The following is a 52,632-nucleotide window of genomic DNA, read 5'->3' as shown; positions in this document are numbered from 1 at the left end:
AGAACCTCGCCGGCCACGTTTCTCTTTCTTCATTCTTCACAATGTCAAAAAGCAGACCCAAGAGCCGATGCCGGCCTTACGTCGGTGAGGGTGTCATGCCCTCGATATTTCGTCAGGGAAACGCGATCTATTGCCGGTTGCCCGGCAGATCGTCTGCCCTGTCAGAAACCGCCATCAGTGGGAGTGCAAAACACTCAACGTCGTTGGCGTAAACCTGAAACTAAAATTTCTTTCGTTTCAGTGACTTGCTGCTTCGTTCGCCGCCGTTTGGCGCCGCGCTCTTCAGCGATGAGCGGGTTATAGGGGGCACCCGTTTTTCTGTCAACGACCCAAATGACAAAAATGACATTTTCTCGTTTGGGGCCGACCGGCCAAGGTGGAAAACTCGACTGAAGCGCCAGAGATTTCAGGCCTTACGCGTGATTGCTAGAATATGGGACAGTTTTGCGCGCACACAAGGGCGGGCGCGTCTGAAGCGCCATTTTTGGTGCGAAAACCGGCATATCCTGTTCACTTCGCAGCTGCGAACAGGCGCCCAACGCAGTTTCGCCGCATTTTTTTTGGATCAGCAGCGGCGATTGATATAGACTCCGCGCCTATGCGCCCGAGCGCGTCACACGCGGGGCGTGCCCAAATCCCCCTCTTGTAGCGGGATCAGCGGAGACGAACCGCAACGGACTAAGGATGGGGCGTTGAACGCAGCGCAGAGAAATCGCCATGCCACTTTGCTCAAGGCCACAGGCTTTGAGGACTGCCCGGCCCTGACGGTACAATCGACAGATGGCGAGATTCCGCATGGCCGCGAACTGAGCTTTGCCTGGCTGAGCGGCACTGTGATGACGGGGCTGACCAGCGTCTTGCTGATGGGCGCCGCACTCTATGTATCCTTCCAGGGCCAGGGCAATTTTTCGACGGCCTATGAAGCGCTGCAACTGGCAGCGCCGAAACGCGAAGCTTTGGCGCCCACCGATATCTCTGCCAAATCAGCACGGATTCGGCCGGTCGCCGCGACCCGCTCCGATCTCGAAGTTATCGAGGCCTCCATCCGCCAGAATGTCGATGGCCGCGACATTATCCGCAATCAGCCTTTCATACGGATCCGAGCCACGCTGGCGACGGCCGCAACGGCGCTTTCCGACGACGTGCCTACCTATGATCCGGTGGCTATTCTCAATGCCACCCAGCCCATCGAATCGGCCAATGCGGTTGACGTCAATACCGACGTCTATGGCGCCCAGGTCGAAGGTGAGGTTGCGGTCAAGCTCGCGGCCATGCCGGCAAGCTTCGTGCCCCCCTCCACCATTTCCGATCAATCGGCAGCCGACTATGTCCGCACGGTCGTCGAATCCACCTTCTATGATGATGCCGCGGACTCTCCGACGCTGGCCTATGCCGCCCTGGGGCCGACGGTGCGCGATCTCAATCCCATGCCCGGCGCAGCCAGCAATGTATTGGGTGGCGTCGCCGAGAACGTGACGGTGCTGCCCAAGACGACAATTGCCTCCGACAATGTGCTGGGCCGCAGCGAGCGTTTCCTGACCATACGCGAAGTGGGTCCGCTTTCCGACACGCTGGCCAAGAATGGCTTCACCGCCAATCAGATTGCCATGGTGGAGAACACGCTCAAAAATCTCGTCCCGGCCACTGGCCTGCCGGCCGGCATCAGATTGCGCATTCTCTACGGTCCGCTGACGGCCAAGTCGACGAGCCTGGTGCCCTATCGCATGAGCCTTTACCGTCCGGAAGGCGCCGCGGGCGATCCCCATATCGCAACGGTCGCCCTGACCGATACGGGGCAATACGTGGTTGGGCTCGCACCCGACTTCGTGCAATTCCCCAAGGAAGACGCCGAGCAGATCAACCTATCGAACCTGCCTTCCATCTATCGCTCGATCTGGGAGACCGGCCGCAAGCACGATCTGGATGATCCCACGATCGAGCGGATCATCGGCATGTTTGCCTATGACGTGGACATGAACAAACGCATCACGGCCGGCGATTCCATCGAGCTGCTCGAATCGGCACCCGATGCGACCGGCCGCAAGCAATTGCTCTATGTCGGGCTGACGCTCGGCTCGACGACGCGCCAGCTTTATCGCTTCGGCACCGACGACGGCATGGTCGATTTCTATGATCCCGAAGGCGAAACCGGCAAGCGCTTCCTGACCCGCCGGCCGCTCGAAGGCGGCGGCACCCTGCGGTCCCGCTTCGGCTATCGCGTCCACCCCATCTTCAAGACCCGCAAGCTCCATACCGGCGTTGACCTGGCGGCGCGTTCGGGCACTCCGATCTATGCATCAGGCGACGGCACTATTCTATTGGCAGGCTGGCAATCGGGCTATGGCAACAAGATCGAGATCCAGCACGTCAATGGCTACGAGACCGATTACGGCCACATGTCGCGCTTTGCCGATGGCATCAAGCCGGGCGTGCGTGTCCGCCAGGGCCAGGTCATCGGCTATGTCGGCTCCACCGGCCAGTCGACAGGGCCGCATCTGCATTTCGAAATCAAGATCAATGGCAATCTGGTCGATCCGCTAAGCGTCAAGCTGCCCAAGGAAAATTCCCTGCCTCAGCAATATGACGGCCGCTTCAAGGAAACCATCGCCCAGATCAACGATCTGATGGCGCGCGACCCGGCCCCGGTGACCGTGGCGCACGCCGAATAGCCCTAGGCCCGCGCGGGCATATGCTTGCGCTCCAGCGTCAGCCAGGCAATCACCGCCGAAAGCAGGCTCAGCGCTGCCGTGATATAGGCGATCGTGGCAAAGGCGGCGTCGGTTGCCCCAAGGCGCGCCGCTTCTTCCGCCGCGGTCAATCCGTCAGCGGGCAGGCCGAAGAAGATCGGCAGTTCCGCCGCACTGCCCAGCGACCGCTCGAAGACGGACGCGACCACCAGTCCGAGCAGCGCCACGGCGACCAATCCGGCCACCCGCGCCACCGCATTGTTCACGCCCGACGCCACCCCGGTATCGCCATCGGCAACCGACGTCATGACGGCAGTTGAGAGCGGCGACACCACCAGGCCCATGCCCAGCCCCAAAAGCGCGATGGATGGCATGACGGCGAACCACAGATCGTGCAGCGGCGCGGTGACACCCAATAGCGCAAAGGCGGCAGCCACGATCAGCGAACCCAAGGCGATCAGCGGCGCGGGGCCGACCCTATCGGCCCATTTGCCGCTAAACGAAGAGAGCACCGTCAACAATACTCCCATGGGCAGCAAGGCGAGGGACACATTGGCCGGCGTCACGCCCCAGCCGCCGATCATGGTCATGGGCAGGAAGAACATGACACCACCAAGCGCGAAATAGAGGGCGAAGGTCAGTGCATTGGCGCCGGAAAAGGCGCGGATCGAAAACAGACGCAGGGGCAGCATGGGATCAGCGGCCCGGGCCTCCCACACCAGGAAAATCCCGCCCAGCACCAGACCTGCCCCGACAAAACTCACCATATGCAGCAAGCCCGGCGTGCTCTCGCTGCCATCGCCGGTGAGGCCATAGGCAATCAGCAACAGGGACAGCGTGGCGAGCGCCGCCCCCACAATGTCGAGCCGCCGCCCGGCTTCGGGCCGATCGGCGCGCACCCTGAACCACAATAGGGCCAGCGCCGCCGCGCCCAAAGGCAGATTGATCGCAAACACCAGCCGCCAGCTCCAGTCGCCGAACGCCGTCAGCACGAAGCCGCCGATAATGGGACCGGCAATGGTGGTGAGCGATGAGGCGGCCGCCCAGATACCGATAGCCTGCCCCCGCTCCTCGCGCGGATAGGCCTTGGCGATAATGGCCAGGCTTCCCGGCACCATGAACGCGGCACCCGCTCCTTGGACCGCCCGGGCAATGACCAGAATAGCGGGCGACGGAGCAAAGGCGCAGACCATCGAGGCCAGGACGAAAACCGCTATTCCCAGCCCGAAAGTGGTGCGCAGGCCGAACCGATCTCCCGCCGCGCCACCCAACAGGATCAGCGCCGACAGGAACAGCAGATAGCCGTTACTGATCCATTGCGCATCGGCCAGCGTCGCGCCCAGATTGGCGCGAATGGCGGGAATGGCGATGGAAATCACCGACCCGTCGATAAAGCCCATGCTCGATGCCAGGATTGCCGCGATCAAGACGAAGCGCCGGCTTTGCGGCGTTGCGATATCCTGGCTCATCGGCTTCCCTCAGCTCATGGGCGATGAGACTATTCCCGCGCGATCCAAACGGCTAGCTCGTTTCCACCCGGTTCGCGAAAGTGGAACCGCCGCCCGCCGGGGAAATCGAACTGTGCCCTGGTAATGGTGCCGCCGGCCTTGACCACCCGCGCTTCGGCCGCATCCAGATCGTCGGTACGGATCACCGCCATGGTGGCCGCCACCCTGCCCTCGGCCTGGTCGATGCCGCCATCGATACCGGCATTTTCCAGCCCATCGTAGTCGGGACCGTAACTGGTAATGCCCCACCCAAAGGCAGCGCGAAAGAATGCGCTGCTCTGCCCGCGATTGGTGGAGGGGAATTCGATATAGTCGATCCTGTCGCTCATTTCTCGCACTCCTGTTAGTTCACTATTTGTTCTCACAACATTCAGCGGCATGCAAGCCCGTACAACAATAATGGGCCGGTCTTGCGACCGGCCCATCACGTTAACGCTTGACGATAGTCAGGCTGCAGCGTCGGCCGCCGCAGCACCGCTAGGCAGCAGCACAATGCCATCATCATTGGCATCGACGACGACATTGGAGCCGTCGCTGACCCTGCCGCCCAGGATCTCCTCGGCCAGCCCATCCTGCACCCAGCGCTGAATCACACGCTTGAGCGGCCGCGCACCATAGGCCGGGTCATAGCCCTCATTGGCCAACCATTCGCGCGCCCGCGGTGTCAGTTCGAGACCGATATCGCGATCCTTCAGCAGCTTTTCGAGCCGGCCAAACTGGATATCGACAATCGAGCCCATATGTTCCCGGCCCAGCCGGTGGAACAACAGAATCTCGTCGATCCGGTTGAGGAATTCGGGCCGGAACGCCGCCTTGACCATGTCGAGCACCTTGCCGCGCACCAGCTCCACCGATTCCCCATCCTTGAGGTCGACCAGATATTCGGCCCCCAGATTGGAGGTAAGGATGATCACGGTGTTGCGGAAGTCGACGGTGCGGCCCTGACCATCGGTCAGCCGTCCATCGTCGAGCACCTGCAAGAGGACGTTGAACACGTCCGGATGCGCCTTCTCTATCTCGTCGAACAGGACCACCTGATACGGCCGGCGCCGGACCGCTTCGGTCAGCACTCCGCCTTCGTCATAGCCGACATAGCCGGGAGGCGCCCCGATCAGCCGGGCCACCGAATGCTTTTCCATGAACTCGCTCATGTCGAGCCGGACCATGGCGGTCTCGTCATCGAAGAGGAACTGGGCGAGGCTCTTGGTGAGCTCGGTCTTGCCCACACCGGTTGGCCCCAGGAACATGAACGAGCCGATCGGCCGGTTAGGATCCTGCAAGCCAGCCCGCGAGCGGCGCACAGCCTTGGCCACCGCGGCCACCGCCTCGGCCTGCCCGATAACCCGGGCGCCGAGCGAGGCTTCCATATGCAACAGCTTTTCGCGCTCGCCTTCGAGCATCCGGTCCACCGGAATGCCAGTCCAGCGGGAAACCACCTGGGCAATATGGCTCGGGGTCACCACTTCCTCGGCCATCACCGGATCGCCACCCTCGGCGCCCGTGGTTTCGGCCGCCTTGATGCGCTTTTCGAGTTCCGGAATAACGCCATAGGCAAGCTCACCGGCCTTGGCCAGGTCCCCCTGACGCTGGGCGATTTCAAGCTGTCCCCGCGCGCCATCCAGCTCTTCCTTGAGCTTCTGGCTGCCCTGCAGGCGCTCCTTTTCCGCCAGCCATTTGGCCGACAGCGTCTGCGCCTGCTCTTCCAGCGAGGCAAGCTCGTTTTCCAGCCGGTCGAGCCGGGTCTTGGAGCCCTCGTCATCTTCCTTGCGCAGCGCTTCGCGCTCGATCTTGAGCTGCATGATGCGCCGATCGAGTTCGTCCAGCGCCTCGGGCTTGCTGTCGACGGCCATGCGCAGGCGCGCCGCCGCCTCATCCATGAGGTCGATGGCCTTGTCGGGCAGGAAGCGGTCGGTGATGTAGCGGTTGGACAGCGTTGCCGAGCTCACCAGGGCGGAGTCCGAAATCCTTATGCCGTGATGCAGCTCGTATTTTTCCTTCAAGCCCCGCAGGATCGAGATCGTGTCCTCCACCGTGGGTTCATCCACGAAAACCGGCTGGAACCGCCGCGCCAGGGCCGCGTCCTTCTCGATATATTTGCGATATTCATCCAGCGTCGTCGCACCCACGCAGTGCAGCTCCCCACGCGCCAAGGCAGGCTTGAGCAGGTTGGACGCATCCATCGCCCCATCCGACTTGCCGGCGCCCACCAGGGTATGCATCTCGTCGATGAACAGGATGATCTGCCCATCCGAGGACGTGACTTCGCTCAAAACGCCCTTGAGCCGTTCTTCGAACTCGCCGCGATATTTCGCGCCGGCAATGAGCGAGCCCATATCGAGCGCCATCAGGCTCTTGTTCTTGAGGCTTTCGGGTACGTCGCCATTGACGATGCGGATCGCCAGGCCTTCGGCAATCGCGGTCTTGCCCACGCCGGGTTCACCGATCAGCACCGGGTTGTTCTTGGTGCGGCGGCTCAGCACCTGGATGGTGCGGCGGATTTCCTCGTCACGGCCGATCACCGGATCGAGCTTGCCTTCGCGCACGTCCTGAGTCAGATCACGCGCATATTTCTTGAGCGCATCATAGCTGTTCTCAGCCGAGGCAGAATCAGCCGTTCGTCCCTTGCGGATCGCTTCGATGGCGGCATTGAGCCCCTGCGGCGTCACGCCGGCCGAACTCAGAATCTTGCCAGCATCGGTATCTTTCTCGACCACCAGCGCCAGCAATAGACGTTCGACGGTAACGTAGGAATCACCCGCCTTCTGCGCCGCACTTTCGGCGGTGTCGAAGACGCGCGCAATCTCCCGGCTCAGATAGAGCTGGCCGGCATCGCCTGACACGGACGGAATTTTCGCCAGGGCCGCTTCCACGGCCGCCCGCGCCGCCTTGGGGTCGCCCCCGGCGCGCTCGATCAGCCCATTGGCCATGCCCTGGTCATCGTCAAGCAGTACCTTGAGCAAATGCAAAGGCGCGAACTGCTGGTGGCCCTTGCCCAATGCAATAGTCTGCGCGCTCTGGATAAAGCCACGGGCCCGCTCGGTATATTTCTCGATATTCATGCAACTCTCCTGATCTCGCCCGCGGCCCGGCCCTTCGAAAGGCACCAAACCAACGGCGGAAGCGTCGTGCAATGAAACGCCCGGCAATCGGCGCTGTTTCATCACCCAGAGATATATGGGTACCCCCGCCTTGAACAAAAGGCTTTACCGAAGCAAAATCCTTGAGGGAGAGAGCCAATCATGTCCGACGTCGATCTGTTGCGGAACTACGTCCTGCGCCATTTCGTTCCGCTGAGCGAATTGGCGGCACTTGCCAATATCAGCCCGGCGCGTGTCCGCTCGCTGATCGAGGCCCGCGCCATTCCCGGCGCCATCTATGGCATTTGGCCAAACGGCGCTTATTTCAGCCCAATCGGCGGACATCATGGTACGCCGATTGGCGAACCGGCGCATTGGTATTCACCCGCTGCAGCGTGGTGGCTGCGCCGGGCGCACGATCTTGATGCCCATGCGGCAGCAGACCTTTTCGAACATCGTTTCGTCGCTGACTTCGTCTCCCGCCTGGCCGCAGAACCCGATGGCGCGCTCGGTTACCCCGGGGCATGGGTCGACGGCTCGTTCTCGCCGGCAGGCGCTGCCGCCACCGCGCGCGGCGAGTGGCGCGACTGGATCGATGGCGGCTATGGGGTCTGCCTGAGACATTGGGATGCATACCACGCCATCACCAAAACCTGCCGGCGCGCCAGCATAGTGCGGCTAACGGACGAAGGCCGCCGACAGGACCTCACTTCGGGCGAGATCGACACGCTGCTCGACGCCATGGAACAGCTCGACGCGGTCATGTTGCCCTTTGCGCCGCACCAGCGCCCGCACGGCACGCCCGGCCTGTGGATAGACGCCATCCTGGTCAATTATCACCTGGGACGCAGCCGCGACCAAGCTCAACCGGGCTCGCCCGGCCGAATCTGCGCCTGATTGAAGAAACGAAAAGGCCGGGCATCGCTGCCCGGCCTTTGAAAATCGCTACCTGCCTATTCGGCGGCGGTTGATGGCGTTCCGGCCTTGAGGAAGGCCGGCAGTTCACCGACATCGGGTTGGGGCGCGTTGGCCGGATCAGCGCCGGCATCACCACCGGCCGGACGGCGGCGGCGTGGACGGCGTGGCTTGCGCACTTCACCCTCGGCCGCCACGTCCACACCGGCCTCATCCCCGCCTTCGCTGACCGTCTCGACAACAGCGACTGCAGTCTCGGGCTGGTCCTGGGTTTCCGGACGCTCCTGACGGGGACGGTCCTGCCGGTCCCGGCGATCACGCCGCTGGCGGTCACCGCGGTCATTGTTACTGCGTTCGCCTTGCTGCTGCTGTTGCGGCTGCTCGGCGCGTTCGCCCTCGCTTGGCTCTTCGCTTTCACCCTGCTGCATGGGCTGCTGCATGGGCTGGGGCGAGGCAAAGCGCGAATTCACATCGGGCATGTCATCGTCGAAATCGTCGTCCTGGCCCTGATTGTCGGGCCGCTGGCCATTCTGGGCCTGCTGGGCGGCGGTGACGATGCGGAAATAATGTTCGGCGTGCTGGAGATAATTCTCCGCCATCACCGAGTCGCCGCTCGATTGCGCATCGCGGGCGAGCTGGAGATATTTCTCCGCAATGTGAGCCGCATTGCCGCGGACTTTTACGTCCGGACCATTGCTCTCGAAATTGCGGGACAACGGATTGACGTGCTTACGTCCACCGTTCCGGCCACGCTGCCGGTTCTTGTTCTGATTATTGGGTCTCATCTGGTCGCTTTATCTAACTCTAGAAAAATAAGCGTCACACGTCTGGCGGACCGGCACCCTGCCTGGTCTGGCCATCTCCCTGGCCAAGCTCTCGCTCGGAACATGGGGCTCTATCTGGCTTCATGAAGACCGACACCGTCGAGCAGCGTTGCCATAAAATCCTGACCTATCCTGCGTCGCTCCAGCCTCTGCCGGAACCGCGCTGCACCTTGCAGCCTCAGGAAATGATCGGGTGGCGTGTCGCCGTGGCGCCCATGATGCGCCGTTGACAGCAAGGGCAAGCTATATGGTTCGGGCGGTCTTTGCCAGCACTAATTGCGCTCTATGCTTTACGGCGCTACCGGCTGCCTAGACATGGTGCGCGCTTACCACACGGTCAAGGCCATTAAGGTCTTTGTGAACGGTGACCTGGCCGAATCCGGCCGCCTGCAACAGCGCTGCGACCACCTGGCCCTGGTCATGGCCGATCTCCACCAGCACCTGTCCGCCCGGCCTGAGCCAGCCAGCAGCTTGGGCGGCGATGACCCGATAGGGCGCTACCCCATCGGGCCCGCCATCGAGCGCCAGCCTTGGGTCAAAGCTTTTGACGTCTTCGGCCAGGGTCTCGATCACATCCGAATTGATATAGGGCGGATTGGAAACGATAAGATCGAATATGGGCTCGGGCCGGGCGAGTGCTTCGAACCAACTGCCCTGCTGCAATGCAAGGCGCTGCAGGACACCATGCCGCTCCGCATTCTGCTGCGCCGCCGATAAAGCCTGGGCACTCAAATCGGTGGCTATCGCCGTCACATCCGGCCGGTTGGCCAGAACGGCAATGGGAATACACCCCGTGCCGGTACCCAGGTCGAGCAAGCGCCCACCCCTGGCCAGGGTCTCGAGCGCCATATCCACCAAAAGTTCGGTTTCCGGGCGCGGTTCCAGCGTTGCCGCGTTAAGCGCAAAGGCAAGGCCATAGAATTCGCGCTCGCCAATGATCCGCGCCACGGACTCGCCGGTCATGCGGCGCTGCATCAAGCCAGCGATTCGCTCGGCCGCCTCGACCGCAACCGGCTCGCCCTCGCGCACCGCCATGTCCAGTGCTGATAGCCCCAGCCCATGCCCGGTCAGGAGCTTGGCGTCGAGGGCGGCGGAAGCAAAACCCTGCCGGTCCAGCACGTCGCGCCAGCCACGCCACAAAGCGCCGATCGTGGGGGCGGCGCTCAGCTGGCATTCTCCATGGCCAGCAATTGCTCGGCCTGGCTTTCGGTGATCAGCGCCTCGATCAATTCGTCCAGCGCTTCCCCGGTCATCACCTTGTCGAGCTTATAGAGCGTCAGATTGATGCGATGGTCGGTCACCCGCCCTTGGGGAAAATTATAGGTGCGGATGCGCTCGGAGCGGTCACCTGACCCCACCTGCCCCTTGCGCTCGGCCGAGCGGGCGCTGTCGCGTTCCTCGCGCTGCAATTCATAAAGGCGCGAGCGCAGCACGAGCATGGCCTGGGCCCGGTTCTGGTGCTGGCTCTTCATCGCCGAAGTGACCACAAGCCCGGTGGGCAAATGAGTGATGCGCACTGCCGAATCGGTGGTGTTGACGTGCTGGCCACCGGCGCCCGACGCGCGCATCGTGTCGATCCGGATATCCTCATTGCGGATTTCGATATCGATATCTTCCACCTCCGGCAGCACCGCTACGGTGGCGGCCGAAGTATGGATGCGGCCCGAGCCTTCCGTCGCCGGCACGCGCTGCACGCGATGGACACCCGATTCGAACTTCATCCGCGCATAGACGCCCTTGCCTGAGACATTGGCGATGATTTCCTTGAAGCCCCCCATTTCGCCGGGGCTTTCTTCCATCACCGTCACCTTCCAGCCATGGCCGGACGCATAGCGCTCATACATGCGGAAGAGATCGCCGGCGAACAAAGCCGCCTCATCCCCGCCCGTGCCGCCGCGGATTTCGAGAATGATCGACTTTTCATCCGCCTCGTCCTTGGGCAGCAGCAGGATGCGTACGGCCTGGAACAGGGTCTCGATCTTCTCGTCGAGTTCGATAATTTCCGCCTCGGCCATTTCGGCCAGGTCCTTGTCGCCACTCCTGAGCAGGTCCTCGGCTTCCGCCCGATCCTTCAGCGCCTTGTTATAGGCGCGGATCTCGCCGACGATCGGCGCGAGTTCGGCATGTTCCTTGCTGAATTTGACGAACTCGTCCGGCCCGGCCCCACCCGACAAAGCCGCCTCGACATACTGAAACCGCGTCTCGAGCGCGTCGAGCTTGTCCTGGGGAAGAGATGCCATGATGGTCGGGTCTTTCAAGTCTGCGAGCGTCACGCTTTAGGGGCAACGCTGCCAGATCGCAAGTGTACCAGTCCAATGGAGGGCACTAGGGCCCAATCGACATTCAGATTTGAAGCCAGGCGAGCCCCGATCTGCCTCCCTCCCCCTTGAGGGGAGGGATTGAGGGTGGGGGTTCTGTATTCTCCACCAACTTTGAGCTTGCGGTGGCCGCAGAACCCCCACCCTAGCCCTCCCCTCAAGGGGGAGGGGACCGGACTGTGGCTCTCCACCTCGAGAAGCTGAATGTCGATTGGCCCTAGCGTGCACCGAGATCCATGTCAGGCCGAGTCGAAAATGGTGCCATTTGCAGACCGGCATGGCGTGGAGATCGGACGCGCTAGACGGGCAGGTTCTGCTTGTCGATCCATTCCTTGAGCAATTCCCGGATCGTCACGCCATCCGCGCCCTCGCTCAGCGCCGCCCCTACCGACTGCTGAATGGGCTTGAGCTCGAGATTGAGCACCATTTCCTTGATCGGCCCGATCGAGGCCGGGCCCATGGACAGCCGCGTCATGCCGATGGCCATCAATGCCAGCGCCTCAAGCGGCTTGCCGGCCAGCTCACCGCACATGGTGATGGGAATATTGTAGCGCTTGGCCGCTTCCACCACCATGCGAATGGCCCTTAGCCGGGGCAGCGCGATGGGGTCGTAATTCTTCGAAACCCGGGGATTGGCGCGATCCGAAGCGGTCAGGAACTGCACCAGGTCGTTCGAGCCGATGGAAACGAAATCGGCTTCGGGCAGCAATTGGTCGAGCTCGAACAGCAGCGATGGCACCTCCACCATGGCCCCGAGCTCCAGCCGCGACGGCGTTGGCTTGCCGGCACGGCGCAGCCGCTCGATTTCCTTCTGCACCACCATGCGGGTCTGCAGGAACTCGAAGGTCTCGGTGACCATGGGTACCAAAATCTTGAGCGGCCGCCCATTGGCCGCCATCAGGAGCGCCCGGATCTGTGTGCGCAACAGGCCCGGCCGGTCCAGCCCCAGCCGGATCGAGCGGTAGCCCATGGCCGGATTTTCCTCCTGCGCCGAGCGCAGATAGGGCAGCACCTTGTCCCCGCCGATATCGAGCAGGCGGAACACTACGGGCCGGTCGCCAGCAATCTCCATGGCCTCGGCGTAAAGCTGCATCTGCTCGGGCAGGCGCGGCAGGCGCGAGGCGATCATGAACTGCAATTCGGTGCGGAACAGCCCGACCCCCAAGGCACCGGTATCGTCCAGCATCGGCAGGTCGGCCACCAGCCCCGAATTATGCAGCAGCGTAATGTCGACACCATCCTTGGTGATCGAGGGCTTGTTCTTGAGCGCGGCATAATGCGCCCGGCGCCGGGCCGAAACCCGCACCTTGTCGACATAGGCCTGTTCGATATCGGGCGTGGGCCGCAAATGCACGATGCCCGCCGTGCCATCGACGATAATCTCATCGCCCGTTTCGCACATCGAAACGATCGACTGCGCCTGCCCCACCGCCACCATGCCCAGTGATCGGGCGACAATGGCCACATGCGCGGTGGTGCCCCCTTCCTCGAGCACGATGCCGCGCAGCTTGGTGCGGTCATATTCGAGCAGCTCGGCCGGCCCCATATTGCGCGCGACGAGAATGGCGTTCTCAGGCAATTCCTTGCGCCCCAGCGCCTGCCCGTCCCCGGTCAGCACCCGCAACAGCCGATTGGCCAGATCGTCCAAGTCATGCAGCCGGTCGCGAATATAGGGGTCGGTCTGGCGCAGCATGCGCGCGCGCGTATCGTTCTGCACCCGCTCCACGGCCGCTTCCGCCGAAAGCCCATTGTCGATCGCCTCGGTCAGCCGGTGCACCCAGCCCCGGTCATTGGCGAACATGCGGTAGGTTTCGAGGATTTCCCGATGATCGGAGCTGGGCTGCATATCGCCATGGTCGAGCATGGCATCGATCGACACCCGCATCCGCTCCAGCGCCGATTCGAGCCGCAGCTTTTCCTGCTCGGTATCCTCGGCGATGAAATTGCTCACCACGACACGCGGGTCGTGCAGAACCACGGTGCCCAGGGCAATGCCATCGGTAAAACTGACGCCGGTATACATGCGTGGACGCCTGAGATCGATATCGGAGCCCGGCTTGATCAGATTGTCGAAGTCGGAGGTGGCGATCATCTCGGCCAGGATTGTGGCCGTAGTCAGCATCGCCTCGGTTTCGTCCTCGCCATATTTGCGTCGCTCGGCATTCTGCACCACGAGCACGCCCAGCGTCTGCCCGGCCCGCAGCACGGGCACGCCCAGGAACGCAAAATAGCGGTCTTCCCCGGTTTCCGGGCGATAGGCGAAGGCAGGGTGGGACGGCGCATCGTCCAGCGACAGCGGCTCGGCTTCGGCCGCGATCAGTCCGACCAGGCCTTCGCCCAGCCGGAGCGTGGTCATATGCACCGATTCTTTGGCCAGGCCCTTGGTGGCAAACAGTTCCAGCGCGCCGTCGTCACGCAGCACATAGAACGAGCACACATCGGCGCGCATATTTTCGGCGATCAGCGAAACGATCTTGTCCAGACGCTCCTGGCTCGCCAGGGGTTCCGCCATCGTCTCGCGCAATTGCCGCAGCAGCACCCTCGGGCCGCCTATGGAGGTAACCATGCCTTATTGGCGGCCCGCAAAAGCCGCCCCCCTGCTTAAAGGAGCGGCCGAGATCCCCTCAACTGATCTCAGGCGTCCTTCTTATCCAACCCGTAATAGGTGTGGAGCGCGCGAACCGCAAGCTCAGCATATTGCTCATCGATGAGCACCGAGGTCTTGATTTCCGAAGTGGTGATCAGCTGGATGTTGATGCCCTTGTCAGCCAAAGCCTTGAACATCGAGGATGCAACGCCCGCATGGCTACGCATGCCCACGCCCACGACCGAGACCTTTGCCCCGCCCTTGGAGCCGGAAAGCCGCGCATATTCGATACGTTCCCCGGCATTCTCCAGCGTCTTGATCGCCTTGTCATATTCGCTGTCGGGCACGGTGAAGGTGATGTCGGTGGTCGCCCCGTCATCGGCGATATTCTGCACGATCATGTCGACGATAATGCCCTGGTCGGCCAGCGTGCCGAAAATGGCCGCGGCCACGCCCGGATTGTCCTTGACGTCGCGCAGGGTGATCTTGGCCTCGGCCTTGGCGAGCGTCACGCCCGAAACGATCTGCTTTTCCATGATCTCATCCTCATCGCATACCAGCGTACCGGGCACGCCCGGGCTCCCGTCAGGCGCCAGCTGTGGCGCATCGGGGTCATCGAAAGTGGAGCGTACCAAGAGGCGCACCTTATGCGCCATGGCCATCTCGACCGAGCGGATCATCAGCACCTTGGCGCCGAGCGAGGCCATTTCCAGCATTTCCTCGAAGGAAATCTTGGTCAGCCGCGTAGCCTTGGGCACGATGCGGGGATCGGTCGTATAAACGCCATCCACATCCGTATAGATATCACAACGATCCGCCTTGATGGCAGCGGCCACGGCCACGGCCGATGTGTCCGAGCCGCCCCGGCCCAAAGTCGTCACCCGCCCATGCGGGGAAATGCCCTGGAACCCGGTAATCACCGGCACCCAGCCATCGGTCAGGCGCTTATTGAGTTCGGTCGGATCGATCTCGGTAATCCGCGCCGCACCATGCGCGTCATCGGTATGGATCGGCACCTGCCAGCCGGCAAAAGACCGCGACTGGATGCCCATTTCGCTGAGCACGATAGCCATCAGCCCCGCAGTCACCTGCTCGCCCGAGGCAACGACGGCGTCATATTCACGCGCGTCATGCAGCGGACTGGCTTCATTGACCCAGCCGACCAGCTCATTGGTCTTGCCCGACATGGCCGAGACGACCACCGCCACCTCGTTGCCGGCATCGACTTCGCGCTTCACATGGCGCGCCGCCTGGCGAATACGCTCGACAGTGGCCACTGACGTGCCACCGAACTTGACGACTATGCGGGCCAAGACCCCACCCCGTTCCTCCGGCAGAACCCGCCGGTACGCTCTCATTTCGGCCGGGGACATACGACAAAGCAAAGGCGCGATCAACACCGATCGGTCGCCTGCGACCCCGCGCGCCTTGCCTCGTCCGCGCCGAAAGGGGCATATGGAGGCCAAACGGAGCCGAGCGATGACCCAGACCACCATCAACCAAGCCGAGATCGCCAAGTTCACCGCGATGGCCGAAGAATGGTGGGATCCCAAGGGCAAGTTCAAGCCGCTGCACAAATTCAGCCCGGTCCGGCTGGGCTATATTCGCGATCATCTGCTGAGCCATTTTGGCCGCGATGGCAGCGCCATGCGGCCTTTCGAGGGCCTGACCATCCTTGATGTCGGTTGCGGTGGGGGCCTCCTCTGCGAGCCACTGGCCCGGCTGGGCGCCAGCGTCACCGGCATCGACGCGGCCGAGCGCAACATCACCATCGCCAAGCTCCATGCCGAGCAATCGGGCCTCGAGATCGACTACCAGGCCACCACGAGCGAAGCCCTCGCCGCCACCGGAAAAAAATACGACATGGTACTCAATATGGAAGTGGTCGAACATGTCGATAACGTGCCGCTCTACATGAAAAGCTGCGCTGACCTGGTCAAGCCCGGCGGCCTCATGCTGACCGCAACGCTCAACCGCACCGCCCGTGCCTATGCCCTGGCCATTGTCGGTGCCGAGCACATTTTGCGCTGGCTGCCCGTGGGCACGCATGACTGGAACAAGTTCCTGACCCCCGACGAGATCAAGGCTCTCTTGACCCGGAACGGGCTCAGGATCACCGGGGAAACCGGGGTGGTCTATCACCCGCTGACCGATGAATGGCGCGCCTCGCGCGACATGGGCGTCAATTATATGGTCATGGCCGAGCGGCCGGCTCTCAGCTAAGCTGGGCCGACCGAGGAGCCTTCGATGCGTATCTTTGCCGCCGCGCTGACACTGATCCTGACCGTAAGCCCCGCCCTGGCTCAGACCGACGATGATGTCTTTGCTGCGCTGGAAGGGGTCTACGGCATTGAGGAGGCGGGCAATTTCGACGCCTATTTCACCGCCCTCACCGCCGCCTTTGCCGAGGATGACCGCGAGACGGTGGCGGCTATGGGTGGCTATCCCTTCGAAGTGGCCGCCAATGGTGAGCTCTACGATATTCTCGCCCCCGAGGACCTGATCGCCAATTTCGATGCCCTGCTGTTGCCCGAAACCATCGAGGCCATCGCCGGCCAGGACTATGCCGATCTGATCGTCACCGATGAGGGAGTGGGTTTTGCCAATGGCGCTTTGTGGCTTGCCAATGTCTGCGCCGATGAGGCATGTGCCTCCAGCGACTGGCTGATCACCCGGATTACAAATTGATCTCCGCCCTATGCCGGACATAATTTTTTAATGTGGTGCGCCCAATCTATGCCGGGCGCTGCCCGCCGACCCAGCTCTGGAACTATCGTGAAGCTCAAATTTGCCCTGCCTCTGGCCTGCACCTTGCTGGCAAGCATTGCTCCTGTCGCTCAAGCCCAGGAAGCGGCCGACTCCGTCGAGCGCAACGTCTTCGTCATGGGCGGACCGTTTTCGGATGGCTATTTCGGCGACACGCTGGCCTTCTGGAACGTCAACTACGAGAGCAATTTCTTCGTTGGCATGGGCTATCAGCAATTCTTCCACCAGGTCCCACAGGGTCTCAAATTCGGTGTCGAAGCCGGTTTCGGCGCCCGCCTGGGCGATAAAAGCTCGGCCGAGGCATGGGCTGGCGCCGTGATCCGCTACGATGGCTGGCAGCTGGGCGATTTCACCATCGCCACATCGATCACCGGGGGCTTCTCCGTGGTGACCGACCTGATCGGCGCCGAAGCGACACGCGCTGAGCAGAATGGCGAGGACGGCGCCCCCTTCCTCTACTATCTCGGCCCCGAAATCGCTATTTCCCACGCATCTATTCCCAATTGGGAAGTGCTGGGCCGCATACAGCATCGCTCGGGCGGCTTCAGCACCATCGCCAATCTCGACGGTTCCAACGCCGCCACCCTGGGCCTGCGCTACAAGTTCTAATACCCCAGATTGCAACACTGAGCGGGTCACCCGACCTCTCAGTCGACATCCTCCCCCTTGTGGGGAGGGATCAAGGGCGGGGGTATTCCTCCGCCCACGCTGAATTCAGCATCTGCCCCAACCAATCGTGTTCTTCCACCCATCCCACAACCCCTTCCTTCCCAAAAAGCCCCCATCAGTACCGTACGGTACGGTACGGTTTTTTATTGATCCTCCTCTGGAATGGGTCTAAAGAAGATCAACACCGTCGGCCGAACCGGCGTCCAAGCCCGAGGAATTGTCATGCCCGCCTATCGTTCCCGCACCACAACTCATGGCCGCAACATGGCCGGCGCCCGAGGGCTCTGGCGCGCCACGGGCATGAAGGACGGCGATTTCGGCAAACCCATCATCGCGGTGGTCAACAGCTTCACCCAATTCGTGCCCGGTCACGTCCACTTGAAGGATCTCGGCCAGCTTGTGGCGCGTGAAATCGAGGCGGCCGGCGGCGTTGCCAAGGAATTCAACACCATCGCGGTCGATGACGGCATCGCCATGGGCCATGACGGCATGCTCTATTCCCTGCCCAGCCGCGACCTCATCGCCGACTCGGTCGAATACATGGTCAATGCGCATACGGCCGACGCCATGGTCTGCATTTCAAATTGCGACAAGATCACCCCCGGCATGCTCAATGCCGCCATGCGGCTCAATATCCCCGTGGTCTTTGTGTCAGGCGGCCCGATGGAGGCTGGCAAGGCGCTGGTCAAGGGCAAGCTGCAGGCGCTCGACCTCGTCGACGCCATGGTGATGGCTGCCGACGACCACTATACCGACGAGGAAGTTCAGGCCGTCGAAGAGGCCGCCTGCCCCACTTGCGGCTCCTGCTCGGGCATGTTCACCGCCAATTCGATGAACTGCCTCACCGAGGCGCTCGGCCTGTCGCTCCCCGGCAATGGCTCGACGCTGGCCACCCATTCCGATCGCAAGCGCCTGTTCCAGGAAGCCGGTCACCTGATCGTCGACCTGGCCAAGCGTTGGTACGAGCAGGACGACGCCTCGGCGCTGCCGCGCTCCATCGCCACCAAGGCCGCGTTCGAAAACGCTATGGCGCTCGATATTTCCATGGGCGGCTCGACCAATACAGTGCTGCATATCCTGGCGGCCGCCCATGAAGGCGGCGTCGATTTCACCATGGATGATATCAACCGGCTGAGCCTCAAGGTTCCCGTGCTCAGCAAGGTCGCCCCGGCCAAGAGCGACGTCCACATGGAAGACGTGCACCGCGCCGGCGGCATTTTTGCCATCCTCGGCCAGCTCGACCGGGCCGGCCTCATCAACCGCAAGGAACCCACGGTTCATGCGGCGACGATGGGCGACGCCATCGACAAATGGGACATTTCGCGCACCAATTCGGAAAGCGTGCGCCAGTTCTACATGGCCGCGCCCGGCGGCGTGCGCACCACCCAGGCCTTTTCGCAGTCCAACCGCTGGGCCGAGCTCGATCTCGACCGTCAGAACGGCGTCATCCGTTCGGCCGAAAACCCCTTCTCCAAGGATGGGGGCCTCGCCGTCCTCAAGGGCAATATCGCCATCGATGGCTGCATCGTGAAGACGGCTGGCGTCGATGAATCGATCCTCAAATTCACCGGCCCGGCCCGCGTCTTCGAAAGCCAGGATGCCACCGTCAAGGCCATCCTCTCCAACGAGATCAAGGAGGGCGACGTGCTCGTCATCCGCTACGAAGGCCCGCGCGGCGGCCCCGGCATGCAGGAAATGCTCTACCCAACGAGCTATCTCAAGTCCAAGGGCCTGGGCAAAGCCTGCGCCCTGCTGACCGATGGCCGCTTCTCTGGCGGCACGTCGGGCCTCTCCATCGGCCACGTGTCCCCCGAAGCCGCCGAAGGCGGCACGATTGGCCTTGTGCGTGAAGGCGACACGATCGAGATCGACATCCCCAACCGCACCATTACGCTGCTGGTCTCCGATGACGAACTGACCCAGCGCCGCCACGATCAGGACCAGCTCGGCTGGAAGCCGGCCCATCCGCGCAAGCGCAATGTCACCCAAGCCCTGCGCGCCTATGCGGCCTTCGCCACCTCGGCGGCAAGAGGCGCCGTGCGCGATCTCGGCAAGCTGGATTTCTGAGTCTTTGCGCTGCTATTACATCAACCTGGCCCGCCGGACGGACCGGCGGGCAACCATGGAGCAGCGCTTTTCCGGCCTGGGCCTCGACTACGAGCGCATCGAGGCGCTCACTCCTGCCAGCATTACCGCCGATCAACGCAACCGGTATTGCGACCCCAATGCCCATGCCTGGCAGAGTGAAGGCGAACTGGCATGTAGTCTTAGCCATCTCGAGGCCATGCGCCGGTTTCTGGCGACTCCGGCCTCCTACGCTGCCATCTTTGAAGACGATGCCATCCTGTCGGGATCATTGCCGGCCGTGCTGGCAGAATTCGACAGCACCCGCCCGGCCGTCGATATCCTGCGGCTCGAAACGGACAATACCCGCATGCGCCTCCTGCCGCACGACGAGGGTGAGATCGGCGAATTCGCCATGTACCGCCTCTTCAACACCGGAGGGGCCGCAGCCGGCTACATCGTCTCCCGGAAAGGTGCCGAGCGGGTGCTGGCCGGCGAGGAAATCCTGTTCGATTTGACCGACCAGGCGCTTTTCAATCCCTATGCGCCCATTTCGCGAGACCTGACTGTCCGTCAGCTCGTGCCCGCGCTCGTCATTCAGGAAGACCGGCTCGGCCAGCGCGCCAACCGCGTCGGCAGCAGCGATCTCGAACACCAGCGCCTCGATCGAGATCGCCTCGACCGCGCCAATTTCTGGCGTCGTGCGAACTACAATTTTCCCGATTTCCTGGCGCGGGACATTGTCCTGCCCCTGGCCAATCTCTGGCTGCGGCTGACCCGCGGCGCGGCCAAGCGCGACGTGCCCTTCAAGGCCGACTGAGCTTGCGGCATATGGCGCAGGCGGCCAAGACGACATTTGCGTGACAACCCGTCCGGCCCATGCTAGAGGCTCGCCCAGCCCTCAAGCGGTCTGCCAAGACTGCTTGTTGGTCAGGTTCGATAGCGGGGATTCCACCCTCCCTATCGAACCGACCCAATCCCCCCGCATTCTCGCTCAGGCAAGTCCCAGTTCGGCCCGCAGCTTCTTGGTGAGCCCGGCAGCCACGGCCTCGTGCGACCGCCAGACATAGGCAAGCAGATCGGCATCGGTCAGTTTGGCCCGTTCCGTGATCTCCACCCATTTCCGTTTGGCGAAATAGGCCGGTTGCGCTGCGCCGTCGAGGGCGGTCAGAATATCGAAGCTTTCTTCGGTGACCTTGAAGACGATGCGCGGCGGCGCCGCGTCGGAGAGAAGGCAAAAAACCTTGCCCCCGACCTTGGCCACGTGAGCATCCCATTGGTCATCGAACGTGACGCCCGGCAGCTCGCCCAGCTGGCGATCGAAATCCTCACGGTCAAATAGCCCCATGCTCGCCTCCCATTGCAGAAAGGTGGCATGGATGCGGCGGGCATTCAATCGGCCCGCCGCTGCCTCAGCCCTGCTTGCCGATCCGGTCCAGCGTCGCGAAATCGGCGTCGCTGAGGGTGATGGCGGCCGCCGCAATGTTCTCCTCCAGATGCTTGACCTTGCCGGTACCCGGAATGGGCAACATGACCGGCGAGCGCTTGAGCATCCAGGCTAGAGCCAACTGGCTGGGCGAGGCATCATGCTTTTCGGCGATGGCACGGAATTCGGCGCTGGTCGCGGCGAGATTGCCGCCATCGATCGGCCGCCAGGGAATAAAGCCGATGCCGTTCTGCTCGCAATAATCGAGCACGTCCTCCGCCCGGCGGCTCACCAGATTGTACATGTTCTGCACGGTGGTGACCTTGAAGTATTTCTGCGCTTCCTTGATGTCGGCGACGCTGACCTCGCTGAGGCCGACATGGCGGATGATACCGTCCCGCTGCAATTGCGCGATGGCGCCGAACTGATCGGCCCGCGGCGTCTTGCTCTCGATGCGATGCAACTGCCAGAGATCGATGACCTCGACCTTGAGCCGGCGCAGGCTCTGGATGGCGCCCTGGCGCAGGAATTCCGGCCGGCCCAACTGATGCCATTCGTCCGGCCCGGTGCGGGTCAGCCCGCTCTTGGTAGCGATGATGGTGCCCCTGGAATAGGGCGCCAGCGCCTCCCCGATCAGCTCTTCGCTGATATAGGGGCCGTAGCTCTCGGCCGTATCGATGAAATCGACATTGAGGTCGGGCAGGCGCCGCAGCACCGCTTTGGCCTCCTCGATATCGGCCGGCGGCCCCCAGATGCCCGGGCCGGTAATGCGCATGGCGCCGAACCCAAGCCGGTTGACCTTGAGGTCGCCGCCAATGGCAAAGCTGCCCGAAAGAGCTGCGTCGAGTGTCGTCATTTTGAAGTCTCCGTGTGAATGCGCCAGGACGGCGCCGGAAGGGACGGCCATGCCGTCGACAGACCGTTTGGTCATGCCGGGAAGCAGGGCCGGAGATGTCGATGGAGCCTCGCCCGAGATCGGATAGGGGCGAGGTCCTGTGCTGGGTGTCGAGCGCCGAACGGCGCTAGTTGTGCTCTTCGGGCAGATCAGGCAGCGGCATGAAATCCACGCCGTCCTCGGCCAGCGCGATCACTTCATCGCGCGTCGCCTCACCATAAATGCCGCGCGCCTCGGCCTCGTCGAAATGGATCTTGCGCGCTTCCTCGGCAAATTTGTCGCCGACATAATCGGCCTCGCTCATCACCTTCTGCCGGTAGGCGCGCAACAGCTCGCGCATCTTGGCCGCCTCGGGATGGCTGGAACTGAGTGAAACCCTGGGATTATCCGTGCGCGCCACGGCCGGAGCCATCGGCGCCTTGCCGACCTTGTCCGAACCGCACACGGCACAGGTCACGATACCCCGCGCCTGTTGCTCTTCGAAAGCCGCCGCGTTCCGGAACCACGCGTCATAGCGGTGGCCCTTCTCGCAACTGAGGGAATATTGAATCACAGAACCGTCCTTGGCGCCCATACGGTGCCCGTCTGTTCAATGATATAAGTCATAACATCAGTCCTGCAATGCACCCGGCAGCGCAAAATCGCGCGCATTGGCCAGGGCGGGTATCCGGCCGCGGACCTCATCGACCAATTCGGGTTTGATCTCGGCGACCAGCACGCCTGGTTCGTCATGGTCCAGCTGCGCCACGATCCGCCCCCAGGGGTCGATCACGATCGAATGCCCATAGGTGGCCCTTCCATTGGCGTGCTGCCCGCCCTGGGCGGCCGCGACGACATAGGACCCCGTTTCAATGGCGCGCGCCCGCAACAGCACTTCCCAATGCGCCTGGCCGGTCGGCACGGTAAAGGCCGCCGGCACCGCTATCAGCGTGGCGCCGGCATTGGCCAGCGCATTGTAGAGCCGGGGAAAGCGCATGTCGTAGCAGATCGAAAAGCCGAGCGTGACCGCCCCCAGCGGCGCCGTCACGGCCACCTCGCCACCCTTATAGGTGGCGCTTTCCTGATAGGCGTTGAGCCCGGCAATATCAGCATCGAACAGATGAATCTTGTCGTAGCGCGCAACAATCCCGCCATCGGGGCCGAACAGCACCGAACGATTGGCGAAACGCCCATCCTCGAGCGGCACCGCCAGCGAACCGATATGAACATGGATGCCATATTGCCGCGCCAGTGCCCCCACCCTCGCCAACTGCGGATGGCCCTCGAATGGCGCTGCCACCTTGGCCAGTCCTTCGCGATTTTCCGCAAAGATCATGGTGACCTCAGGCGTCAGCACATAGACCGCGCCCGCCGCGGCGGCTTCGGCGATCATGGGTTCAAGCGCGGCAAGATTGGCGTCCGGGTCCATCCCCGAGCGCATCTGAATGGCGGCAATCTTCATATGTTTGGTCCCGGATGCCACCACCTCATCCCTCGACAAGCTCAGGATGAGGTCTGCTCAGAGTGGTGAAGTAGAAAGTAGACCTCATGGTGCACCTGGCGAACCACGAGGACGTAGCACTAGTCTGCCAAGAGCGGGTCCAGCCCGCCCTGCCGGTCGAGCGCCGCCATATCGTCATAACCGCCCACATGGGTTTCCCCGATGAAGATCTGCGGCACGGTACGACGGCCATGCGCCCGCTCGGTCATGGCTTCGCGCAGTTCAGGATCGAGCACGGTGATCTCAGTATAATCCACGCCCTTGTCGTCCAACAGCGCCTTGGCGGCATGGCAATAGGGACAGGAGGGAGTGGTATAGATTTCGATTCTGCTCATCTGCGCTCTCCGAAAGCTGCTGGTATCTAGCAATTATATGGGCATTTCCGCTGAGATCACAACGCGCGCAAAACTCATCACGTCGACATATTGAGCACCGTTTTTCTTGAGCGCCCGCGTCACCGCCTTGCAGGTTGCGCCCGTCGTATAAACATCGTCGATCAAAACGATCCTCCGCCCCGCCTGTAAGGCCAGCCGCTCGACATCGACGGCAAAGGCGCCCGCCACGTTGCGCGCACGTCCATCCCCGCTCAGTCCCACCTGTTGCTTTGTCTTGCGGATGCGCCGGACCAGTCCCATCTCGCAATCGAGCCCGGTGAGTTTTGCGAGCTCCCGCGCCAGCTCGCCCGATTGATTATAGCGCCGCATCCGCAACCGTGCGGGATGGAGCGGCACCGGCACCAGAACCGGGCGGTCAGCCCACAATTCATGGCCCGCCCCCGCCATGAGCCGCGCGCAGAACCGCGCCAGCTCCGGCCGGTCGCCATATTTGAGGCGCGACACCAGGCCTCCCGCCAAATCGTTATAGACCACGGCCGCCCGCGCCCGCTCAAAGGGCGGCGGATCGGCAATCGCTTCGGCCGAGAGCGCATCGGCGCCAAATGCGATTTCAAACGGCAGCCCCAGCACCGGGCAGAGCGGCGCCGTAATGGGCCGCAACGCCGCAAAGCACTTTGGGCAGAGCGTATCGGCGGCACCTGTCGGAGCATCGCAACCAAGGCATACGGGCGGATAGAACTGATCGAGCAGCATATGCCCGGCACGCCGCAGCCCCTTGGCCAGACGGCGATGCAGCGGCATGATTTTGACAAGCCCCTCGGCGCTCTCCATAACGGGCCATCCTGCCACGTGCGCCAACCCCGGCAATCCCCTTTATGGCCAATCCGCCCAAAATCTTCGACACGACGCTGATTGCCCGCCATCTGGCGCGCCGCGCGCCCGGCACACCCAATTTCGTCATGGATCTGGTGCTAGGTGATCTCCAGGATCGGCTGAGCACTCTGATCCGCGATTTCCCCCGCGCGCTGATTATCGGCCCCGATGCCGACGGCCTGCCCCGAAACGGTCAATCGGCCAGCGCCGGCTTCGCCTATCGGCGGCTTGCTGCCTTCGCCGGCTCCGACGATCTCTCCGACCTGCCCGAGGGGCCGTTCGACCTCATCGTCTCCCTGCTGCATTTGCAGGCGGTCAACGATGTACCCGGCTATATTGCCCGGCTGCGGGCGATCCTGGCGCCCGATGGTCTCCTGACCATTGCCGCCCTGGGCGGCGACACCCTCACCGAGCTGCGCGAGGCCTTTCTCGCCGCCGATAGTCTCGTTACCGGCGGGGCATCGGCCCGGGTGGCGCCAATGATCCAGGTCCGCGACGCCGGCGGCCTGCTGCAACGCGCCGGGCTCGCTTTGCCCGTTGCCGATGTGGAAACCCATATCGTACGCTACCCAACCCCCTTCGCATTGATGGCCGAGCTGAAGAGCCTTGGCGCCGCCAATCCCCTGGCCGACAGGCCCCGGCGCCCGGCGACCCCCACGCTCCTCGCCGCTGCGGCAAATGCCTATGCCGAGCGAGACGCCGACCCCGATGGCCGCGTCCGCGCCACGCTCGATATCATCTGGCTTTCCGGCTGGGCCCCGCACGAAAACCAGCAAAAGCCGCTCAAACCCGGCAGCGCCACCACCCGGCTCGGCGACGTACTCAAGGGCTGAAATCCAGAAATCATGGGGGAGGTCGGGAGGGGTGTTGAGAACCCCGATATGAGGCCCCAACAAACATGATTGAATAGCTCATCTTAATGCGCTACTGGCGGAGCAATCCGGGAGCCCGTCCATGCGCAATCGTTTCGCCACTCTCCTGCTCATCCTCGCCGCGCTTTGCAGCCCCACCCTGGCCCAGCCCTTCCCGGTCACGGTCGAGCATGCCCTGGGCCAAACCACCATTCCCGCGCTGCCCCAGCGTGTCGTCTCCATTGGTCTCAACGATCAGGATTTCCTCTACGCGCTGGGTATCGCGCCCATCGGCGTCCATGAATGGTGGGGCGAAAAGCCCTATGCTACCTGGCCCTGGGCCGAAGCGGCCCGTGCGGCCACCGGCGCTACGCCCACCGTCATGATGGGACCGGAAACCAATCTCGAATGGGTCGCGGCCCAGAACCCCGACCTGATCGTCGCCACCTATTACGATCTCGATCGGGCTACCTATGATCTGCTCAGCCATATCGCGCCCGTCGTGGCCCATCCCATGGGCTTCCCGGCCTTCAGCGCGCCCTGGCAGACCCAGCTCGACCTGCTCGATCGCGCAACATCCGGCTCCACCGAAAAATCCACGGCGATCATCGCCGGGCTTGACGCCCAGACCCAGGCGATCCGCAATGCCCACCCGGAATTTGTTGGCAAAACCGCCAGCATGGCCGATTTCCGCGACGGCCAATTCACCCTCTGGTCCAGCCAGTCCGCGCCAACCCGCTTCCTCACCAGTCTGGGCTTTGCTTTCCCGGCCGAGCTCGACGCCATGGCCGATGCCGCCGGCTGGATCTATCTCAGCGTCGAACTGGCCGACCGCCTGGACCTCGATCTCGTCGTCTGGCCCAATGGCAAACGGGCCGAGATCGAGGCCGTTCCTACCTATCAAACGCTGCGGCTTTTCAGGGAGGAACGCTCGCTCTGGCCCGAGCCCGGCGACGACACGCTGTCAGCCTCTCTCTGGTTCCAGACACCCTTGTCGCTGGCTTATGCCATCGACAAATTCGCGCCAAAGCTGGCCGCGGCGCTCGATGGCAGGCCTGGCGATTAAGCCCGCCCGCAACTCCTAACCGCTTTCGGCCATGGCTCTGAGGTCGTCGATCAGCCCGCTTGGCGTATCGGGCGTTGGAATGACTCCGATATGCCGCAGCCAAAACCACATCGTCACCCGATGCAGCAGCGTATAATACCAGATGGCCTCTTCGGGGTCAGGGTGATCGATCCTGCCATAACCCGCCAAAATATGCGGCGTGCTGCCGGGCGCATCATGCTCCGAGCAGAAGAGGCACTTGGCCAGGTCCAGCACCGGATCGGCCGCCTGCGCATTGCCGAAATCGATCAGTCCACTCAGCACCAGCCTGCCGTGCCCATCCTCCACCGCCAGTACATTGTCGGGATGAAGGTCATCATGGGCAAAGACCGCCCCCTTGCTAAAAGGAACGATATCAGGCAACCGCGCCTCGGCAATCCTCCGCAAGCGGTCGGCCAGCACGGGATCGCCACCAAACGCGGCAAACCGCTCGAAGCCATAGGCGATCCTTCTGCCTATATACTCCTCATTGGACACTACCGGATCGACGATCCCCTGCCCATCAAAGCGGCCATAGGCCGGCATGGCGATCTCATGCAGCCTGCGCAGCAGCGCCCCCGTCTGGCGATAGAGGCTGGCAATATCGGCATGATCCCTGAGCGTGCCCGCCGTGACGCCGGGCAGGTAGCTGGTAACGACAAAGTCGAACGGCAGTCTTGTTCTGCTCTCGTCGATCAGCAGATGCCGCGCCACCGGTACGGCCACGCCGTCCAATTGCGCCGCTGCGAAAGCATCCTTTGCCGGTCCTGTATGATAGCCCTCCCGGTACATCTTCAGCACGACACTGGTGCCGCTCAAGAAATCCACTCTGAACACCGAGGAGGATCCGCCGGACATTTCTGTCACGGTGGCGACCCTGCCCAGGTCGAGCCCGGCCAGGGCGGCATCGACCTGATCTCGTTCCAGCCTCATCGCGTCCCCTCCCGCCATGCTCCCTCTGGTCGGGATCATGCAAAACAAAAAGGCCGGTGTCTCCACCGGCCTTTCAGGATTCTGCACTCGCCTGGGTCTCAGGCGGCTTCTTCGTCGCTCTCGGCGGCATCCGCCTTGGTGCGCTTGGGCGACTTGGCCAGGTTCTTTTCGATCAACTGCACCGCTTCGGTCAGGGTCAGCTTGTTGACAGCGCCGATTTCGCGGCTCATGCGATCCATGGCTTGCTCGAAGAGCTGGCGTTCCGAATAGCTCTGCTCGGGCTGCTCTTCGGAGCGATAGAGATCGCGCACGACTTCCGAAATGGCGATCAGGTCACCCGAATTGATCTTGGCTTCATATTCCTGGGCGCGACGCGACCACATGGTGCGCTTGACGCGGGCGCGGCCGGTGACGGTGGTCAGCGCCTGGGTGACCATATCCTCTTCGGCCAGCTTGCGCATGCCGACGGATTTGATCTTGGCCACGGGTACGCGCAGGGTCAGCTTGTCCTGTTCGAAGCTGATGACGAACAACTCAAGGGTCAGGCCGGCGACTTCTTGTTCCTCGATCGAGACGATCATGCCGACGCCATGCGCCGGATAGACGACATACTCGCCCGTCTTGAACCCAAGCCGCTGCTGTGACTTCTTGGCTACCATAGTCTTGGAACTCCTTGTTGACGCCCCAAATGGACAGTTCCCTGCGGGAAGGACCGCCCATTCCAAACTCATAAACGCCCAAATCGTGGGCGCTGCGCGCAGCAAAGACCCCATGGCTTACCGGGTCCGCTTTCCCCGGAATGCCAGGCAACATTACCGATGTTGTGTCAAAAAAATCGTGCCCTCAGGCACGGGTTGGTGACGGGCTCAACTGCATATCATGAGACCATAGCACAAAATTTCAGCAAAATCAAAAACTACGAATCAAATGCGGATTCGTGCCGCCGCGGAACCGCTGGCAATGTGACGAAGCTATGACGCTGATCTGCTGCGCTTGCGGCCCAAGCACTGAAGCGAAGAGCTTGCAGGCAGGCCGAGGCGAAAATGTCCGTCTTCGAGAACCGGAGCGGAGCGTACATCAGTACGTGAGCACCGGAAGCGCAGGAGACGGGTATTTGCAGCCCGGCATGGCCGCAAGACCGAGCTTCAGTCGCCTTCGCCAGGCTCTTCCGAGAAGTACTTCTCAAGCTTGCCGGTTTCCCCGTCCTTCTCCTTGGCCTCGGGCAGCGGATCGCGCCGCTCGGTCAGGTTGGGCCACATGGAGGCGAACTTGGTGTTGAGCGCCAGCCATTCGTCGAGCCCGCTTTCGGTATCGGGCTTGATCGCCTCGGCCGGACATTCGGGCTCGCACACCCCGCAATCGATGCACTCGTCCGGATGGATGACCAGCATGTTCTCGCCTTCGTAGAAACAGTCCACCGGACACACTTCGACGCAGTCGGTATATTTGCAGGCAATGCAGTTATCGGTGACGATATAGGTCATCTATTGGGCAGTCCCGAACGATGGTCCGGCGCCGGGAGGGACGGGCCGGATGGTCTCAACGGCTGCGGTGCTAAACCCTTTTGGCCTTTGCTGCAAGATCGCGACGGGGCAGGGTTTGGCCCGCATATGGCCCAGGCCAGCAAATTTTCCCGCAACCGGCTAAGCGCCCGCGACGTGACGGAACACCCGATCCTCCGGGTCTTGCCGCGGCGCGTCCGGGTCGAGCCGGGCACCCAGCCGCTCGGCCAAAGCGATCGAGCGCGCATTGTCCGGGTCGCAATAGCTGACCAGCGTGGAAAGACCGCCGGGGCCGAAAGCCCAGTCGCGCAGCGCCCGCGCCGCCTCCAGGCCATAGCCCTGCCCTTCAAAGGGCGCATAGACCAGCCAGCCCAGCTCCTTCTCGGGAAAGAGCGGCCCATGATTGATCCCCACCTGCCCCACGCATTCGCCTGTCGTCCGCAGGTCGATCATCAAGGCGCCATGCCCGAACAGGTGCCAACAGGCGACGTCATGGCAGAATGTGAGCCAAGCCCCCTTGGTATCGAATGGCCCACCCATATAGCGCGAGCGCTCCGAGGCCAGGAAATCGGCATAGGCCGCAAAATCCGTCATCACCGGCGCCCGCAATACCAAGCGCTCAGTGGCAAGGGTGGGGATTTCAGAATTGCTCATGACACCTGACTTTTCACCGTGTCATCCCCGCGAAAGCAGGGACCTCTGTTTGGAGAGCTAAGAACAACAAACGGAGGTTCCCGCTTTCGCGGGAATGACACGGTGGTTTGAGGAGATGCATGTGGCGTCACTCGTCCTCTCCGCCGCGCAGCTTGTCGGTCTCCCGCCGCTCCCGCTTGGTCGGCCGCCCTGCCCCGCTGTCGCGCGGCGCGATCGCCGCCTCATAGGGCGAGCGTTCGGCCTTGGGCAAGGCGGGGGGTGAGAGATCCTCGTAAAGCGTCGTCGCCTCGCTGGCTGGCCCCCGCCGCGTCCCCGCGTCGAGGATTTTCCACACCACGATGCGGCCATGGATAGCCATGGTCAGCACGTCGCCGGCACCCACCTTGTAGTCGCTCTTATCGGTCCGCTCGGAATTGACGCGGATGGCGCCGGTCTCGATGACCTTTTGCGCCAGCGTGCGCGATTTGAGGGCGCGCGAGAAAAACAGGAACTTGTCGAGCCGTTCCTTGCGAACGGGGATCGCGCCAGTTCCTGTCAATCGCTACTCCGCGCTCTTGTTGCGCAGGGCGGCCAGCTTGGCGAAGGGGCTGTCCGGATCGAACTTGGCCTCGCGCTTCTCGGTCCTGGGCTTGTCGAATTTCGGCCGCTCGTCACGCGGCTTGTCGAATTTGCGGTTGTCGTTGCGCCCGCGCGGCTCGAACTTGGCCTTGGGGTTGAGGTGCTGGGCCTTGGACAAGTCCTGCACTTCACCTTCGGGCCGGCGTTTGGCCTGTGGCCGCTGCCGGTTTTCCCCTTCGGGACGGCGGCGATGCTCACCCCGCTTGGCATCGGGCCGCTTGCCGCCCGGGAACCAGATTTCATCGAATTCGGGCTCCGCCGGCGCCGCATCGGCCACCACGGCAGGCTCAGCCTCGATGATCGTCGTTGCCGGAATTTCGCCCTCAAGCGCCAGGGGAGCAGGCTCGACTTCGGCCACCACAGCCTCAACCGGGGCTTCCGCCACCACCTCGGGCACCGCCGGATTTTCCGCCAGCACTTCGTCGAGCGCCGGCGCTTCCGCGCTGGCTTCCGCCGCGACAGGCACCACAACCTTGGGCGTGCGCTTCACGCGATAGCCCAGCGACGTCAGGATCGAGGCGAAATCCTCGCCCGAACAGCCCAACAGCGACGTCATCTCCACCGTCACGCGGAACCCGTTCCCCTCGGCCGCGCCGACGGGCACCTCGCCTTGGTGCCGGCTCGGATCGAGCGCGATCAGCGGCCGGATGATATCGGCCAGCCGTTCCAGGATATCGACGCGCACCGCGCGCTTGCCCGCCACCTTGAAGCCGGCAATCTCGTAAAGCCGGCTATCAACTTCCGGATCGACCAGGAACGAGGTGCGGCCCGACAGCACGATATGGGGGATATCCGTCACGCCCGGCTGGCGGATACCGCCATTCTTGAGCGCAAACAGAATCAGCGCCAATTCGCGCGGCGCCGGTTTCAGCGCCAGCGGCAGGAAGATGTGATAGGCGCCGAACTTGATGCCCAGCTTGCGCATCTTGCCGCGCACGTCCTGATCCAGCGCCTTGACCTCGTCGGCCACCTGCGCCCGCGGCAATAGCCCCAGATGCTCGTAAAGCTGGAAGGCAATGCCGCGCGCCGCCCCGTCCAGATCGGCCGGGGCTTCCAGCGCCATGACGCTTTCGAGCACGGTATTGATATGATGGCGCAGCCACAGCGCCAGCCGGTCCTGCACGCGCTCGAGGTCGACGCCCGTCAGCGTCTCGTCGGCCAGCATCAGGATACGTGGGCGATAGAGCGCATCGCCTTCGATCAGTTCGGCGACGATATCGCCCTTCCAGCGCAGCCTGCCATCGGTCGCCAGCACGAATTCTTCGTTGGGCGCCCCGGCCAGCCGATCGGCCCGATTGTGAATTTCGGGCGCCACCACATGATCGGCCGCCGCCCGCAACCCCTTGGTATCGACGTCCCCGTCATTGCGGGAGAGGGTAAAGCGGAAGCCTTCGAGTGTGCCGATCAGATGGCCTTCCAGCCGAACTTCGCCACGCTCATTGATCTCGGGAGATGCCATACGTTTGTCTTTCAGGTGGCGGAGCAAGACGCTCGTGCGCCGGTCGACGAACCGCTGAGTGAGCCTTTCATGCAGGGCATCGCTCAGGCGGTCTTCAATGTCTCGGGTCTTTTCGCGCCAATGTGAAGGGTCTGCAAGCCAGTTTTTGCGGTTGGCGACAAAGGTCCACGTGCGGATTTGTTTGATCCGGTTGCTGAGTGTATCGATGTCCCCGCTGGCATTGTCGCAAAAGCGAACCTGCTCGGCAATCCAGTCCTCGCTGACCGTTCCAATTCGCTTCAAATCCGAATAAATCCGGGTCACGATCTCCCCGTGATTGGCCGGAGAAATGCCCTGATAATCAGGGATTTGGCAGCATTCCCACAGGAGACGCGCGCCATCCAGACCACGGGCCAATTTGCCCGCTTCATTGCGCGCCACAAACTCCAGCGCGCGCTGGTCCGTGGCCACCGGAACCCGTGTCAAACTGCGGCTTTCCGGTGGCTTTTCGAGGCTGTCGAGCAGCGCGGGAATGGATGAATAATCTAGTCTATTGTTGCGCCATTGCAGCACTTTGACGGGTTCGAAATCGTGGGTTTCGAGCGCCACCACCATTTCTTCGTCGAATCCCTCCGTGCCACCCGTCACCCCGAAGGTTCCATTGCGCGCATGGCGCCCTGCCCGGCCGGCAATCTGCCCCAATTCTGCCGCAGTTAGGGGCCGGCTCTGGTGCCCGTCGAATTTGGTGTCGTCAGCAAAGGCGACATGGTGGATGTCCAGGTTGAGCCCCATCCCGATGGCATCGGTGGCGACCAGAAAATCCACATCGCCATTCTGATAGAGCTCGACCTGCGCATTGCGCGTGCGCGGGCTGAGCGCGCCCATCACCACGGCGGCCCCGCCCCGCTCGCGCCGGATCAGTTCGGCAATGGCATAGACCTGCCGCGCCGAGAAGGCGACGATGGCGCTGCGCGCCGGCTGGCGCGAAATCTTCCTGGACCCGGCATAGGTGAGCTGGGAGAATCGCGGGCGGTCCACGATATCGGCATTGGGCAGCAGTTTGCGGATCACCGGCGCCATGGTCGCCGCACCCAGCAGCAGCGTTTCCTGGCTCCCCCTGGCATTGAGAAGCCGGTCGGTGAAGACGTGCCCACGATCGAAATCGATCGCCGTCTGGATCTCGTCGATCGCCACGCAATCGACATGGATATCCATCGGCATGGCCTCGACCGTGCAGACCCAATAGCGCGGCCGCGCCGGCACGATCCGCTCTTCCCCGGTCACCAGCGCCACGGCCTGCTCGCCCACTCGTTCGACCACCCGCGTATAGACCTCGCGCGCCAGCAAACGCAGCGGCAGCCCGATCATCCCGGTTGGGTGGGCCAGCATCCGCTCGATGGCGAAATAGGTCTTGCCGGTATTGGTCGGGCCGAGAATCGCCTTGACCGATTGGTAGGGTGCAAAAGTCATCGTCGCCAATGTAGGGGCTGTTTGATCCGGTTGCGAGCCCGCTATTGGCTGTCCCGCAACAGGACAGCCCTTGCCACACAATTGTCATCCCGGTTAATGCGCGGAACATGAAGCGAACGAAACAGAACCGAATCGGCGCGACTCACTGAATCCGGGTTTGTTCCCTACTAGACCTAGTGGGCAATCCAGCCGCTGGCTACCAGAGCGGCATAATGACTGATCCTATCGGCGCCAGGCGCGATTTTCCCGTTCAACTCCCCTACCAAACGATAAAAATCGGCAATTTCCGCGTCTTCATGAAGCAAGCGTAAAGAGACCCAAGGGCAAGAATTTCCTCCTCCTCGACCTTTCCGCCCCGCTCGCCCCGGCCTTTCCGCTCCCCGCATTGACAATTTTCCCATTGACCGTCCCAAGCCGGGACAGGAGGTATCTGCTCCTAAACACTGAGCCATCGGTTCATCGCCTCCCTCCCCCTTGAGGGGAGGGACCGAGGGTGGGGGTTCTGCGGCCAGGGCAGACTGCCGGGCTCCAGCTTGCGGCCAGTCACCCTCCCTGGCCCTCCCCCTCACCATGATGGGGGAGTGTTTACTCGGGGCGCATTCAAGAATGCGGTGTCATTCCGGCGAAGGCCGGAATCCATGTCCGCATGCTCCCACAACCACGGTGTTGCCGGATGTTTCACGGCACGGATTCCGGCCTTCGTCGGAATGACGTCGTGGGTGGGACTAGTTCAAAGTAAACACGAGGCAATGAGGGTGGGGTGGGCCACACGCACAACCCTCCGACTTACCCATCTTATCCCCCTTCCAAAATCCCGTGGCATCATCCATCCATCATCCGGAACACGGGCGGCGCTGCAGCGACCGGCGTCCGGATGCCAGCCGGGGGAGCGGGGGTCGCGCCTTGCTCCGGGATGCGCAGACGGATCAGCGGGCAGGAGGGCCAAGGTCACCTGTTGGGGTCGCGATGCTGCCTTCCGACCAAGGCCCGGCACCCCGAGGCAAGTTGCGCCTCATATTCATTTACTCACGAGGCGAATCTGGTCTCGGGGTCCGTCCGTCTATCCGACAACCGCGGCACAGGCGGCGCTTGCGCACGTCCCGAAACGGCACAATTCGGTGCCCCTACCGCTCTCCGCTGTAACCTTCGAACCAAAACCGGAACGAACGCAGAAAGAATCACGGAGAATCGCTCAATGCCGCTTTGTTCCACACAATATCTGGTGGACCCGACCGCCCCGCGCCCACAATCGACAAACCGGCCGGGGCTCCCGCCCGGCAATCAGCCTCCGGGCCATTCATTTCCATCACCAAGCGGTAAAAATCGCCACTTTGCCGTCAGAGATAAACAAAACCCTAACCGCAAAAAGCATAGGGACCACACTGGTTTAACAGCACGGTCCCCGCAAAATGCCCGATCCCGGGCGGCATTTTTGGCAAAAAAGCCGTTGACCGTATCGAAACGGGACGGCCCGGCGGCGAAGCTCTATTTGCGCATATTGGTCATCACCATGGAGAGATCACCCATATTGGTGCCCACCAGCACGCGATAGGGCACGAAATAGCCCGTCTCGCCCAACGGCGCATACCACATCAGGATGCGGCTGGTATCGGCCAGGTAATTGGTGATTTCCGATTCAGTGAAATGCCCCGAGATCGGCTGATAGTCGAGGCTGCACACCACCACCGGGCCCTGATAGCCCGTGCGTGGCGAGGTAGCCTCATCCTCCCCGGCATAGCTCATGGCGAGATTGAAGCGCTCGACGCCGGTAAAGATATTGAGCTTGCGCTGGCAAAGCCCCTTGTCGAGCGCGCCACCCTTGACCACGAAAGCCGAGAGGAAATCGCCCACCCCGCTCAGGTGCCGGCGCTCCAGCGGCACTCTGTCATGGGTATCCACGATGGGCGGCTCGACCTTGAATGCGCTGACCGCCCCACCCGCATAGGACACATCGACGCCAAACGACTCGCCATTGGCCCGCGTCTTGAGGTTAAACGCCTGCGACACCAGCCCATTGCTCGAGCTGCCCGAGGCATGGGCGCTGGCCGTGCCGCTGGCGACGATCGCTCCCATCCCCGCCACATTGGCGGAAAGATCGAGCGCGTAGCGCGATCCATTATCGCTGAGCTCGACATCCATCATGGCGATGTTGATGCCGCCCAGGGTCAATACATAACTGGCGCCGGCATCGACCTGCTGGGCCAGAACCGGGGTGGAGGCCATGAGGGCCATTGCAGCGAGGGCGGAACGGAAATAGGTCAAGGGCGCGTCGTCTCAACACTTGGGGGCGAGCAGGCAGGCCCGGACGCCGGCAGCGAATCACTTGTTACCTTGAAATTGCCGCGCCCTTGTGGCCCATGCAAGGCAATCACGGCGGTTACGGCCCCTGTCGTCTTGACGTACCCCCCCGTTTTCTCTAAAGAGCCCCCAGATTTCACAACAATCGAGGCCCGTCGCGGGATTAGCCGCCACGCAGGACCTTTACACAAATTAGGATATCCCAAATGGCACGTCGCTGTGAACTGACCGGCAAGGGCGTAATGGTAGGCAACAATGTCAGCCACGCTCTCAACCGCACCCGCCGCCGCTTTCTCCCGAACCTGCTGAACGTGACGCTGATCTCGGACGCGCTCAACCGCCCCGTCAAGCTCCGCATCACCGCTTCTGCCCTGCGTTCGGTCGAGCACCGCGGCGGCCTCGATGCCTTCCTGCTCAAGCAGGACGATGCCGATCTGTCCCCTCTTGCCCTGGGCATCAAGAAGGAAGTTCGCGCCGCCCTCGCTGCCTAAGCGAACCGGCCGACCCCATGAATTGACCGCGTGGATGGCTTATCCACGCGGTTTTGTTTTGCGCTATACTGGCCAGAACAAATCCGCTGCTTCGGTCTATTGCCGAACCGCAGCCATATAGAGGTGCATTCTGATGCTTGCTCGTTTCCTGGCGGCCATTGCCGCCATGGTCGTGGTCGTCGCCGCGTCCAATGTTCTGGTGCTTTACCCCCTCCAGGTCCAGCTTGGCCCCGTCAATCTGGCCGACCTGTTGACCTGGGGCGCCTTCACCTTCCCCTTTGCCTTCCTCGTCACCGACCTCACCAACCGCTATGACGGCCCGCGCAATGCCCGGCTTGTCGTGCTGGTGGGCTTTCTGGTCGGCCTGGGGCTCTCCTTCTATCTGAGCTACCATCCCCTGCCCTGGAATCCCCAGGGCGGTTCCGCGACCACTCAGCGCATCGCGCTGGCCTCGGCGGCGGCATTCCTCGTCGGCCAATTGCTCGACATCGCCATCTTCTCGCGCCTGCGCGCCGCCAGGGCCTGGTATCTGCCCCCGCTCGCCGGCTCACTCTTCGGCTCGCTGATCGACACCACGATCTTTTTTTCAGTCGCCTTTGCGCCTGCCTTGGCCGGCATCGATCTGCTCTTCGGCATTGAAGATGGCTCGCTCGCCTTCCCCGCGCCATGGCTCGGCATCGGCCCCGGAGTCCCCCTCTGGATTTCGCTAGCCTCCGGCGATTTCCTGGTCAAATTCCTCGCCGCCCTGCTGCTGCTCGCCCCCTATCGGGCGCTCATGGGCCGCATCATGCCCCTGCCACCGCTTGGGGCGCGAGCCTGACGACAATAATACCTACCTGATCTGGCGGTGAGCACTGAGGTGCCGAGGCGGCTTGCAAGCCGGCATCACCGCCGTATCGGCGCCTCAGGCAACCCAAACTCCAGCAGCAAGCTCCGCTGCCAGTCATTAAAGTTGTTATCCGACCCGATGACGATCCGCGTCTCGCCATCGGGAGCGGTGTAAACCGCCATCGATTCCATATTGTCGACCTCCCCGCCGCCGGCCGTCAGCAACACCTCGCCCGCCATCACATTGCCCGCCCGCACTTCCGCTGCCGGGACACGACGCAGCGCCATGGAAAAGGTCAGGAACGACACGCCGCGTTCCAGCACCAAAAGATCCCCATTGGGCAGGAAAGCGCATTCCGTGGGCTTGGTCGCCCCACTCGAGCGATAGCTGACCGGTCCCTTGTCCTTCTGCCCCAGCAACCAACCACGATGATTACCGTCGGCATCGAGTTCGCCCTCGGTGAGCAGCAATGTCGAGCCGGCGATCGGTGATCCCGGCGGCGCAATGCAGACCGATTCCAGCGATTCATTGCTCCGCAAGCCGCTCAGCCAATCGGGGATCGCTACCTCGCGCGCCGGACCACCCGGCACGCCATTGGCGAGCGCAAAATCGGCAACCCGCGTCAGATGCTCGAACCCCACCCGCACCGCCACCGGCACGCCGTCGCGATAGACCGTGTCGACCGCCTCCGCATCCCTGGCATATTGCCGGGGCAGGGGATCGCCCTTGGAATTGCGCATGGCCTCGATGCTGACGCCCAAGAGGCCGAAAAGCCTGCCCGCATCGTCATAGGCCAATCGCCCCGAAACGAAATTGCCCCGGTCGCTGACAAAGACCACAAGGCCATCGGCGCCGGTAAAGGTCAGCCCGGAGAGGCCGCCAAACGTATCTTCCTGGCTGACGAGAGCGATGCCGCCCCGCCAGATCAACTTATCCACGCCCTGGTCGAGCGCGCTATCCTTGAAGCGGGTGATCTGGACGGCGCTGACGGTCACCTCGGCGGCTGCGGCGGGCTGTATTCCCGCCAGCAGCGCCGCGATCCCGACAGCAAGCAGCAATCTCATCCGCGGCCGCGCCGGCGTGATTGGGCAGGAGGCTCCTCATCGAACAAGGCCGCCAGCTCATCGGTCAACGCCCCGGCCAGCTCTTCCGCATCGAGCAGCGTCACCGCCCGGCGGTAATACCGCGTCACGTCATGCCCGATGCCCACCGCCACCAGCTGAATGGGCGAGCGCGTTTCGATATCTTCGATCACCTGCCGCAAATGGGCTTCCAGATAATTGCCGGCATTGACCGATTGCGTGCTGTCATCAACCGGCGCGCCATCGGAAATCACCATCAGGATGCGCCGAGCTTCCGGCCGCGCCATCAGTCGCTTGCGCGCCCATTCCAGCGCCTCGCCGTCGATATTTTCCTTGAGCAGGCCTTCGCGCATCATCAGGCCCAGATTGCGCCGCGCATGCCGCCACGGCTCGTCCGCTGCCTTATAGATGATGTGGCGCACATCATTGACGCGCCCCGGATTGGCTGGCCGATTGGCCTCCAGCCACGCCTCGCGGCTCTTGCCGCCCTTCCAGGCGCGGGTGGTAAAGCCCAAAATCTCGACCTTGACCCCACACCGCTCCAGCGTGCGGGCAAGAATATCGCCGCAGATCGCCGCAATGGTGATCGGCCGCCCGCGCATCGAGCCGGAATTGTCGATCAGCAGCGTCACAATCGTATCGCGGAAATCGGTGTCGTTCTCGACCTTGAAGCTCAAAGCCTGCATCGGGTCGGTCACCACGCGCGTCAACCGCGCCGTATCCAGCAGGCCTTCTTCGAGGTCAAACTGCCAGCTGCGATTCTGCTTGGCCATCAGCCGCCGCTGCAGCTTGTTGGCCAGCCGCGCCACCGCGCCCGCCAGGTTCTCCAACTGCTTGTCGAGCAGAGCCCGCAACTGATCCAGCTCGTCGGGCGGGCACAATTCGGCCGCCTTGACGATCTCGTCGAACTTGGTGGTGAAGACCTTGTATTGGAACTGGTTGGAGAGGCGCTCCCCCCCATCCTTGGCCGGCGGGGGCATGGGCGCGTCTTCGCCGGCTTCGGCGGCCGCGTCCTCATCGGTATCGGCCATGTCCGATTCCATGCCTTCGACGTCGCCGGTATCCTCGCTCTCGCCAGCCTGCTCGTCCTGGTCGGCATCCGAGCTGTCGTTCTCGCCCTCGCCCTGCTCCGGCGCCTTGTCCGAACTGTCCCCGTCATCGGGCTCCTGGTTGTCGTCCGTTTCCTCATCGGAGGAATCGGGGTCATCCAGCTCGCTTTCGGGCACCAGGTTGAGGTCGCGCAACAGCGCCTTGGCGGCCTTGGAGAACTCGTCCTGGTTCTCATAGCGCGTCAAAAGCTCGTCGAGCGACTTGCCGCCCTTGTCCTCGATCTCCTTGCGCCACAGATCGACCAGCGCATGCCCGGAAGGCGGCACCGGCACACCAGCCAGCTTTTCGCGCAACAACAGGCCCAGGGCCTCGGCAATAGGCGCATCGCCCTTGTCCTCGACCTCGGCGAAATTGGCGCGGAACAGCCGGTCTTCCAGCATTTCCCCGATATTGCCGATCATGCCCGGCATGCGCACGCAGCCCAGGGCCTCGACGCGAGCCTGTTCCAGCGCATCGAACGCGGCGCGGGCCATCGGGTCCATCGGGCTGCGCTTGCGGTGGGTTTCGGGATCATGGCTGGCCAGCCGCATCGCCATCGCGTCGCCCTGCCCGCGGGCAATGGCCACGTCACGCTTGGTGGGCAGGCGTGGCAAATTGGCCAGCCGCGCCTTGTCGCTGGTCAAGAGCGGCCGGTCCGAGGTGAAGCTCACCTCCAGGTCCGCCTTGCCGCCAATGGCTCGCACGGTTGCACCCATGGCCGCTTTGAAGACCTGGGTCTGGTCGGGCTTGTTGGCTTTGCTGCGCGGTATCTGTGCCATGAAAAGCGGTCCGGCTTAGTGTTCTTGGTCTGGTCTATGCGCTGCCATCAGCAGCAGCATCGGCCTGATGATTTCATCGGCAAGGCCGGGCATGGCCTTGAGGTCGTCCTGGCTAGGCGCCCATTCATCCATGGCGTCAATGACAAAGCCCGCCACCAGCAATGCTGTTACCATGGTCGACATCTTGCGATGGTATTTGACGATGCCCTCGACCACCCAATTGGTCACCCGTTCGCCCTCGCGCGCATAGTCGCTGAGTGCAAAGACCCGCTTGCCATCCGCCTCGAGCCATTCGGGCTCCCCGCGCGCCGCAAAGATCGGATGCTCCATCGAAAAGACGAAGGCGCCACCCGGCACCAGCCCATCGCTGACCTTGCGTGCAAAAGCGTCGAAGTCACTGAGGTAATGCACCGCCAGCGAGGAGAACACGACATCATAAGCCCCCGCCTGGGGCACATAGGTCTCAAGATCGGCTTGCTCATAGCGAATGGGCAGACCCGGTCCACGCTCCTTGGCGCTGGCGATCATCTTTTCCGAGAGATCGACGCCCACGACCTCGGCGGCGCCGGCCTCCACCGCAAAGCGGCAGAACGCACCAAAGCCCGATCCGAGATCGAGCACGCGCTTCCCCCTCAGGTCCGGCAGCATGGCTTTGAGCGACGCCCATTCGGGAGCCCCAGCCAGTCCCTGGCGCGAGCGCGGGAACTGGCTGTAGCCCTCGAAGAATTTGGCGTCGTCATAGATATTCTGGGCCATCATGCAATCCGCTGCAGAAGCGCGTGGGCTCCCCGTTCACAGGGGCATTTCCACGCAAGCGGGAACCCCTGTTTTGCTGAAGCACCCCCAAACGGAGGTTCCCGCATCTGCAGGAATGACCCGGAGGGTGTGAGGTTAAGCCGTCACCGCCAGATTGGCCGACGACTCGGGCAGGTCTTCCCCGAACACGCGCTGATAGAATTCGGCCACCACGGGGCGCTCGAGCTCGTCGCATTTGTTGAGGAAGGTCAGCCGGAACGAGAAGCCGACATCGCCGCCAAAAATCTGCGAATTCTCGGCCCAGGTGATCACCGTACGCGGGCTCATCACGGTGGAGAGATCGCCATTGATGAAAGCCTGACGCGTGAGGTCGGCCAGCCGCACCATATTGGAAATAAGCTTCTTGCCCTTTTCGGTCTCGCCATAGGCCTTGTTCTTGGCCAGAACGATGCCGACTTCCTTGTCGTGCGGCAGATAATTGAGCGTCGTCACCAAGCTCCAGCGGTCCATCTGGCCCTGGTTGATCTGCTGGGTGCCGTGATAAAGCCCGGACGTATCGCCCAGCCCGATCGTATTGGTGGTCGCAAACAGCCGGAAAGCCGGATGCGGCACGATCACCCGGTTCTGGTCGAGCAGGGTCAACCGGCCGGCAACTTCGAGCACGCGCTGGATCACGAACATCACGTCGGGCCGGCCCGCATCATATTCGTCAAACACCAGCGCGACATTGTTCTGCACCGCCCAGGGCAGAATACCGTCACGGAACTCGGTGATCTGCTTGCCATCCTTGAGCACGATCGCGTCCTTGCCGACGAGATCGATACGCGACACATGGCTATCGAGGTTCACGCGCACCAGCGGCCAGTTCAGCCGCGCCGCGACCTGCTCGATATGGGTCGATTTACCCGTGCCGTGATAGCCCTGCACCATGACACGGCGATTGAAGGCAAAGCCCGCCAGGATCGCCAGGGTGGTATTGCGGTCGAACAGGTAATCCGGATCGACCGGCGGCACATGGCTGGTGCGTTCGGCATAGCCCTTGACCACCATGTCGGTATCGATCCCGAACAGGTCCCGGGCCTTGTAGTCGGTGTCGGGCAGATTGCTGAATTCACTCATCGGAGGGCTCTTGCAGAAAGGAGAGAAAATCGAGGCGGGATAGAGGAAAGACGGGCGCTCTATAGCAGCTATGTGACTAAGGGGGTAGCCGTCTACCGTGTGACGAAGCCGGTCTTCTTGAGATGCGAATAGGCCGCGATAATCGCCCGCAGCCGGTCCTCGGAAGATTTGTCACCGCCATTGGCATCGGGGTGATGGATCTTGACCAGGGTTTTATAGGCCCGCTTGATCTCGTCCGATTTGACATGGCCCATAATACCAAGCGTTTCCAGCGCCCGCCGGTCCTGCTCATGCAGGGGCTTCACCCGCTCGGAGGCCGGGGTCTGTGCCTGGCGGTGGCGATAGCGCGCAAAAACGCCAAACGGATCGCCATATTTGTCGCCGGGGCGCAGGCCGGCTGTGTTGGCCGCCCGCGAATTGCGCGCCCCAGCCTGCCCAGTGGCAAAGCTCTTGCGGGTCTCGGCCTTGGGCGGGGCGTGCAGTGCCTCCTCCAGCTCGTCCTTCTCCATGCCGGCGAAGAAGTTGAAGGCGGTATTGTAGTGCCGCACATGCTCAAGGCAGAAATGGTGGTACTGGCCCTCGCTGCGATGACCCTTGGGCGCCTTGTAGGTCCCGGGCTCCTCGCAGCCTTCCCAGTCGCAGACCTGCTCCACCGGCGCGGGCTTTTCTTCCCGCCGCGGCCTGATGCGAATGTTATCGAACAGCTTGGATTGCAGTTTCATTCTCGCCTAGTTACTTGCCAATAAACCAAAGGAACCTGCCACGATGTCCGCCAGACAGACCATCATAGCCAAGCTCACCGATAAGTTTGCCCCCGTTTTCCTCGATGTGATCGACGAGTCGAACAAGCATCACGGTCACGCCGGCTGGCGGGAGGGTGGTGAAACCCATTTTCGTGTCAGAATCGCGACCCGTCATTTTGACGGGCTAAGCCGCGTCGCGCAACACCGCGCCGTCATGGACGCGCTGCAAACCGAACTCAAAGACCGCGTCCACGCCCTGGCCATCGATGTTTTGCCCAGCGATGGGCCTTTTGACTGATCGCGCCGAGCCGCCGAACCTCCCCTCGCCCTTGCGGGAGAGGGACCGATCTTTCTTCGTTCAGAAGAATGATCAGGGTGAGGGGTTCTGCACCATTCTATGCCAGAGGCACAGAGAAAGACCTACCGCATCTCATCCAGAAACGCCGACACCGCCTCCGGCGCCACACCCTTTTCGATGAAGGCCTTGCCGATGCCGCGCGTCAGAATAAATGTCAACGCCCCGCGCGAAACCTTCTTGTCCTGCGCAATGGCCGCCATCAGCGTCTCGGTCGCGCCGACGCCGCCTTCGATATCACCCAATAGGGTTGGCAGGCCCGCGCTTTTCAAATGCGCCGCAATCCGCCCGGTATCCTGGCTCGGCGCGAGGCCCAGCCTGGCCGAAAAACCATGCGCCAGCACCATGCCGATACTGACCCCCTCGCCATGCAGGAGGCGCTCGGAATAGCCGGTGTCCTTTTCCAAGGCATGCCCAAAAGTATGCCCCAGATTGAGCAGTGCCCGAACGCCCAGCTCTTTCTCGTCCTCGATCACCACCCGGGCCTTGTGCGCACAGCACCGGGCAATCGCCTCGCCCCGCGCCGGCCCGCCGGCAAAAATCTCTTCGCGCTTTTCCTCGAGCCAGAAGAAGAAGTCCTCGTCGTCGATCAGCCCATATTTGACCACCTCGGCATAACCCGAGGCAAATTGCCGTGGCGCCAGCGTATCGAGCGTCGACAGGTCCGCCAGCACCAGCTTGGGCTGATGAAACGCCCCGATCAAATTCTTGCCATGCGGCGAATTGATTCCGGTCTTGCCGCCCACCGAACTATCCACCTGCGCCAAAAGCGAAGTCGGCATCTGCACGAAATCCATGCCACGCCGCGCAATCGAAGCAGCAAACCCAGCCAGATCGCCGATCACCCCGCCGCCCAGCGCGATTACCAGATCGCCGCGTTCCAGCCGCGCTGCCAATATGCCCTCGACAGCCGCCTGCAGCCCCGGCCAGCCCTTGGTGCCCTCGCCCGCCGGCAACACGATTTCGTTATGACCCAACCCCGCCGCATCAAGCGAAGCGATCAGCCTGGGCAATTGTGCCTTGGCGACGGTTTCATCGGTGATGATGCCAAAGCGGCGCCCTGGGAACCGCTCGGCCAGGATCGCCCCGGCATCGTCGAGCAGCCGATCCCCGATCAGAATGTCATAGGCACGCTCCCCCAGAGCAACGTGAACCTTGTGGGCGATATCGGCCATGATCGAAAATCCTAGTTCTTGAGATGGGCCAGCACGGCCTCGATCACGTCGCCCGCCACCACATCCTGCGGCACATCGCGCGACAGCACGGTCACATGGGCATCGGCATAGATAGGGTAGCGCTCGGTGATCAGCGTTTCGAGTGTCTGGCGGGGATTGGCCGTCTTGAGCAGGGGCCGGTTGGAGCGCCGTGACACCCGCTCGAACAAAATATCGGCCTCGGCCTTGAGCCACACCGAGATCGCCTCGGCATTGACCAATGTCCGCGTTTCGGCGTTGACGAAAGCCCCGCCACCGGTCGCCAACACGATGTCCTTGTCCTTGAGCACCCGGGCAATGACCCGGGTTTCGCCCGCCCGGAATTCGGGCTCGCCCCGTTGCTCGAAAATCTCGGGAATGCTCATCTGCGCGGCCTTCTCGATTTCCTCGTCGCTATCGAGAAACAGCCGGTTGAGCTTGGCAGCCAGCCGCCGTCCCACGGTCGTCTTACCCGCCCCCATCATGCCGACCAGCACGATTGGCCTGCCAGCCAGGAGGGTAGCAAGTTCTTCGGCACGGGCCTGCCGCTTTGCCGGATCGGATCGGCTCAATTGGGGCTCCAAAGCTGTCTGGGGGCTATCAAGCCGTCCGGGTCCCGCCTGTCAAGAACAGGAAGGCCTCTCCGTCATTTCGGTGAGGGCAAAACCGGCAAATTGGCTTATGCCTACCAGATGGAAACCATTTGCGGGCAGTTTTAAGAAAAGACAGACGCCGGATCGCCATGCCTACGCTCATCCGCCTGATCATCATCCTGCTGTTTCTCGCCGGCCTCGTCTATGGCGGCATGATCGCGCTTGTCGCCTATGTGCAGCCCAATCCCAAGGAAACTACCATCCGCATTCCCCAGCGTGATCTGCTGGGCGGCGGCGAACCCACCCTGCCCGGTCAGGCGCCCGCCACCCCGCCGGCCGATGAGACGCCCACGCCATGAGCGGGGATCATCTCATCGGCGCCTTCCTCGAGATGATGAGCGCAGAGCGCGGGGCCGCCAAAAACACCATCGAGGCCTATCGCCGCGACCTCGTCGACTATGCCGGCTTCGCCAAGGCGCATAAGCAGACCCTGCTCACCCTTCCACGCGAAACCGTCACCGCCTATCTCGATGATCTGCGGACTCAGGGGCTCTCTGCATCCTCCAGCGCCCGTCGGCTCTCAGCGATCCGCCAGTTCCACCGCTTCCTCTGTGCCGATAACCTGCGCGAGGATGATCCCACCCGCATCGTGGCCAGCCCCAAGAGCCGCCGCGCCCTACCCAAAGTGCTGTCGGTCGCCGAAGTGGACAAGCTCCTTGCCACAGCCGAAGCCGAGACCAATGCGACCGCCTCGCCGCAAAAACAGGCGGCCGCCCTCCGTCTCTACCTGCTGCTCGAATTGCTCTATGCCACCGGGATGCGCGTTTCCGAACTGGTGAGCCTCAAGCGTTCCGCGGTCATGCGCGACGCCAGTTTCATCACCGTTACCGGCAAGGGCAACAAGGAGCGCGTCGTGCCGGTCAATGATCGCGCCCGCGACGCCATCCGCGCCTATCTCAAGACGCTGGAGCCCGGCCAATATCTTTTCCCCGCCACCGGCGCCGAGGGTTATCTTTCCCGTCAGGTCTTCGCCCGTGATCTCAAGAGCCTGGCCGGCCGCGCCGGCATCAGTTCGGCCCGGGTCGCTCCGCACGTGCTGCGCCATGCCTTTGCCAGCCATCTTTTGGGCGGCGGTGCGGATTTGCGGGTGGTGCAGATGCTGCTGGGCCATGCCGATATTTCGACGACGCAGATTTATACCCACGTGCTTGACGAGAAATTGCGGAGCCTCGTCGAACAGCACCACCCATTGAGCGATTCCGCGAAATAGGTGGCTGTTGGTGCCACGAAATGTTAGCCAAATGTGCACCGATTAAGCGCATTGGTGGTGTGGTCTTGACTCGGCGATGATCGGTCGCCACTTTCCGGCCACTTTGGGGCGCAAGAGCAGCCCCTTCCTCTTCGGTCGCAGCAAAACGACCCCAAACGGGCGGTGGGATGCAGTCTTATCTCGATTTCGAAAAGCCGGTAGCCGATCTTGAAGGCAAGATCGCCGAACTCAAGTCGCTGGCGGCGACCGACCAGGCTGTGTCCATCGATGAGGAAGTCAACCGCCTGTCGAGCCGCGCCGACGAGGCGCTGGTCGAAATCTACAAAAAGCTCACGCCCTGGCAGAAAACCCAGGTTGCGCGCCATCCGCAGCGCCCGCATTTCTCCGATTATGTGGCCGGCCTCATCACCGAATGGACCCCGCTCTCGGGTGACCGGAAATTTGCCGAGGACGCCGCCGTGCAGGCGGGCTTCGGCCGCTTCAACGGGCAGCCCGTCGCCATTCTCGGCCAGGAAAAGGGCAATTCCACCGAAAGCCGCCTCAAGCATAATTTCGGCATGGCCCGTCCCGAGGGCTACCGCAAGGCCGTCCGCATCATGGATATGGCTGACCGTTTCAACATCCCGGTCATCTCCTTCGTTGATACCGCTGGCGCCTATCCCGGCATCGGCGCCGAGGAACGGGGCCAGGCCGAAGCCATTGCCCGCTCGACCGAAAAGTCGCTCGAACTCGGCGTGCCCAACCTCGCCATCATCATCGGCGAAGGCGGCTCGGGTGGTGCGATTGCCATTGCCACCACCAATCGCGTGCTGATGCTGGAGCACGCCATCTATTCGGTAATCTCGCCTGAAGGCGGCGCGTCGATCCTCTGGAAAGATGCAGCCAAGGCGCAGGATGCTGCGATGACGATGAAGATCACCTCGGCCGATCTGCTGGCCTTCGGTGTCGTCGACGGCATCATTCCCGAACCTACCGGCGGCGCCCATCGTCATCCCGACCAGGTCATGGCCTCCACCAGCGCCGCCATCGACAAGTTCCTCGCCGATTTCGCCGGCAAGGGGCGTCTGGAAACCCGCGAGCACCGCCGCGAGAAGTTCCTGGCCATCGGCACCGCGATCTGATCGCAGGAACGCCCGGTCTCCATCACATCTTCGCGCGAATGCCCCCGCTTCCAGCCGATTCTTCGCCATGGTAAGGAAACGTTCACCGCGATTACTCATGCTGCGGTAACTATGGCCCGCTAAGGGTCACCCATTGTTATCGCATCATCTGGCGGCCCTCGGTGTCCACGCTTCTGCGCAATATTTGTTCGCTGATCATCATGGTGTGGCTGGCCTTCGGCCTCGTCGCCTGCACGACCTTTGTCAAGCCGGGCAATGAAAGAGCCAACCGGCCATTGTCGAGCGAAACGCTGGCGGGTCTGGCCCGCATCGGCTCTTCACCCGCCGAGCCCATGGTCATCCGCGTCTTCAAGCAGGAAGAAGTGCTTGAAGTGTGGAAGCGCACCAAATCGGGCCAATTTGCGCTGTTCAAGCAATATGCCATCTGCGCCTATTCCGGCGATCTCGGCCCCAAGGTCAAGGAAGGCGATTATCAGAGTCCCGAGGGCTTCTACACCATCACGCCGGGCCTGATGAACCCGAACTCCTCCTACTACCTGGCCTTCAATGTCGGCTTTCCCAACAAGTTCGACCGCGCCCATGGCCGCACCGGCTCCAACCTGATGGTACATGGCGACTGCAAGTCGGTCGGCTGTTTTGCCATGACCGATGCCGGCATCGCCGAAATCTATGCGCTGGCGCGCGAAACCTTCAAGGGCGGCAATCCGAGCTTCCAGATCCAGATCCTGCCCTATCGCATGAGCAGCACCAAGCTGGCGCAGAACGCGGCTAGCCCCCATCTCGATTTCTGGCGCAATATCAAGGAAGGCTCCGACATTTTCGAGCTGACCAAGACGCCGCCGGTCTGGGACGTTTGCGAGGGCCGCTACATCTTTAATGCCGACAATCGAGCCCCGCTCGATGCGCTGGGCCCTTGCCCACCGGTCAATCGCAGCCCGCAATTGCTGGCACTGCAGGCATCAGACACCGCGGCCATTGGCAAGGGCCAGGCCACCGCCGAGCGCCAGGCCAATGAACAGGCGGCCATCAAGGCGCGCGGCGAAGCGATCAATGGCGCCGTCACGGGCCTGTTCGGTGGATTGGGTAATATGTTCGGCGGTAAGGATGCCGATATCGTGCCGGTGATGAGCGGCAAGGTTGCCCCCGTTCCCCTCCCGCCCTTGAAGCGCAGCTGACCCGGCCCGACATCTGCGTGAGCAATTGGTGGCCGGCACCATGCTTGGGCCGCATTCCGGCGCAATCACAACCACGCGCCGGCGCATAATGGAGGCTCGCAGTGGAAGAAACCTGGTCACTGGGCGGAGTTTCCAAAGGAGACACGACCACCACACCGCCGCTCGATCCGAAGCCAGCGCGGCAGCCGGCAGCGGGACGCATCCTGAGCTTCGTGGTCGGTCTTGTCGGCGTGGCCGCCATTGCGGCATCGGGCTGGGTCTATAGCGCCACCCAGCGCGATATCGCCCGCATCTCCACCGACATCGCCCAGATCCGCCTCAGCCTGGCCCTTTATGGTCAGCAAGGCGCCAATGCCCCTGCTACCCCCACCCCTGCCCCGGCGGGCAACAACGCGGCCATGCAGGATCTCGCCAACCGCCTCGCCATCCTCGAGCAGAACTGGCGTAGCGGCAGCACGACGGCTCCCACTGCCTTGCCCGCCATCCCCGCACCCCCGGCCGAGGCCGCCGCCCCGACCAATGCCGGCGGTGGCGATTGCCTGCCTGATGGCATGCGCATCCTGGTATCGGCCGGCGACAGCTACGACATCTGCAACAACCCGGCCAAGGTGGAAGTCGCCGTGGTGGAAAATGGCTTCATCACCCTGGCCGGCGGCACCACCATTGCTTCCGGCGCCACCATTCCCCTGCCCGGCTCGAGCTGCAATATCAGCCTCATGTCCTCCGGCGACGGCGGCATGACCGGCTTCGCCGAAATCCGCGTGAAGTGCTGAGCGGGCATTGCGCCCGGCCCAACCTCCCCCAACAAGGGGGAGGTGCCGGCCCCAGATAATGGCCCCCCAGGCACAAAAAAGCCCGGACATCACTGTCCGGGCCTTTGCTTATCCAACCCAATCGAAGCCTAGAACGCCCCGTGGCAATGTTTGAACTTCTTGCCCGAGCCGCAGGGGCATGGCGCATTGCGCGAGACGCCGACCAATAGCTTGGGATCAACCGGCCGCAGCGACGGATCGCTGCCCACCGCGCCCAGCGAATCCGCAATGGTATCGCCGCCATCGGCATCGTTCTCGCCGGTCAGCGGATCGATATGGGTTTCCCGGATGCGGGTCAGGTCCGGCGCCGGCGGCGCCACCGGGCGCGGCTGCAGCACCACATGGCTAAGCTGGGTCGTCACCAGCTCACGCATATTGGTGAGCAGCCCCTGGAACAGCTCATAAGCCTCTTGCTTATATTCGTTGAGCGGGTCGCGCTGGGCAATGCCGCGCCAGCCCACCACCTTGGAGAGGTGATCCAGCGTTACCAGATGCTCGCGCCACAGCCCGTCGATCGATTGCAGCAGAATGGTCTTTTCCACCTGGCGCATCACGGTCGGATTGGGCGTGCCGGCCGCTTCGAAGGCCTGCAGCGTCTGCGTTTCCTTGGTGGCCGCTGCCGCATCGGCAGCCTCGACCAGCCGCTCGGTCACGATCTCCGCGTCGATCCCCTCTTCCTCGGCCCATGCCTTCACCGGCACATCGAGATTGAGATAGGTCTTGGCCGCCGCTTCCAGCTGCTCGGTATTCCACTGTTCGGGATAGGAACGCGGCGGAATGGCCTTGCCCACCAGCGTCTCGACCAGATCATGGCGCATATCGACCACGGTCTCGCTGACATCCTCGGCATCCATCATTTCCAGACGCTGCTCGAAGATCACCTTGCGCTGATCGTTCATCACGTCGTCGTATTTGAGGATGTTCTTGCGGATGTCGAAGTTGCGCGCCTCGACCTTGCCCTGCGCCCGCTCGATAGCCTTGGTGACCCAGGGATGGGTGATCGATTCACCCTGTTCCAGGCCCAGCTTGCCCAGCATGGAATCCATCGAATCCACCGGGAAAATGCGCATCAAATCGTCCTGCAGGCTCAGGAAGAAGGCCGAATGGCCCGGATCGCCCTGGCGGCCCGAACGGCCACGCAGCTGATTGTCGATACGGCGGCTTTCATGCCGCTCGGTACCAATCACCATGAGCCCGCCGGCGGCCAGCGCCTTGGCCTTGTCCTCGGCAATGGTCTTTTTGATATCGGCAATCTTGGCGTCGCGCGCCTCGCCCTCGAGTCCGGCCGCTTCCTTCTCGATACGCATCTCGAGATTGCCGCCCAGCTGAATGTCGGTGCCGCGACCGGCCATATTGGTGGCAATGGTGATCGCCCCCGGCAGCCCCGCATCGGCGACAATGAAGGCTTCCTGCTCGTGATGGCGCGCATTGAGCACATTCATCGCGCCGACATTCTTCTTGCGCAGCAATTCAGCCAGCATTTCCGACTTCTCGATCGAGGTCGTGCCCACCAGCACGGGCTGGCCGCGGTCCTGACATTGCTTGATGAGATCGGCGATGGCGTCGAACTTTTCCGCCGCGGTGCGGTAGATGGCGTCCTCGTCATCCTTGCGCTGCACCGGCAGATTGGTCGGAATGGTGACCACATCGAGCTTGTAGATGTCGGCAAATTCTTCGGCTTCCGTCGAGGCCGTGCCGGTCATGCCGGCCAGCTTCCTGTAGAGCCGGAAATAATTCTGGAAGGTGATCGACGCCAGCGTCTGGTTTTCCGGCTGGATCTTGACGTGTTCCTTGGCTTCGAGTGCCTGGTGCAGGCCTTCCGAATAGCGCCGACCCGGCATCATGCGGCCGGAGAATTCGTCGATGATCACCACTTCGTCATTGCGGACGATATAGTCCTTGTCCTTGCGGAACATCTTGTGGGCCCGCAGCGCCGAATTGGCGTGGTGCACCAGGGCGACGTTTTCCACGTCATACATCGAGGCTGATTTGAGCAGGCCATCGGCGGCCAGGCGCTCTTCGAGCTTTTCGATACCAGCATCGGTAAAGGTCGCCGAACGCTGCTTCTCGTCGATCTCGAAATCGTCTTCATCGAGAATGGCCATCAGCTCGTCGATCTTGACGTAGAGCTCGCTGCGATCCTCGGAGGGGCCCGAAATGATCAGCGGCGTGCGCGCCTCATCGATCAGAATGGAGTCCACTTCGTCCACGATCGCATAGGCATGGCCGCGCTGCACCATCTGGGCGCGGGTATATTTCATATTGTCGCGCAGATAGTCGAAGCCGAACTCGTTATTGGTGCCGTAAGTGATGTCGGCAGCATAGGCCGCCTTGCGTTCGGCATCGGTCAAACCATGCACGATGATGCCGTAGCTCAGGCCGAGGAAATTGTAGATCTGCCCCATCCAGGCAGCGTCGCGTCGGGCGAGATAGTCGTTGACCGTGACGACATGAACGCCCTCACCCGTCAGCGCATTGAGATAGACAGCCAGCGTTGCCACCAACGTCTTGCCTTCACCGGTTCGCATTTCGGCGATGGAGCGATCGTTGAGCACCATGCCGCCGATCAGCTGCACATCGAAATGACGCATGCCCAGAACGCGCTTACTGGCTTCGCGGACCGCGGCAAAGGCCGGCACGATCAGATCGTCGAGCTTGGCACCCTTTTCCAACCGCGCCTTCAGCTCAACCGTCATGCCGCGCAGGGCATCGTCGGTCATCTTGGCGAATTCGGGCTCGAGTGCGTTGATCGCATCCACCTTGCCCTGGAACCGCTTGACGTGCCGATCGGACGGAGAACCGAATATCCGCCGGGCGAGCGCAGCAAGTGCCATATGTCAGGTCCTTTTTTTGATCACCGGCGCGGGCGCGCAGGGCCTAGGCGGTCTCGGTCGGGCACCTTACCCGGCTGGCCTCGTCGGCGCGATGACAAAGCCGTTCCGGCTTCACGATCTCGTTTGTTCCCATGGCTAGTCCGGACATCATTGCCCGATGCCTTGCCAGAGGCCTTGAAAAGCGCGTGAGATGTAAGAGCGAGCCATTGTCTTGTCAACGCCGCCGAAATGGGCGACACCTCCTCCGCCCGCCGGAAAACCCGGCCCAAACCGGCAATTTTTGGCCTCTAGCCGCCTGTTCCTGCTCACAAGTAGCGGCGCGGCACATTTTGGCCCCGTTGCCATGTGAGGGCAGGCCCGACCAGTAAACCAGCCCAGGCGCCAAGTGTAGCGCGCCGGCCAAGGAGAATATCCTGATGTCCTTTTCGACCCTGCGCCTCGCCACGACTGCCAGCGTGCTGGCGCTGATCATGGCGGCCAATGCAGTCGCCCCCGCTTACGCGCAGGACGCTGCGCCCGCTCCGGCCCCCGCGGCCGAGGCGCCGGCCGCCGAAGCCCTCGCGCCCGTCTCGCCCGATACCGTGGTAGCTACGGTCGGTGGAGAAACCATCACCGAGGCCGATCTCAGCTTTGCTGCCGAAGACCTGACCCAGGAACTCAGCCAGATGCCGGCCGATCAGCGCCGCCCCTTCCTGCTGCGCGTCCTGATCGACATGAAGGTCATGGCCAAGGCCGGGCGCGATGCCGGCATGGGCGATTCACCGCTGTTCAAGCAGCGCCTTGCCTATCTTGAGGAACGCGCCCTGCGCCGCGCCTATTTCGCCGATGCCATCGCCAATGCGGTGACCGAAGAGGCCGTTCGCGCCGAATACGACAAGCTCGTCGCCGATTTCAAACCCCAGGAAGAAATCCGCGCCAGCCACATTCTCGTTGCCACCGAAGAGGAAGCCAAGGCGATCAAGGCCGAGCTCGACAGCGGCGCCGATTTTGCCACCATCGCCAAGGAAAAGTCGATCGATCCGGGTGCAGCCAATGGCGGCGATCTCGGCTTTTTTGGCAAGGGCATGATGGTTGCTCCCTTCGAGCAGGCCGCCTATGCGCTGACCGAAATCGGCCAGG

At 62.6% G+C, this 52,632-nt stretch carries 47 protein-coding genes (1 of these 47 only partly in view); 18 read left to right on the top strand and 29 right to left on the bottom strand.

Annotation, left to right across the window (positions count from 1 at the left end; translation table 11 throughout):
• Positions 1-692: 692 nt before the first annotated feature.
• Entirely contained in the window at positions 693-2,669 is a 1,977-nt protein-coding gene (locus tag QQL79_RS18525) for a M23 family metallopeptidase (protein WP_284393377.1), read from the top strand.
• 2 nt (positions 2,670-2,671) lie between these two features.
• Here the strand turns inward: QQL79_RS18525 and QQL79_RS18520 are convergent, their stop codons facing one another.
• The 3 genes from QQL79_RS18520 to clpB form a co-directional block, all read right to left on the bottom strand.
• Positions 2,672-4,156: an MFS transporter gene (locus QQL79_RS18520; RefSeq protein WP_284393376.1), complete on the bottom strand. Its 1,485-nt coding sequence runs from the start codon at positions 4,154-4,156 to the stop codon at positions 2,672-2,674.
• 29 nt (positions 4,157-4,185) lie between these two features.
• Complete coding sequence (locus tag QQL79_RS18515) at positions 4,186-4,524, bottom strand: VOC family protein (RefSeq protein ID WP_284393375.1); 339 nt, start codon at positions 4,522-4,524, stop codon at positions 4,186-4,188.
• Between the two features lie 117 nt (positions 4,525-4,641).
• Positions 4,642-7,254, bottom strand: a complete 2,613-nt coding sequence (gene clpB, locus QQL79_RS18510; RefSeq protein ID WP_284393373.1) for an ATP-dependent chaperone ClpB — start codon at positions 7,252-7,254, stop codon at positions 4,642-4,644.
• A gap of 180 nt (positions 7,255-7,434) precedes the next feature.
• Here clpB and QQL79_RS18505 point away from each other — a divergent pair, with 180 nt between their 5' ends.
• Positions 7,435-8,169: a DUF6058 family natural product biosynthesis protein gene (locus QQL79_RS18505; protein WP_284393371.1), complete on the top strand. Its 735-nt coding sequence runs from the start codon at positions 7,435-7,437 to the stop codon at positions 8,167-8,169.
• Between the two features lie 56 nt (positions 8,170-8,225).
• Here QQL79_RS18505 and QQL79_RS18500 read toward each other — a convergent pair whose 3' ends face one another.
• From QQL79_RS18500 to QQL79_RS18480, 5 genes are all read right to left on the bottom strand, one after another.
• A complete protein-coding gene (locus QQL79_RS18500) occupies positions 8,226-8,972 on the bottom strand; it encodes a DUF4167 domain-containing protein (RefSeq protein WP_284393369.1) in 747 nt (248 codons plus the stop codon).
• Positions 8,973-9,320: 348 nt separating this feature from the next.
• Positions 9,321-10,151, bottom strand: a complete 831-nt coding sequence (prmC, locus tag QQL79_RS18495) for a peptide chain release factor N(5)-glutamine methyltransferase (RefSeq protein ID WP_284393367.1) — start codon at positions 10,149-10,151, stop codon at positions 9,321-9,323.
• A 23-nt stretch (positions 10,152-10,174) separates the two neighbouring features.
• Positions 10,175-11,251, bottom strand: a complete 1,077-nt coding sequence (gene prfA / locus QQL79_RS18490) for a peptide chain release factor 1 (RefSeq protein WP_284393366.1) — start codon at positions 11,249-11,251, stop codon at positions 10,175-10,177.
• 376 nt (positions 11,252-11,627) lie between these two features.
• Entirely contained in the window at positions 11,628-13,895 is a 2,268-nt protein-coding gene (ptsP, locus tag QQL79_RS18485; protein WP_284393365.1) for a phosphoenolpyruvate--protein phosphotransferase, read from the bottom strand.
• A 68-nt stretch (positions 13,896-13,963) separates the two neighbouring features.
• Positions 13,964-15,229 (bottom strand): aspartate kinase, encoded by a 1,266-nt coding sequence (locus QQL79_RS18480; RefSeq protein ID WP_284393363.1) that lies wholly within the window; start codon positions 15,227-15,229, stop codon positions 13,964-13,966.
• A 166-nt stretch (positions 15,230-15,395) separates the two neighbouring features.
• On the opposite strand from QQL79_RS18480, the gene ubiG reads away from it, so the two are divergent.
• From ubiG to QQL79_RS18455, 5 genes are all read left to right on the top strand, one after another.
• A complete protein-coding gene (ubiG, locus tag QQL79_RS18475) occupies positions 15,396-16,139 on the top strand; it encodes a bifunctional 2-polyprenyl-6-hydroxyphenol methylase/3-demethylubiquinol 3-O-methyltransferase UbiG (protein WP_284393361.1) in 744 nt (247 codons plus the stop codon).
• Positions 16,140-16,163: 24 nt separating this feature from the next.
• Positions 16,164-16,604 (top strand): hypothetical protein, encoded by a 441-nt coding sequence (locus QQL79_RS18470; RefSeq protein ID WP_284393359.1) that lies wholly within the window; start codon positions 16,164-16,166, stop codon positions 16,602-16,604.
• Positions 16,605-16,691: 87 nt separating this feature from the next.
• Positions 16,692-17,291 carry a hypothetical protein gene (locus tag QQL79_RS18465; protein WP_284393357.1) on the top strand — a complete coding sequence of 200 codons (600 nt, stop codon included), beginning with the start codon at positions 16,692-16,694 and terminating at the stop codon, positions 17,289-17,291.
• 282 nt (positions 17,292-17,573) lie between these two features.
• A complete protein-coding gene (ilvD, locus tag QQL79_RS18460) occupies positions 17,574-19,418 on the top strand; it encodes a dihydroxy-acid dehydratase (protein WP_284393356.1) in 1,845 nt (614 codons plus the stop codon).
• 4 nt (positions 19,419-19,422) lie between these two features.
• Positions 19,423-20,235 carry a glycosyltransferase family 25 protein gene (locus QQL79_RS18455; RefSeq protein ID WP_284393354.1) on the top strand — a complete coding sequence of 271 codons (813 nt, stop codon included), beginning with the start codon at positions 19,423-19,425 and terminating at the stop codon, positions 20,233-20,235.
• Positions 20,236-20,409: 174 nt separating this feature from the next.
• Here QQL79_RS18455 and QQL79_RS18450 read toward each other — a convergent pair whose 3' ends face one another.
• From QQL79_RS18450 to QQL79_RS18425, 6 genes are all read right to left on the bottom strand, one after another.
• Complete coding sequence (locus QQL79_RS18450) at positions 20,410-20,763, bottom strand: MmcQ/YjbR family DNA-binding protein (protein WP_284393352.1); 354 nt, start codon at positions 20,761-20,763, stop codon at positions 20,410-20,412.
• Between the two features lie 64 nt (positions 20,764-20,827).
• On the bottom strand, positions 20,828-21,697 hold the full coding sequence (locus QQL79_RS18445; RefSeq protein WP_284393348.1) for an aldo/keto reductase: 870 nt from the start codon (positions 21,695-21,697) through the stop codon (positions 20,828-20,830).
• 166 nt (positions 21,698-21,863) lie between these two features.
• Positions 21,864-22,310 (bottom strand): DUF1178 family protein, encoded by a 447-nt coding sequence (locus QQL79_RS18440; protein WP_348523189.1) that lies wholly within the window; start codon positions 22,308-22,310, stop codon positions 21,864-21,866.
• A gap of 36 nt (positions 22,311-22,346) precedes the next feature.
• The gene (locus QQL79_RS18435) at positions 22,347-23,177 is read right to left on the bottom strand and encodes a carbon-nitrogen hydrolase family protein (protein ID WP_284393347.1); all 831 of its coding nucleotides are present in this window, start codon (positions 23,175-23,177) and stop codon (positions 22,347-22,349) included.
• Positions 23,178-23,296: 119 nt separating this feature from the next.
• Complete coding sequence (grxC, locus tag QQL79_RS18430; protein ID WP_284393346.1) at positions 23,297-23,551, bottom strand: glutaredoxin 3; 255 nt, start codon at positions 23,549-23,551, stop codon at positions 23,297-23,299.
• A gap of 33 nt (positions 23,552-23,584) precedes the next feature.
• Positions 23,585-24,352 carry a ComF family protein gene (locus QQL79_RS18425; RefSeq protein WP_284393345.1) on the bottom strand — a complete coding sequence of 256 codons (768 nt, stop codon included), beginning with the start codon at positions 24,350-24,352 and terminating at the stop codon, positions 23,585-23,587.
• A gap of 74 nt (positions 24,353-24,426) precedes the next feature.
• Here QQL79_RS18425 and QQL79_RS18420 point away from each other — a divergent pair, with 74 nt between their 5' ends.
• Positions 24,427-25,257: a methyltransferase domain-containing protein gene (locus QQL79_RS18420; protein ID WP_284393343.1), complete on the top strand. Its 831-nt coding sequence runs from the start codon at positions 24,427-24,429 to the stop codon at positions 25,255-25,257.
• 121 nt (positions 25,258-25,378) lie between these two features.
• The gene (locus QQL79_RS18415) at positions 25,379-26,341 is read left to right on the top strand and encodes an ABC transporter substrate-binding protein (protein ID WP_284393341.1); all 963 of its coding nucleotides are present in this window, start codon (positions 25,379-25,381) and stop codon (positions 26,339-26,341) included.
• A 15-nt stretch (positions 26,342-26,356) separates the two neighbouring features.
• On the opposite strand, the gene QQL79_RS18410 is transcribed toward QQL79_RS18415, so the two are convergent.
• The 7 genes from QQL79_RS18410 to QQL79_RS18380 all read right to left on the bottom strand — a co-directional run bounded on the left by QQL79_RS18410 (position 26,357) and on the right by QQL79_RS18380 (position 35,236).
• Complete coding sequence (locus QQL79_RS18410; RefSeq protein ID WP_284393339.1) at positions 26,357-27,292, bottom strand: phosphotransferase family protein; 936 nt, start codon at positions 27,290-27,292, stop codon at positions 26,357-26,359.
• Between the two features lie 98 nt (positions 27,293-27,390).
• Complete coding sequence (locus QQL79_RS18405; RefSeq protein WP_284393337.1) at positions 27,391-27,951, bottom strand: CarD family transcriptional regulator; 561 nt, start codon at positions 27,949-27,951, stop codon at positions 27,391-27,393.
• A gap of 486 nt (positions 27,952-28,437) precedes the next feature.
• Complete coding sequence (fdxA, locus tag QQL79_RS18400) at positions 28,438-28,776, bottom strand: ferredoxin FdxA (protein WP_284393336.1); 339 nt, start codon at positions 28,774-28,776, stop codon at positions 28,438-28,440.
• Positions 28,777-28,935: 159 nt separating this feature from the next.
• Entirely contained in the window at positions 28,936-29,448 is a 513-nt protein-coding gene (locus QQL79_RS18395; protein WP_284393334.1) for a GNAT family N-acetyltransferase, read from the bottom strand.
• A 127-nt stretch (positions 29,449-29,575) separates the two neighbouring features.
• Positions 29,576-29,986, bottom strand: coding sequence for an RNA-binding S4 domain-containing protein (locus tag QQL79_RS18390; protein WP_284393333.1), 411 nt, complete (start codon positions 29,984-29,986; stop codon positions 29,576-29,578).
• Positions 29,987-29,989: 3 nt separating this feature from the next.
• The gene (locus tag QQL79_RS18385) at positions 29,990-32,974 is read right to left on the bottom strand and encodes a helicase-related protein (protein WP_284393331.1); all 2,985 of its coding nucleotides are present in this window, start codon (positions 32,972-32,974) and stop codon (positions 29,990-29,992) included.
• Between the two features lie 1,485 nt (positions 32,975-34,459).
• Positions 34,460-35,236 (bottom strand): DUF3108 domain-containing protein, encoded by a 777-nt coding sequence (locus tag QQL79_RS18380; RefSeq protein ID WP_284393329.1) that lies wholly within the window; start codon positions 35,234-35,236, stop codon positions 34,460-34,462.
• A 242-nt stretch (positions 35,237-35,478) separates the two neighbouring features.
• Here QQL79_RS18380 and rpmB point away from each other — a divergent pair, with 242 nt between their 5' ends.
• Both rpmB and QQL79_RS18370 read left to right on the top strand, forming a co-directional pair.
• Positions 35,479-35,763, top strand: a complete 285-nt coding sequence (gene rpmB / locus QQL79_RS18375; RefSeq protein WP_284393328.1) for a 50S ribosomal protein L28 — start codon at positions 35,479-35,481, stop codon at positions 35,761-35,763.
• A gap of 133 nt (positions 35,764-35,896) precedes the next feature.
• Positions 35,897-36,583: a queuosine precursor transporter gene (locus tag QQL79_RS18370; RefSeq protein ID WP_284393327.1), complete on the top strand. Its 687-nt coding sequence runs from the start codon at positions 35,897-35,899 to the stop codon at positions 36,581-36,583.
• A gap of 65 nt (positions 36,584-36,648) precedes the next feature.
• On the opposite strand, the gene QQL79_RS18365 is transcribed toward QQL79_RS18370, so the two are convergent.
• The 5 genes from QQL79_RS18365 to QQL79_RS18345 form a co-directional block, all read right to left on the bottom strand.
• Positions 36,649-37,656: an esterase-like activity of phytase family protein gene (locus QQL79_RS18365; RefSeq protein ID WP_284393324.1), complete on the bottom strand. Its 1,008-nt coding sequence runs from the start codon at positions 37,654-37,656 to the stop codon at positions 36,649-36,651.
• Positions 37,653-39,542, bottom strand: a complete 1,890-nt coding sequence (gene cobT / locus QQL79_RS18360; RefSeq protein ID WP_284393322.1) for a cobaltochelatase subunit CobT — start codon at positions 39,540-39,542, stop codon at positions 37,653-37,655. The genes QQL79_RS18365 and cobT overlap by 4 nt, the downstream gene beginning before the upstream one ends.
• Positions 39,543-39,557: 15 nt before the next feature.
• The gene (locus tag QQL79_RS18355) at positions 39,558-40,298 is read right to left on the bottom strand and encodes a class I SAM-dependent methyltransferase (RefSeq protein ID WP_284393320.1); all 741 of its coding nucleotides are present in this window, start codon (positions 40,296-40,298) and stop codon (positions 39,558-39,560) included.
• 135 nt (positions 40,299-40,433) lie between these two features.
• Entirely contained in the window at positions 40,434-41,417 is a 984-nt protein-coding gene (cobS, locus tag QQL79_RS18350; protein ID WP_284393319.1) for a cobaltochelatase subunit CobS, read from the bottom strand.
• A 92-nt stretch (positions 41,418-41,509) separates the two neighbouring features.
• Positions 41,510-42,139, bottom strand: coding sequence for a J domain-containing protein (locus QQL79_RS18345; RefSeq protein ID WP_284393316.1), 630 nt, complete (start codon positions 42,137-42,139; stop codon positions 41,510-41,512).
• Positions 42,140-42,182: 43 nt separating this feature from the next.
• On the opposite strand from QQL79_RS18345, the gene QQL79_RS18340 reads away from it, so the two are divergent.
• The gene (locus QQL79_RS18340; RefSeq protein WP_284393315.1) at positions 42,183-42,458 is read left to right on the top strand and encodes a BolA family protein; all 276 of its coding nucleotides are present in this window, start codon (positions 42,183-42,185) and stop codon (positions 42,456-42,458) included.
• 122 nt (positions 42,459-42,580) lie between these two features.
• Here QQL79_RS18340 and aroB read toward each other — a convergent pair whose 3' ends face one another.
• Both aroB and QQL79_RS18330 read right to left on the bottom strand, forming a co-directional pair.
• Positions 42,581-43,690, bottom strand: a complete 1,110-nt coding sequence (gene aroB, locus QQL79_RS18335; protein ID WP_284393313.1) for a 3-dehydroquinate synthase — start codon at positions 43,688-43,690, stop codon at positions 42,581-42,583.
• Positions 43,691-43,701: 11 nt separating this feature from the next.
• Positions 43,702-44,280, bottom strand: a complete 579-nt coding sequence (locus QQL79_RS18330; protein ID WP_284393312.1) for a shikimate kinase — start codon at positions 44,278-44,280, stop codon at positions 43,702-43,704.
• Positions 44,281-44,450: 170 nt separating this feature from the next.
• Between QQL79_RS18330 and QQL79_RS18325 the strand changes: the two genes are divergently transcribed.
• From QQL79_RS18325 to QQL79_RS18305, 5 genes are all read left to right on the top strand, one after another.
• Positions 44,451-44,660 carry a histidine kinase gene (locus QQL79_RS18325; RefSeq protein WP_284393311.1) on the top strand — a complete coding sequence of 70 codons (210 nt, stop codon included), beginning with the start codon at positions 44,451-44,453 and terminating at the stop codon, positions 44,658-44,660.
• On the top strand, positions 44,657-45,571 hold the full coding sequence (gene xerD, locus QQL79_RS18320; protein ID WP_284393309.1) for a site-specific tyrosine recombinase XerD: 915 nt from the start codon (positions 44,657-44,659) through the stop codon (positions 45,569-45,571). Before QQL79_RS18325 ends, xerD begins: the two co-directional genes overlap by 4 nt.
• Positions 45,572-45,738: 167 nt before the next feature.
• Entirely contained in the window at positions 45,739-46,692 is a 954-nt protein-coding gene (locus QQL79_RS18315; RefSeq protein WP_284393308.1) for an acetyl-CoA carboxylase carboxyltransferase subunit alpha, read from the top strand.
• A 161-nt stretch (positions 46,693-46,853) separates the two neighbouring features.
• Positions 46,854-47,867 carry a L,D-transpeptidase family protein gene (locus QQL79_RS18310; RefSeq protein WP_284393306.1) on the top strand — a complete coding sequence of 338 codons (1,014 nt, stop codon included), beginning with the start codon at positions 46,854-46,856 and terminating at the stop codon, positions 47,865-47,867.
• Positions 47,868-47,968: 101 nt separating this feature from the next.
• On the top strand, positions 47,969-48,640 hold the full coding sequence (locus tag QQL79_RS18305; protein ID WP_284393304.1) for a hypothetical protein: 672 nt from the start codon (positions 47,969-47,971) through the stop codon (positions 48,638-48,640).
• Between the two features lie 128 nt (positions 48,641-48,768).
• On the opposite strand, the gene secA is transcribed toward QQL79_RS18305, so the two are convergent.
• On the bottom strand, positions 48,769-51,513 hold the full coding sequence (gene secA / locus QQL79_RS18300) for a preprotein translocase subunit SecA (RefSeq protein ID WP_284393283.1): 2,745 nt from the start codon (positions 51,511-51,513) through the stop codon (positions 48,769-48,771).
• Between the two features lie 416 nt (positions 51,514-51,929).
• On the opposite strand from secA, the gene QQL79_RS18295 reads away from it, so the two are divergent.
• Positions 51,930-52,632, top strand: the 5' portion of a protein-coding gene (locus tag QQL79_RS18295; protein ID WP_284393281.1) for a peptidylprolyl isomerase. Its footprint extends 257 nt past the window's final position; the window shows 703 of its 960 coding nt (coding positions 1-703); the start codon lies at positions 51,930-51,932; its stop codon lies off the right edge, out of view.

The sequence above is a fragment of the Devosia yakushimensis genome (genome assembly GCF_030159855.1).
GTDB classification, from domain to species: Bacteria; Pseudomonadota; Alphaproteobacteria; order Rhizobiales; family Devosiaceae; genus Devosia; species Devosia yakushimensis.
This window is presented reverse-complemented; position numbering and strand designations above follow the sequence as displayed.

What these genes read in the sequence shown, in the direction of transcription:
- QQL79_RS18520 (WP_284393376.1), bottom strand. Translation starts at nt 4,156, where the DNA reads ATGAGCCAGGATATCGCAACGCCGCAAAGCCGGCGCTTCGTCTTGATC.
- QQL79_RS18515 (WP_284393375.1), bottom strand. Translation starts at nt 4,524, where the DNA reads ATGAGCGACAGGATCGACTATATCGAATTCCCCTCCACCAATCGCGGG.
- clpB (WP_284393373.1), bottom strand. Translation starts at nt 7,254, where the DNA reads ATGAATATCGAGAAATATACCGAGCGGGCCCGTGGCTTTATCCAGAGC.
- QQL79_RS18505 (WP_284393371.1), top strand. Translation starts at nt 7,435, where the DNA reads ATGTCCGACGTCGATCTGTTGCGGAACTACGTCCTGCGCCATTTCGTT.
- QQL79_RS18500 (WP_284393369.1), bottom strand. Translation starts at nt 8,972, where the DNA reads ATGAGACCCAATAATCAGAACAAGAACCGGCAGCGTGGCCGGAACGGT.
- prfA (WP_284393366.1), bottom strand. Translation starts at nt 11,251, where the DNA reads ATGGCATCTCTTCCCCAGGACAAGCTCGACGCGCTCGAGACGCGGTTT.
- ptsP (WP_284393365.1), bottom strand. Translation starts at nt 13,895, where the DNA reads ATGGTTACCTCCATAGGCGGCCCGAGGGTGCTGCTGCGGCAATTGCGC.
- ubiG (WP_284393361.1), top strand. Translation starts at nt 15,396, where the DNA reads ATGACCCAGACCACCATCAACCAAGCCGAGATCGCCAAGTTCACCGCG.
- QQL79_RS18470 (WP_284393359.1), top strand. Translation starts at nt 16,164, where the DNA reads ATGCGTATCTTTGCCGCCGCGCTGACACTGATCCTGACCGTAAGCCCC.
- ilvD (WP_284393356.1), top strand. Translation starts at nt 17,574, where the DNA reads ATGCCCGCCTATCGTTCCCGCACCACAACTCATGGCCGCAACATGGCC.
- QQL79_RS18450 (WP_284393352.1), bottom strand. Translation starts at nt 20,763, where the DNA reads ATGGGGCTATTTGACCGTGAGGATTTCGATCGCCAGCTGGGCGAGCTG.
- QQL79_RS18445 (WP_284393348.1), bottom strand. Translation starts at nt 21,697, where the DNA reads ATGACGACACTCGACGCAGCTCTTTCGGGCAGCTTTGCCATTGGCGGC.
- QQL79_RS18440 (WP_348523189.1), bottom strand. Translation starts at nt 22,310, where the DNA reads ATGGGCGCCAAGGACGGTTCTGTGATTCAATATTCCCTCAGTTGCGAG.
- QQL79_RS18435 (WP_284393347.1), bottom strand. Translation starts at nt 23,177, where the DNA reads ATGAAGATTGCCGCCATTCAGATGCGCTCGGGGATGGACCCGGACGCC.
- grxC (WP_284393346.1), bottom strand. Translation starts at nt 23,551, where the DNA reads ATGAGCAGAATCGAAATCTATACCACTCCCTCCTGTCCCTATTGCCAT.
- QQL79_RS18425 (WP_284393345.1), bottom strand. Translation starts at nt 24,352, where the DNA reads ATGCCGCTGCATCGCCGTCTGGCCAAGGGGCTGCGGCGTGCCGGGCAT.
- QQL79_RS18420 (WP_284393343.1), top strand. Translation starts at nt 24,427, where the DNA reads ATGGCCAATCCGCCCAAAATCTTCGACACGACGCTGATTGCCCGCCAT.
- QQL79_RS18415 (WP_284393341.1), top strand. Translation starts at nt 25,379, where the DNA reads ATGCGCAATCGTTTCGCCACTCTCCTGCTCATCCTCGCCGCGCTTTGC.
- QQL79_RS18410 (WP_284393339.1), bottom strand. Translation starts at nt 27,292, where the DNA reads ATGAGGCTGGAACGAGATCAGGTCGATGCCGCCCTGGCCGGGCTCGAC.
- QQL79_RS18405 (WP_284393337.1), bottom strand. Translation starts at nt 27,951, where the DNA reads ATGGTAGCCAAGAAGTCACAGCAGCGGCTTGGGTTCAAGACGGGCGAG.
- fdxA (WP_284393336.1), bottom strand. Translation starts at nt 28,776, where the DNA reads ATGACCTATATCGTCACCGATAACTGCATTGCCTGCAAATATACCGAC.
- QQL79_RS18395 (WP_284393334.1), bottom strand. Translation starts at nt 29,448, where the DNA reads ATGAGCAATTCTGAAATCCCCACCCTTGCCACTGAGCGCTTGGTATTG.
- QQL79_RS18385 (WP_284393331.1), bottom strand. Translation starts at nt 32,974, where the DNA reads ATGACTTTTGCACCCTACCAATCGGTCAAGGCGATTCTCGGCCCGACC.
- rpmB (WP_284393328.1), top strand. Translation starts at nt 35,479, where the DNA reads ATGGCACGTCGCTGTGAACTGACCGGCAAGGGCGTAATGGTAGGCAAC.
- QQL79_RS18370 (WP_284393327.1), top strand. Translation starts at nt 35,897, where the DNA reads ATGCTTGCTCGTTTCCTGGCGGCCATTGCCGCCATGGTCGTGGTCGTC.
- QQL79_RS18365 (WP_284393324.1), bottom strand. Translation starts at nt 37,656, where the DNA reads ATGAGATTGCTGCTTGCTGTCGGGATCGCGGCGCTGCTGGCGGGAATA.
- cobT (WP_284393322.1), bottom strand. Translation starts at nt 39,542, where the DNA reads ATGGCACAGATACCGCGCAGCAAAGCCAACAAGCCCGACCAGACCCAG.
- QQL79_RS18355 (WP_284393320.1), bottom strand. Translation starts at nt 40,298, where the DNA reads ATGGCCCAGAATATCTATGACGACGCCAAATTCTTCGAGGGCTACAGC.
- cobS (WP_284393319.1), bottom strand. Translation starts at nt 41,417, where the DNA reads ATGAGTGAATTCAGCAATCTGCCCGACACCGACTACAAGGCCCGGGAC.
- QQL79_RS18345 (WP_284393316.1), bottom strand. Translation starts at nt 42,139, where the DNA reads ATGAAACTGCAATCCAAGCTGTTCGATAACATTCGCATCAGGCCGCGG.
- QQL79_RS18340 (WP_284393315.1), top strand. Translation starts at nt 42,183, where the DNA reads ATGTCCGCCAGACAGACCATCATAGCCAAGCTCACCGATAAGTTTGCC.
- aroB (WP_284393313.1), bottom strand. Translation starts at nt 43,690, where the DNA reads ATGGCCGATATCGCCCACAAGGTTCACGTTGCTCTGGGGGAGCGTGCC.
- QQL79_RS18325 (WP_284393311.1), top strand. Translation starts at nt 44,451, where the DNA reads ATGCCTACGCTCATCCGCCTGATCATCATCCTGCTGTTTCTCGCCGGC.
- xerD (WP_284393309.1), top strand. Translation starts at nt 44,657, where the DNA reads ATGAGCGGGGATCATCTCATCGGCGCCTTCCTCGAGATGATGAGCGCA.
- QQL79_RS18315 (WP_284393308.1), top strand. Translation starts at nt 45,739, where the DNA reads ATGCAGTCTTATCTCGATTTCGAAAAGCCGGTAGCCGATCTTGAAGGC.
- secA (WP_284393283.1), bottom strand. Translation starts at nt 51,513, where the DNA reads ATGGCACTTGCTGCGCTCGCCCGGCGGATATTCGGTTCTCCGTCCGAT.